Below are 57671 nucleotides of genomic sequence, written 5' to 3' on the forward strand. Positions count from 1 at the left end.
GCGTTGTGCTTTATTCGCTCCAGTCCCATGTTTGCGAACTGATTTGGCCTGAGAACAGTAACGGCAAGGGACTTCTATTGTCGCCATAAGATCACCCGATAACTCGACAAATAACTAAACTATAGTTCAAATCACCAAGTTGGCATCATGGCCGGATATTATGGCAAATCAATAAATCCCAAAGAAGCATCTAATAAAAATTAAAATGTTGTGAAACCTTAGTGAGTTAGCACATAATAAGCACTCCCTTTTCTATTGCCTTTTGAGCAATGTGAAAAAATACTAAGTGCGTTCATTTTATGCGTCACTTTTTCATCGCTAAAAAGGCACTATTAAATCATGACCTCATTTCGTCAACGACTATCAAAAACCAGCATATCGGTCAGTTCAGCTAAAAAAGTACTTGTATTAAACCGTAAAGGAGGTGCTGGAAAATCAACATTCGTTATGGGGTTAGCCAGTGCCGCCGCAGCATACGGCGCATCGGTTAATGTGATTGATTTTGACATTCAAGGTAGCAGTTCTTTTTGGGCAAAACGCTGTAAAGGTATCCATACTCAGCAATATAACCCAGCTCGTAGAACGTTTTCGGAAATTTCTCAGACATTGCAAATTGAGAAAAATACAGATTTAGTGATTTTTGATACACCTTCTAATTTCCAAGAACTCGATCTTGAACGTTATTTACGCTTTTCCGACGCGATAATTATACCCATGCAACCATCGCCAATCGATGTACATTCCATTTTAAATTTTCTCAAAGTATTGATAGCTTCCCCAACGTATAGACAAAAAAAACAGCCAATCAGTTTCGTCGCAACGCGGTGCCACCATAATGACAATCACTTTCCGTTATTTAATCGCGTGCTAGGTAAAATGAAATACCCAATTCTCGGTGTAATGAATGATGATAAACGTTACCAAACAGCATTTGAATTAGGTTTAAATATGCTGAAATCTTTTGACAACCTCGATAATGCTTTATGGGAAACCGTTCTTGCTGAAATTGAACTAAAGAAGCAATAGGCTGCCAGTTAGCAGCCTTTCCGAGATTCTTACTTCGGATGTTATGAAAGCGGTATCGAACAGGTATGATCGTGTGAAAACCACAAGAGAATCGATAAATGCCATTCCCGCCACCTACACAGGGCTATGAGGGTAAATACATTGGTGTTAGTACTGAGTACCTAAAGCCACTACCGACAGTTAAGGCCATATACGCGCCATGTAATCTAGATCTTGCAGGTATTAGCAAAGGGGATGTGATCATGGTTGAAGCGACTATACGCCCTTTTAATAAGAGTGTGTCACTGATAAAGAAGGACGGTGATTCAACGCTTGTTAGGCTACATTGGCAAAAGGGGAAGTGGTACGCGCAAAATGACACATCAAGCGGGAGGGTTACCGAGAATCTGCGCTATATCGCATTGGTGCGGCATGTGGTGAAAGATCAGTTAGTGTGAGGTCGTGTGCTTTGATAGGCAATGAAATGGCCGCCTGGGGCGACCTTTCGGTGATTCATTGTTGGGCTGTAATGTTGAATATATGCCAAACGACAGATATAAAAAAGCCGGCCATAGCCAGCATTTTCTGAAGTAAAGTCTTCGACTTATAAAGCAACTACGTTCGCTGCTTGAAGGCCTTTTTGGCCTTGCTCAGTTTCAAAAGAAACTTTTTGGCCTTCAGCTAGAGTTTTGAAACCCTCAGAAGCAATAGCGCGGAAATGAACGAATACGTCTGCACCGCCGTTATCCTGAGTGATAAAACCAAAACCTTTCTCTTCGTTGAACCATTTTACGATACCAGTACTTGAATTAGACATATGCTGCCCCTTATAAAAATTCATTAATAAATAAATCGCAAAAATGCGACGTGATAAGTGTCAGTGTTCGGTTTACGGAGGTTATGGTAAATATATTGCTTCCAATTCTATTTGGGCTTGATCTAGCAACACCATTAATATATCTACCTTATTGTATTTACTCGTAATTATAGCTTGTCGCAATTCAGCTTGAATAAGCTTTACTTTATATATTTGCCTCTTGATAACAAGATCCATAATTTTGCATCTCTGTATTTGAGTAAAGTCTGAGTGGTTTTTACAGAGAGGGAGTTCTTCTACATGGATAGACACAATCCTCTCCCATCATTTAATTTACAGTTTGTAGCTAGATTTGTTGAGTTGAGCTGGATTGAGCTGCAAACAGACTGTTCTTGATATTCCTTTAATACAATTCGAGGTTCGCGTTTAATCTTTTTTTGAATTAATTGTGAATCCTTGCTCATCAACAAGCTCTCCATTGTGACCAAAAGGCACTTTTCATTTAACTGCATAAAATCTGACCGACTCACTAAAAAAATGACCATACAAACCAAATATGAAATAACACTTATAGAAGCAAGGCTCATATTGTACATATTGATATTATTCTTTCTATGATCTTCCGCCCAAAAAAAGATGTTCATTCGCCTCCGTACTCACCCCCCTCTCACACTGAACAATAATGTGCGATTTATGGCGCAGAACGAGCGTGATCTTGTAACTGCCAGAGACAAAAAAGACTGCCAATGATGACTTTACTTCGAGTTTTATGTAAAAAATTAATTTATCACTACAGGTGTTTGTATATTTCTGGTATTTTACCTACCGTATGTTCGCATCATACTTTGCACACCTATATGGATATTAGTGTGCCCCCCTTTAAGTACGGATTCTTACTAGGGATACTACGTTCATAGATAAGTGCTAAAATTAATATTAGAAGACTAATTAATAGTATTAATAGTTGTTATTTTATGATTAATAATGCTGATAAAGTTAAGAATCAACATGGGGTTCATGGCGTTGTTATTAAAACAATTTGGAGCTTAAATGCACCTTACCAAGTTATAGATGAATTTGGTAACTATCATATGGATATTAAAAGTGATGGTCATTCAGATAACAACAATATTGTTTGGAAGCGCATTGAATCTAACTCCTTATCTATTGCTGTATAATCTATACCCTGAAATATAAAAAGGTCGCCACCAATGGCGACCTTACTTCGGTTCTTATGGTAACGGCAAGGAGGAAAGCTCTATCGTCACTTAAGGCAAGGTCATAAACGGTATCGAAGAGGTAAGCAGAACAAGGCTCCAGCGATAAACAATGCTGTTTCCATTGATGAGCGCCCACCTATTGTGGATAGAACTCTCGCTCGATGAATGTGCCGATGATCTTGTCATGCATTTCTGCAGATTTTGAAAAACCGATGATTCTGCGAACCAAACGCTTTAGTCTTGAACGCAATGTTAGATTGGTTCTCTCGATTCGTTAAGTAAAACGCTTACCTACAATGTACTTTTCTCTCGGTAAAGTACTGGCATAAACACTGAAATCATCGATGCAAAAAAAGCTAATATTAAAGGGCGATAGCAGGCCTAAGAGCGTAAGCAGAGCATCTGTGTTCCGTTTACCAAAAGCATGGGCAATGACTCGTTTATAACGAAGCTCCCAAGCATACCAAAGCCAACGGCGATGCTTCTTGTTGCCCACAATGACCACTGTTCATCGACTTCACATATCAACTCAATATTAGCTGTGTCGGATGGGACTGAAGTTACTTGCTTCGGTTGGCGTGTTTTAATGTTCTCGGCACGGTATTAAACCCAACTTTAAGCACTCTAGCAGTATCATGTAGCCCAGCGTTGTTCATGGCCATATTAACAATTTGTTCTTTCACACCAGGATGATAGGCATTGTAGGCGTAATCAAGTTGAAATGCCTTTCGGCAATCAAGACAGCGATAGCGTTGCGCTTTATTCGCTCCTTTCCCGTGTTTGCGAACTGATTTGGTTTGAGAACAGTAACTCGACAAATAATTAAATTATAGTTCAAATCACCAAGTTGGCATCACAACCAACTAGACACTAAAACACTCCACTCTTTCCTAACATCGACAACATGAATGGAGTGTTAATTTTTCGGCTTCAAAACTTCTGCAAAGCCAATGCTTTATTAAACATCAGATAAATACCATTCAACCGATGAATTGGCTGGCATAATTACTGGCCCATGAGTACCACCAAGACTAACCCCACCCTTCGCAGTGTTCATATCAACATGCCAATATTTGCCTTCTGGTGGAGCAATTACACTGGTTCCTCCTGGTATCTCAGTCTCAAACGAGTTTGCTCCCCCAAGCTTTAAGCTTACTTCTGGCCCGGTATTTTTTAGTTTAAGAACAAGCGCATCATTGCCTGAAGCATCAGTATTAAATTCATAAGTAATAGCCATGATTTCATCCTTTTTAAAATAGTTTGCAGTACGCAAAAACCAACTAGTTGCATATCAATTAAAGTTTACTTATGAGCTTTGTCAAAGCTAACACTCTTCATTCAATTCATTATGTGATCTACCAACATTGTGTTTTTAACCATAATCATACTCATCAACCACAGCCTGATTCTTATTCAAACACCCCATACTTCAGCAGCTGCTCTGTCCATATTGCTGTCTGACGTCAGTTCTTCTATTAATATCCATCATTCAATCAGGCAGGTGAGGTGAAGGTTGAAAGGGGTTAACGTAAAAGGGAGATTAACGTGAAAGGTTTCTGTTTTTTATGCAACTAACTTAAGTTTCTGTTTTTACTGTCGCTATTAAATTAGAGAATACACTGACGTGTTGAAGTGGAAGAAAAATAAAGCTGCATGGAAGCAGCAAAATCAAATATCGTCTCTTCATATATTCCTGTTGAATACTCCCCCGCTTATTTTCATTATCACCAATGTTCTCAAACCATATGGTTAGGCCGCATCAGTGAGAAACGAGTAATCCCATTTGCCGAGCTGACCTTCGGCATAAGCGCTTTCTTTACTGTCGTTCACCTGTGTTACCAAGGTACGGATATTGGACTTAACACTATATTTACAGCCGGCCACCAGGGCCGAAGCCATTGATGGCACACTAAATACAACCAAAGAAGCAACAACTAGTAGTGATTTAACTGATTTCATGGGGAGTTCCTCACATTGTCTCGGCTTTATGTGAGTAATATTACCCGGCAGAGCATGACTGAAACCGAACTCAAAAATGACATTTTTTTCATGTGGCTTTTTCTACTGACGTATTCGCAATCTACTGATTCCATTATGTGATTAGTATCGAAAATATTCATGAAAGCAATATACCGCCATTATAAAATTGTGAGCACGGATAACTTTCCGTTATTGATAAATATCTATCCTTAATTGATTTTTACGTCAATAAACAGAAGGTTATATGTTAAATCGAATAATGACCCTAAGTGCAGTGGCCCTGCTCACTTCAAATTGTGCCTTGGCACAAGTCAACAATGGTGACTTTGAAAGCTGGAATGGCAATACACCGGAAGGCTGGAGTGTAATAGACTCCGGCATCACTGTTTCCCCAACGTCTGCTCAGGTAAAAAGCGGTGGCGTTGCTGCCGAAGTGACAGTTAACACAGGCTCGCAAAGCAGTACTGACTTTTTACAGACAGTCAGTGTTGAGCAAGAAAAAACATATCATTTCAAAGTATCTCTCTACCATACCGAAGGCCATGTTAAAGCCCGTCTGTATGTCGATGGTTACCGGATTTATTCAGTCCCGTCTAAAACGAATCAGTGGCAGGAAATCAGCTACACTTACACGGCAACCTCTACCAAAGACATTCGTGTCGGGCTGCGTTTCTATGATGTATCAGGCTTTGATGGATCTGAAGTCGTCTACGTCGATAACTTCCGGCCAACAGAAAACGGCGGTACTACAACGCCACCTCCGGTCAGCTGCAAGAACACCACAGCAACCCTGACACTGGTAACCGATCAGTACGCTTCAGAAACCAGCTGGCTACTGACAAACAAAGCCGGAGCAACCTTATTTGAAGGCTCAAATCTTGCCAATTCCACCACCTACACCAAAAATATGTGTCTGGCCGATGGTAATTACAGTTTCAAAATCAATGACTCATATGGTGATGGCATCTGTTGTAACTCCGGCAACGGCTCATTCAAACTGGAAGCCAATGGAAAAACCTTAACCACTGGCGGTGAATTCCATGACAGCCAGTCATTTAATTTCACCATCGGTGATACCACGACAACAACGCCAACCGAACCACCTATTGTCAGCGACTATTATGAAGCAGCGGAAGGCAAAACAGGCTTAGCACTAAAAACTGCACTCTACAACATCATTAACAATCACAATAGCCGCGGGTATGGTGCAATCTGGGAGCTGGCAAAGACTGCCGATCTGGATCACTACTACGAGAAAGATGGTTCTATTCTGGATATGTACTCCGAGAAACCATCAGGCAATGATGTCGTAAATTTCGCCAAAGTAACCAATCAATGTGGCCAGTATAAGCGAGAAGGCGATTGCTATAACCGCGAGCACTCTTTCCCGAAAAGCTGGTTTGGCGGCAAAGTTGAACCTATGAACTCTGACGGCCACCATCTATTCGCCACCGACGGCTATGTAAACGCCAAACGCAGCAACTGGCCATTCGGCGAAGTAGGCTCAGCTTCATATACATCAAGCAACGGTTCTAAACTGGGTTCAGCCCGCGCTGGGCTGGGTTACTCTGGCACCGTTTTCGAGCCGGTCGATGAGTTTAAAGGTGACTTCGCACGCGCATATTTTTACATGGCGACACGTTATGAAAATGAAATTGCTTCCTGGGAGGGCAATAGCGTCAATTCAGATTCAGTGCTGGATGGAACTAATTCCACCGTATTCGAACCATGGATGCTCAACATGCTAAAACGCTGGCACCAGAACGATCCGGTCAGCCAGAAAGAGCTCGATCGTAACCAGGTCGTGTTTGAGTTCCAGGGCAACCGAAACCCATTCATTGATCATCCAGAATTTGTAAATGTAATTTGGGGAAACTAAAGACTCTCCCCATATGAGTGGTAATGAGTAAAAAGCCGCAGGATAAACACCTGCGGCTTTCTTATTTTCTTTACGACGAAGTAATTTAAGCCTGATTTGTAGCTATATATTCGTATGGACATACATACAACTAACGCCGCTGATTTGATATAAAACTGCTACAAGTACAACATTTTCAAATGAAAAATGTCGTTAGCTTTGGTAAGAATCAACATTCCTGTCTAGTCTAGTATTCATCAATTATATATAAAGGAGCCATACTGAACTCGGAAGTCCCCATTATTCAGTATGTGATCGATTGTTATGACTAAAGTTAATTTCACATTTAAGGCTGCACTTTTATCGGCTTTGTTTTGGATAATCGAATCTTTAATTCATCAGTTATTTTTTTCAGATGGCAGGTTTGAAATTATTCCTCCAGAAGCAAATGAGCTTTGGATGAGAGTAGTCATCGTCATATTGGTGATTTGCTTTGGTATATATGCTGACTTTCAAACGAAAATACTTTTGAAAAAAGAAGAAGAAAAGCGATTAATATTCAAGGCAACGGTTTGTTCTTCTCAGCACATTGTGAATAATCTATTAAATCAAATGCAATTTTTTAGGATGAAAGCAGATGAACATAATGTATTCAATAGTGAAGTAATTGAACTGTATGATCAATCTCTACTAGAAGGTCAAAGATTAATGGAATTATTAAGCAATGTAGATGATCTTACAGTACAAAATATTCGGATGTCGGTATCACCTAAAGAGTCAAACACATCACCAGATTTGTCGACTTAATCCGTAATAAGTTATGTTGCAATCAAGCCCTCACTCATAAACCTGACCACTGAAAAACCAATTTTTACGCTTGTGTTTCGGTCGGAATGGACTCTTTCTATCCACGGCATAACTACATTCAAACAATGCAACATGTTTAACATACAAACAGTGAACTTGTCCTTACAATAACAATGAGTAGAGTAGCACTGGGCGATACTGTTCAATGACGGCTGTTTTCAAAAGTTAGCTTCTCTATTACGTCATGACGATCCTGCCGTCAGTCTCTAGGATTCAAAAAGAAAATGGATTTCAATGCAAGCTAATCAGTATGTTCACACCCGCGCTATTAAACGTCTCATCACTTATGGCGCGGCTACGATCTTAATCTTCCTGACCACCTTCTTTTATACCAAGCATACGCTGGATGTCCAAAGAGCGAAGCTAGTATCATTACAAACAGAGATCCTCACGGCCTCCAATGAGATGCTGATGATGCGCCGCAATGAAAAAGACTTCATTGCCCGAATGGATTCTCAATACAAAGTAAAAATGGAAGCTGACTATGCACATATTATGGATAGCCTCAACGCAATAAATTCAGCGATACAAGCCCACAATATTGCTACTGACTACAAACCACAGGTAACCCTAGATTCCGTTGATGACTATTACCAGAGATTCATTGCCTTGAGCGACATTGTCTTACTCATTCATGGTGAAGGCGGGCATGACGGACTAGTTGACCAACTTAAAGATAAATCCCTCATATTGGAAGAAGCCGTTATACAGGCAAACAATCCGCGCCTTGATGATTTGACGCTGACAACCAAGGATTTGATGTACCATTTCTTCTCTGAATTCGACGAAAAAGTACTGCTAAACATTAACGAAAACCTCAATCAGGTAAGAACGGAGATCACCAATAATTCTGGTTCGCCTTCCCTGCAACGTGCCTTTAATGAATTTGAATCTGCTTTCTATAAGCTTCAGCGTGCCTGGAAAGAGTTTGGTTATAAGTACGATGAAGGAAAGCTAGGAGATTTAAGAGAAACCATCCATGTATTAGAGAATAAATTAAATACACTCTTCTCAGAAATTCCCGATATTATCGATGAAGAATTAACTGTATTCGAGTTTTACCGGATTTTCGCCGGAATACTACTCTGTTTAGCCGTATTTTCAGTGCTTCTCTATGTAGTACGCCGAACTGGAAAACTGGAACGCCAGCTGATCAAATCGCGAGAACAAGAAAAGCAAGCCAATAAAGCTAAAAGCGCCTTCCTTGCTAACATGTCACATGAAATTAGAACACCTCTGAACGGTATTTTAGGTATGACAGAAATCCTGTCCGACTCAAAACTAAGTGCGATTCAGAAAGACTATTTGTCGACCATCAATGCATCTTCACAAACGCTGTTAATGCTTATCAACGATATATTAGACTTATCTAAAATTGAATCAGGCCACTTAGATATTTGTCCTCATACCTGTGCATTAAAAGAAGTTTTATTTGATACCGCAGCGTTGATTGCCCCCAAAGCACAACAAAAAAATATCGACATTGTTGTTAAGCTGGACAAAGCACTACCAAACTACGTAAAAGCCGATGAACAAAAGGTTCGTCAAATCATGATGAACCTTGCCTCTAACGCGATAAAGTTTACAGAGCGAGGCTCAATCACGTTTATAGCCAAGCGGATTGCACAAACAGATTCGTCCTCAACTATCTATTTTTCAGTCACTGATACTGGCATAGGCATTGACGAAGATAAGCAAGAACATATTTTTGATGAATTTAAACAAGAGAACTCAGATACCTCAGCCCATTATGGCGGAACCGGACTTGGCTTAGCCATCTCATCAAAAATGCTAGATTTAATGGGCAGCAATATTCAGTTAATCTCTCACAAAGGCCAAGGCAGCCAGTTCTTCTTTGAAATTGAATTGGAAAATGATGAACAACAATTAACAAAAGAAAATCAGCATGCTTTAGTGTACTGCTCCGAACAGCCAAATGATTTGTTGGTCGCTGAAATTCGAAGGTTTGGTTATCAAATGACTATCGTTAAAAAGCCTGTGCAAATTGACCACGCTCTCAGTAGAACAAGTTTGATTCTCGTCGATAGTCAGGCTGCGCTCAATGACATTGAAAGACGTTATCCAGAGCATCGTGTTGTTTACATTCGACATAACAATGAAAAACTCAGCGATCACTCAGACAAAATCGTCGCATTTGTAACTGCGCCTTTATTTGGCATGCGCCTGAACAACACCCTCAAAACGGCATACAGTCACGACATAAAAGAAAACACTAAAGAGCCATCAGCCAATCAAGGACATGGAAAACAAATTCTGGTTGTTGAAGACAATAAGATTAACCAACAGGTTGTTTGCATCAACTTAAAGAAAATGGGACTTGATTATCTTGTTGCAAAGAATGGGCAGGAAGCGGTTGAACTGTATAAAAAAAACCATACCTCAATTGGACTCATTCTGATGGACTGTATGATGCCGATACTCGATGGCTTCGGAGCGACAAAAGCGATAAGGAGCTATGAGAGCAACACTCAGGTGCCTCACAAACACATTATTGCTCTGACGGCTTCCATTTTGGATGATGATATTCAAAAGTGCTTTGATAGCGGTATGGATGATTATTTGCCTAAACCCTTTAAACGTGACGTTCTATTAGAAAAGCTGGATAAGCAAGTAAGTTTGTTGAGTGAAGCTTAAAAATACGGACGGAAAACGATAAACCGCTCGCGTTAAGCAAGCGGTTTATAATATGAACCAAGAGGGAAATCGATTAGTTCAGCTTAAACTTACTGACCACTTCCACGAGCTGACTATTTGAGTCAGTCAGATGATGGGCGCTATTTAACGTAGCCTGGCTGTTTGACTGCAACTCAAGCACCATATCGCGGATGGCTGTCATGTTACGGTTAATTTCCTCGGAAACGGAGCTTTGCTCCTCTGCCGCCGTGGCAATTTGAGTATTGATGTCATTAATCTCAAGCACATTGTTACTCATACCTTCTAGAGCGGTATACACCTTCGAAGTATTCTCCAACGTTAAGTCACTGCTTTCTTTTGTTTTTTCGATGACTGACACAGCAGTGGAAGCGTCTTGCTGTAAACTTCCCAACATTGCATTGATTTCTGCCGTACTTGCCTTCGTTCTGGCAGCAAGAGCCCTAACCTCATCGGCAACAACAGCAAAACCACGGCCTTGTTCACCTGCCCGTGCAGCTTCAATGGCCGCATTCAATGCCAACAAATTAGTTTGCTCAGCAATAGCACCGATTACACCTAAAACAGTGTCAATCTGCTGGGTATTCTGACTCATTGTCGTAATACTATCAGCCGCCTCAACGACTTCAGAAGCCAACGCGTTCACACAATTTGTTGCCTCATTCACAACTCCACGAGCTTGCTCGGCATTGTTACTCGCTTTTCTTGTACTCGATGCGGCATCGGCAGCATTTTGCGCTACAGCATCAGAAGTGGAGCTCATTTCAGTAATAGCCGCAACAACCTGCTCAGTCTCAGTGCTATGATTCACCAAAGCTTGATTAATATTTTCAGATTGCGCCTGAATATCATTGATGCCTTGAGTTATCGAACCCGATGAATGATTAATTTGAGTGATCACCTTATGGAATTGGGCAATCATGTTGTTAATGCCGACTGATAATTCTGTTAGCTCATCATTACCCTTGGTCTTTATTCGCAATGAAAGATCATAATTATTGCTGATATCACTCATCGTATTGCGCATGCCATTAAGCGATGATGAAATGGCTTTGATGATTAAAAAAGAAAGTAATAGTTGAATCACTGAACAAATAATAGTGATTGTAATGTTTATTGCATTACTTTGTTCACTAAGCGCTGTTGATTCATCATAAATATCTTCAGTGATATCTAACTGAATATTGACTAACTTACCGATATCTTCAGTTACCGGTTCTACGGCTTGGTATGCCTCCACAATAACCTGATCAATATTAAGATTTTTATCATTTTCCAGCTTAGAGACAATTTGATTCAACGTATGGTTCGTTGCACCCATTCGTTGCCTGACCGTAAAAGCCAACCTTTCTTCTTCAGGAGTTAGCTCTGTTACCAGATACTGGTTGTAAGTATCGGTTGAAATTTTAATCGCCTTTTTAATCTCAACAATGACTTCATTACGATTTTTCAAGCCAACATTGTACTTATTTAATGCATCAATCACCTCAACGGCATACTCATCCGAAATCAATTTCAAATCTTTTAATGGTACAACACGATCGAGATAAATCGATTGAATTGAGCGATTAAGTTGACTTAAGCTGTTGAAAGATAAATAACTCAGTAAAATAAGGATAATTAAAGCAATAACAGGAATGATTGTCAGTTTCTTTGATATATTCATTTCTACCCTAACGCCATTTTATTAGGCTGCACAATGAGATGTCTTAATTTGAGGTTAAAACGGAGAGAGCGGCCATCACTTGTGCCACCAGCATAAAATTCAATCACAAATTCAATTACTGTCGATATTAGCAACAATGCTTATTGATGATTACAGCGTTTTTGTAATAACACTATTCTCAAACCAATATGCTTTACAATTCACTGAGTTTTAATGTTCATCATCTCTTCTTCCGCTGACTCCCCCCTCTGTCTTCGTTCTCACCAGCCCAGCGCTGAGGCACCAAACTTTTTTCTTCGCTACCTTATCCGGCAACAAGTGCGATCGCTTGCCACAGGCATATTTTGACGGCTTAAATTGGCGATTTGGGCAAATTGTAAAACATTGATTTTTAGGGCTTTTATTTTCTTGTTTTTCCTTTGCGCCCAGTGTTAATTTAAGCGCCAACAGCAAGGAGCCTTATATGACAAAAGAGAACCAAATTTTTGATAATCACGACTTTTCAGGCCAAAACCTGGAAGCAGCACAATTTCACCAATGCTCTTTCTACAATTGTAATTTTAGCCGGGCGAACTTAAGAGATGCCGAGTTCATCGATTGCCGCTTCATCGAGAGAGGTGCCGTCGAAGGCTGTAACTTTGAATATACCGACTTAAGTAATGCCAGCTTCAAACAATGCCTGCTCTCCATGTGCCATTTTCTGGGGGCTAACTGCTTCGGTATCGAAATAAGGGATTCTGATCTGAAAGGGGCCAATTTCGCCAAAGCCAACTTTGTAAACCGTATCAGCCATCAAGCCTTTTTTTGCTCGGCATACATTACAGGCTGTAACCTGTCTTACGTTAACTTCGAGCAGCAATGTATAGAAAAGTGCGACTTATTCGAAAACCGTTGGATAGGCGCAAATCTGCAGGGAGCCTCGTTCCGTGGTTCCGACTTAAGCCGCAGCCAGTTTTCTGAAGAGGCATGGGGACAATTTAATATTGAGGAATGTGACCTTACCCATACTGAGTTGAACGGGCTGGATATTCGCCGCATCCGCATGACAGGCGTGAAAATCTGCGACTGGCAACAGGAACAGCTACTCGAGTCGCTGGGAATTATTGTGTTGCCAGGCTGACCACTTTTAACAATTTATTGACCTAACCACTAAATCCCCGGCTTGGCTGCCATGCTAATTTATCCCAACAATGTAAACACATCTTGTTGAGCAAATAGCCGGGATTCACAAACGTTGTTTATTTCAATAGACAGTATTTTTGCAGAATCCGTTTCCTCTTTCGATGAAGCCGTTAACATTCACGAGGGTGTGGCATAATCAAAATCCAATCCAGGTAGCATTCTTTAATATCAGATAGCGCTAGAATGGTGGATTACTCAAATAAGCGTTATGTTTCCTATGCAGTCCCGTTCTCCCTTAAACAAAGAAATTTGGCAGAACTTTGTTTCCCAACCCTCAGTGGAGGCTGAGGCTCCTAATATTGACCCGCATTTACAACAGGTCTGGCAGCGTTGCCGCCGCCAGCAACGACATGATCACTGGCCCATTCCACATCGAGCAAAGGGAGTGACTTTTACCTCTATCAAAAAATCCAAGGCAACGTTTTTGAACCTAGCCATACCGGCTATTGAAGATGTCTATGAATATCTTGAAAACAGCAGCTGTGCATTTTTGGTCTGCGATGAAACCGGCTGTACCTTGTCGTTATGCGCAGATCTCGATATGCAATCAAAGCTAGAAGCACTTGATATCCGGGAAGGGGTCTACTGGCGGGAAGGCATCATTGGCAATAACGCTATCTCCAGCGCCATGCATTTAGCAAAACCAACCAGAACAGCAGGGTTCGAACACTTTAAACAAGCTCTGCACCCATTTGCTATTTATGCCGCACCGGTTTTTGACGGTAACGGCTCAGCACAAGGCTGTATCGCACTGGTTATCCCGGCTGAAAAAGCCTGTGCTTCAGCCCTGGCTCTGATCCATGCGGCCGCGCGAGATATTGCCAGTCAGATGCAGGCAGAAAATATGCTGACCGAATCCAACCAGCACTTATCGGAAGTGCATGTTTTGCTGGAAGGAGTCAATGAAGGGGTATTAGCATGGTATCCCTGTGGCAAAATCCATTACCTGAATCAGAAGGGCGGTGATCTTCTAGGCCTGAGTCGTAGCGAACTAGGTCGGAATATCAACACCGTTCTAACCCTGCCACAACTTGTCAACCAGGCTATCAAGCAAGGCACTGGGCTGGATATGGTCGAAACGACCATCGAAAGTAAAAGCCAGGACAACAGAAGCAAACTGATTTCACTGGTAATGTCATTAAAGATTGTAAAAAATGCCCAAAACGATACGCATTGCTACATTGCCCTGCTCTACCCGCTCAAACAGATCCGCGATTTGGTCCACCAACACGCCGGAAATAAGGCTCTCCTGACCTTTGATGATATTGTCGGTACATCAGACACCATGCAGCGAGTGATCCGACAGGCCCGTCATGCAGCCAAAGGGCGCGGCCCGGTACTGCTTCACGGCGAAGACGGTCTAGGCAAAAGCCACTTAGCACAGGCTATCCATAACGCCAGTGAACGGCGTGGGCAGCCTTTTATTGCTATTAACTGCCAGGCAATTCCTAAAGAGTTAATGGCGACAGAATTTTTAGGCTCAGTTTTGGATGGTGACAAAACAGCGGCGTCAAAATTCGAGCTTGCCCATGGCGGAACCCTGTTTCTTGATCAGGTGGAATGCCTCTCATCCGAAGTACAGGCTGCATTGCTTCACCTACTTAAAACCGGGCTACTCAACCGGATGAACGGTAATATTGTGTCGGTCGATATACGGATCATCGCAACCTCCAATGTCAATTTGGCCCAGTTTGTCGAGGAGAAACACTTCCGCGGGCAATTACTATTAGAGCTACAAACCTTTGATATTCAAGTCCCTCCATTGCGGGAACGGCTTGAGGATGTTGAGCCTCTGGTCAAACGAAAACTAAATCACCTGGAAGCGGAAAAGAAAATGCCGATCTCTATCAATAAGGAAGCCTTGTCGCACCTAATGCGCTATCACTGGCCAGGCAATCACCGAGAGCTACGCAATGTTATCGAGCGCGCAGCCAATTTTGCTCATGGCAGCATCATTCAGATCAAAGATTTGCCCGACAATATACTCACCTCAGCAGATCTGATATCAGTGGGCGAACAATCTCATTTTTCCAACCGCTTAGCCGATGCCGAAAAGAGCACGATTATTCGATCTGCCAAATATTGCCGCGGTACCATTAGTAAGATGTGTGAAGATATGCAAGTTAGCCGTACCACCTTGTGGCGTAAGCTAAAAAGCTACCGCATCAATATCAGCGATTATAAATAATACGGTTCAATTTAAGCCTGGTGCTCTGATAAAAAGAAGCCGCCTCGAAGGCGGCTTTGTTTAGATCATCGGACAAAAAAGCTTAGCTTATAGCAATGCCATCACCTGCTTCAGGGTCGCGGCATTGAGCACTGCATCCGCGGTTTGCACAGCCTGCTTGCTCTCCGTAGCTCGTACGGCCTGTTTAACAGCAGCAATCCGGATCGGGCTCATGCTGAGTTCATCGATCCCCAAACCGATCAACGTCGATGTCAACTTAGGATCACCTGCTATCTCACCGCAGATCCCAATCGTAATCCCGGCCTCATGGGCAGCCTTCGCAGCGGTTTCGATCATGCGTAATACTGCCGGCTGAGCGGCTGATACCAGGTACGACACCATGTCATTACCCCTGTCTGCGGCCATCACATATTGGGTAAGATCGTTGGTTCCGACGCTAAAGAAACTCACTTCTTTTGCCAGCAACTTAGCATTGGCAACAGCAGCCGGAACCTCAACCATAATGCCGATCTCTGGCATCACAGCCGTGGTACCGTTATGTTGCAATGTTTCGTAGCAACTATTGAGCAGGTACTTTGCCTGATTCAGCTCCTCCAACGTTGCGACCATCGGAAACATTACTTTCAGGTTTGGATATTCAGCCCGAGCCCGCAACAGTGCATTGAGCTGCAACTTAAACACATCAACATGCTGCAGGCACAAACGCAGGCCACGGCAACCGAGGAACGGATTATCTTCCTGACCTTGCGGCATGTAAGCCAACGGCTTATCTCCACCGATATCAAGGGTACGAATGATCACCGGCTTATCACCGAATGCGGCAGCAATCTGGCTATAGAACTCATATTGGCTCTGCTCTGATGGCACATGCTCACTATCAGTAAACAAGAACTCACTTCTGACCAGGCCTACACCTTCCGCACCGCAGCTTATCGCTTTTTCAGCATCTTCCAGGTTCGCCAGGTTGGCAAACACATCTACGTGCAAGCCGTCTTGAGTTTGGGCTTTTTCCATTGCTTGAGCCTGAGCCTGTTCACGCTGGCAATTTAGCTGTTCCACATCGTGAAGGGCTTTCTCTAATTGCTCAGCCTTCGGTGCTAGCCAAACATCACCGCGACAACCATCAATAATGGCCAGTTCCCCTTCCTGACTTTGCGTCATGATCCCGCTCAGGCCAACAACAGCCGGAATACCGAGTGAACGAGCAAGAATCGCAGAGTGAGACGTCGTCCCACCTTGTTCCAGAATGATCCCCCGGACCATCTCAGGATCCAACAGCGCTGTATCTGACGGCGTCAGATCAGTCGCCACAAGAATAACCGGCTCATCCAGCATTATCTGCGACTCATTTTCCCCCGTCAGCAAAGCCATTACCCTACGACCGACATCATATACATCATTGGCACGGGCCTGCATGTAGTCACTGGACGCAGCTTCATACGCTTTCGCCGTCTGTTCGATAATCTGTTCCCAAGCCAGCTCTACCGTAATGCTATCATGCAGGCGTTGTTTAATTTGTTCACCCAGCTCAGGATCAGCCAGCATCTGGCTATGGGCGGTAAAAATTTCACTTTCTGATTTGGAACCGGCTTTGACAGTTTTGATAACTAATTCTGACAAATCGCGCTGTGCTATATCACAGGCCCGGGCAAATAGCGTCCACTCCTGTTCATAACCCAGAAAGTCACGTTCCTGCACCTTAGGCATAGAAGAACGGTAATGCCAGATAGGCGCAATGGCAATCCCCTCGGATGCTCCAACAGCACTCAGTCGACCATCTTGGTGGGTCTTTGGCCGGCACGTTGGCCGAGGGGGTTCAGCCGTTCCCTCTTCTACTGATTCGTTGAAATGATTTTCAGCCAGCGTCACAAATGCCTGCAATGCCTGCAACGCCTCGTCGCCACTGGCGATAAAACTTAAGCTATCGCCCTTCTTCACGCCCAGCAGCGCAATACTATTAATACTTCTGGCACTCACCCTTTTGCCATTACAGCCCAGCCAGACCTGGGCATCAAATGGACTAACTGAGCCAACAATCGCTGAAGCAGGACGAGCATGGATACCATGGGGGTTTTTCACCAACCACTCAAATTCGATTTCATCATCGCTATCGTCATGCTCCAGACTAACACCCGCGGTATTCGTCCCCGGTAACATGGAACCTTGCTCAAGCAACTGGTATTTCGCACACAAGGCACTGTGGGCCTCATCGATGACTTCTTCCAATGGCATACCTGCCGCAGCCGCAACACAGGCAGACATGGTGCCTTCAATCAGCGGTGCCGCACAGACATGAACATTGGCAGCCAGCTCGCTATCAAGCAGTTCTAGTGCCGTGTCGGTACTCAAAATCGCACTGCCCATATCCACCAACACCAGAACGCCGTCAGGTGAATAAACGTCTTCGATAGCCATCATTACAGCAACAGCATCAGTACCAATCGGGTTCTCCGGATCATCCACACCGGCAGCGACAGCAATCTGGACTTTTCCTTGGCTCATCTGGCTTGCCAGCTCATGAACCCCTTTGGCGAGATCCAGGCTGTGGGAAACAATTACAATACTGACCATAAATAAACCTTAACCAAGGTGGCACAGGGCCACCTCAAACAGCAGACAAATGCGCTTATTGCGCCGAAGCGTTACGTAGTGCAGAGAACAACAGGTAGGTAGAAGTGGCTCCCGGATCCTGGTGGCCGATGGAGCGCTCGCCCAAGTAGCTAGCCCGACCTTTCTTCGCCTGCATAGGGATAGTACCTTTCATCGCCTTTTCGGCATCGGAAACCGCACTCTCCAGTGCATCATGGAAGCCGGTTTCCTGATTTTCCTTCAAGCTGGTTAGAATACCGATCCAGGTATCAACCATGGTCTTATCACCAACTTCGGCTTTGCCTCGCTGAACAATACCATCAACACCGTCTTGCAACATTTTGGTCAACTCAGCCAAACTCAGCTCTTCCTTGGCCATTGCGCTCGATGCAGAACGGATGAAGAAAGTGCCATACAGTGGACCGCTGGCACCACCGATACTGGAAAGCAGTGTCATGCCGGTGGTTTTCAAAATAGTACCAATGTCTTTGTCGGCAACACTTGGCAATTTCTCTTTTACCTTCTGGAAACCGCGGTTCATGTTGAGGCCATGGTCCGCATCACCAATTTCCCGGTCCAGATCTGTCAGGAAGTCTTGTTCAGCTTGAAATACTTCGGCTGAAAGCTCAAGCCATTGGACGATCTGCTGTTTCGTAATTGTCATCTTGTTCTCCTTAACGCTTAACAGCCCCAGCGCAGTGCCGGTGTGTTAACTGGCATGTCGTACAGAGACAACATCTCATCATCGACTTTCAGCAGTGTGATAGAAATACCCTGCATATCAAGCGAGGTGCAGTAGCTGCCAATCAGGCTACGTTCAATCTTAATGTCCAGCGGCTCAAGGATTTCTGCAACCTTACGATAAACCATGTAAAGTTCAGACTGCGGCGTTGCGCCAAGGTTGTTCACCAGTACGATAACCTTGTCACCGGACTGAAGAGATTCAGTGGTCCAGGTTTCGTCCTGCCATTCCCCAGCACCGTTGTTCCAGCGGCGGACAACACGCTCATATGGTTGGTTTTCCAGAATTTCATTCATCATATCGGTAGTGATAGTGTCACCACCAGTAAAAGCACGGCGCTCAATACCCGGCTCGCCATGGATACCGATACCAAATTCAATTTCATTGTCGCCCAGCTCAAAGCTCGGCTTTCCTGCAGCCGGAACTGTACAGGCTGAAAGTGCGACACCAATAGAGCGGCCGCGGTTAGCAATGCGTTTTGCCAGATCGCTAAGCTTGTCCAGGTCATAACCTTCTTCGGCTGCGGCTCCGAGGATTTTCTCAGCCAGAACAGTCGTTGCCACACCGCGACGTCCAGCGGTATAAAGGCTGTCTTTTACGGCAACGTCATCATCAATCAGTGTCGCCTGCACCTTGGTGCCCTCAGCGTGAAGCAGCTCAACCGCAGTCTCGAAGTTCAATACATCACCGGTATAATTTTTCACCAGGAACAATACGCCTTCACCGGCATCAAGCTTCTGACCACATTCATACATTTGATCCGGTGTTGGCGATGTAAACATCTCTCCCGGACAGGCACCATCAAGCATCCCCATACCAACATAGCCACCGTGCATCGGCTCATGACCGCTACCACCGCCAGAAACCAGTGCGACCTTACCGGCCTTACGATCACGCCGCACGATATACATAGGGTCCAGACTCACTTCGAGCTCCGGATGAGCTATGGCTATACCTTGAAGTTGTTCCCTAACCACATTGTCGACTTGGTTAATCATCTTTTTCATCGTTCTATCCTTATTATTCTGCGCAAGGTAAAGTATTTGGGCTTGTTACTAATCGCTAGCTTCTATTTGGAGTGCGATAAACCTGTCCGTTCACCAGCCCCAGATCTTATGCCATCAAGTGAGCATATCGCTAATTATCGCCACTTGTTTCAAAATGAAACTCTTCAAAGAACAAAAATGTTCCAGTTTGAAACACTAGCCGTAACCTCGGTGTCGATTTTTGAAGCATGTCGAAATTTGGCGTCAGTGAATAAGAAGAAAATAGCGGAAAATCAACACAAAATGAGATACATGCCCCAAAACTAATCAACAAAAATGCCAATTAGCTCACAAAGAATTTCAAGGAAGTTATCGGTATTTGGTAAGCATTGACCCAAGGTATTTACAGGAAGGCTCTGTTGCTTGATGTTGAGTAATGGAAAAATGAGGTATCTAATCGACTATTAAATACCTCATAATAACTAGGTAAAAGCTCAGAAAGACACGAGATGCCTGGTATACAATTTTGCTTTAACTTCCTGAAGGATATAATTGTGTCTTTGAAAGAGTATTGTAAAATTGAAAATATGGTTGTTAGTCGAACAATGCAGAATCAACTAGATCAAATTAAATCGAAGCAAGATTTAGGCAATATTCTTGGAGGCTTTGTCTCTGCGTTACCTCTTGTTGAATTGTTTTCTGGGCCTGCAAGTGCTGGTAAAAGGCTAAAAGAAATATCTACGTATGACTGGGAAGAGTTTGGTGATGCTATGATGGCAACGCACGTAGTGACTAGGCGTGAAATAAACAAAATAGCAGATGAGGCAAGATTAATGGCAAGAGGGCAAGAGTTGAAGTTTTGGGGATGTGTGTATGAAGCTACTCGTTAAATTCCTTGTTATTTCGCTGTTACTACCAGCTTATAGTTATGCTTCTGAAAATAGCAACAAGCAGACAGTTATGGATAAGTTTGACCAGCTTAATGTGCAAACAGACCGATGTATGAATGTTGGTAGACGCACTGTTGAGCAGGTGAATGATAACTGGTTTCAATCTCTGGAAATACAGCAGAAAAGACTAGTTTTAGTTGAACTTAGAAAAAAAGCCCTTGAACGCTGTGTTAAAGATATAGAAGCAGAATATACCTATGCTGTATTTAAATATACAGCAGATACAAAGGATAAAACCTATCTTGATGCATGGCTAGCGCTTAATGAAGACAAAACTTCAAATGCTTATCGAGAAGCTTTGAATAAGCTGCCATCGACTGAAATGAAAAGATTATCGGAAAGCGTTACGTTTTATTATCCGTTTGATAGTTTTAGAACATCTAAACATTTGGGACTTGAAGAGTAGCTAATCGTCAGGTGTTAATGTTTTATTAAGTACCGGGTTCTCCCGGTATTTTTATAAATACCGTTTCATTCCTCCAATACGAACCTTATCCCGCAGGGGAGTTGCCTGAAAGCTATACCTTAAATAAAGCGCTGAAAATGAAAACACACTTACAGAAGTGGTTTGTGTGTGGTCACCGGATTTGTGACAGTGAAGGAGTGATCCGTTCGCGTTGTGTGAAGGTAGTGGAAGGGGGTGCGCTTTGCCGCTGTAAGCGGTGGCTGGAAGTGCCGGTGGGGCGATGTTTTTCACGGATTTAGTGGAATATGTTGAGTGCTGTAAGTAATTAAAGTAAGTTACACAGCACACTAACTTATAGTGTAATTTGTTAATATTCAAAGGGTGTAAATTGATAAATAAGAAAGAAATAAAACAGTTTTTCATTGCACTTGGAAAGAAATACTTTTTTCCGGATTTTACCAATACTTTAACACGGTACGTGGTGGGTATTGGTGGGGCTGTAATTCTGACGCCAACGGCATTGGAATTGGTTGTTTATAATTGGCTAGTTGCGACGATTAATTTAAATTCAGGAGTGCCATTTACTTTCGCTGAGTTAGAGTCGACTACTGCAGATTATACATTAGGCTTTGCTTTAATCGCTCTTTCTTTGCTTCATAATATTGTAAATAAATACTTTATCTATAAAACAGGAGATTTAGCAGCCGTAGAAACCAAAGAGCTACAAGATGCAGATAAAGTTCAGTTTGAGAAGTTTCTAACTGAAATTCCATCTGATGGGCTATCTATTGAGTTGCTTAAAGAACATGACTTTGGTGGCTCATATCATAGTCAATCGATTGAACAACTTAAGTCTTTCGTGGAGTACGGGGCTAATCCTGAAAAGGAATTTCTTGATCCTGAGCTAGAAAAGAAACGAAAGTTCCTATGGAAAAAGTGTCATGCTTTTTTCTATAAGTTAGCTCAAAACTCTTATAGTCTTGGCGCTGGTCCCGTTTATTCGTGTATTCCTGACCCTTACCGAGAGGCTGGGAATAGGCCTAAACATGTTGAAAAACAAATTAATGAGTTGAACGATATGGCAACAGAATGTTTTCAACTACACAAAGAATTTGTTTTGTTAGTACGAAGAAAATTAAAGTGCTAACAAGTTACTGCGTCAGAAAGCAAAAAGCTTTATTTCGCCCCCAATTGTTGTTATCTGCTATTTGAGCGAGGAACACCCCCTCCTTCTGCTTTCCTAGTTTTGACACTCTGCCCATATTGATGGCGACCGAGCCCCTGAGTTTTCACTCCGGGGCTTTTTTCGTTTAAGGACAGAGACTAATGCACCGAAGAACCTTTCTTAAAGCCAGTGTTGTGCTGGCACTCAGCGCAGTACAACACGACGGAGCAATTCATCTCTTGTCTGATGCTGTCAAGGTGGATACCAATAGCAGTAACAAACGAACAACTGTCACGATTACCCGAACCGGCAAATTTTACGACCCACGATATGGCGAATTTGAACTGACCCAATCGATGTTCGATTCCCTGATCAAGAACTTCAATGAGAATGTTTTTGGTCAGGAGATCAACATCGACATCGCGCACCAACCAGAAAATGGTGCCGGGGCGGTGGTACGTCGCCTGTTTACCGACCGTGGCCGTTTACGTGCTGAGGTGGAGTGGTATGAGCTTGGTGTGAACAAGGTAACGAAAGAAGGTTTTAAGTACCTGTCCGCCGAAATCCATCCCAATTTTGTCAGCAACGAAGTGGGCGATGATGGTGAACGCCACGCTTTTGGACCGACTTTGCTGGGGGCAGGCCTGGTAACTCGCCCTTGTATCAAGAACCTCGACAAAATCGAACTGAACGAGTCGAGCCTACACGATTGCCCCACTTATCTTTCCGAGTCGCTGGCTCATAAATTTTCAGAGGAACGAGAAACCATGTGGAAACAACTAATTGCGTTGTTTGAAAAGAACGTCAAAGGGTTGAAGCTCTCCGCACAGCAGCATGATGCCATGGTTCAGCTGTTTAAAGATTCACTCAACGGCATCAGTGATGAAGCGGCAGCTACAAAGCTGCGCGAACAGATTGAAGGGGTAGCGAAACAGCTCTCGGAATCCGGCCAGTCAGAAGCGCCGGAGATCAACCTGAGCGGTGGCGGCCTGAGTCAGGAAGATGTAGTTCGCATTCTCGCCGAGCAAAACACTGCAGCTGAGAAAGCAAAGCAGGATCAAGCCACCAAATTGGCTGCAAAAGTCAAAATCTTCACCGATACAATTGATGGCGCCGAAGGCCTGAGTGACGAAGTAAAAGTCGAGCTGAAAGAAGCTAAAGATTTGATCACCGTTGAAATGACGGATGAGCAAGTCACCAAGTTGGCCGAAAATCAGATCTCTCACGGCAACAACAAAATGGTCAGCATTCAGTTGTCGGGAATGGGCTTTGGTGGCCCTGCGGGTTCAATGGTTCAAACACCCGACCAGCAGCGTGAAAAAACGGTTCCAAAATCCCTCTGCAACCTATTGATTTATAAAGAACGAAAATGCACTAAAATGGCGTTAATATTGACACCAAAACCAGCAAAACCCTTAAAATTCAGCACTTTAAACAAGAAAAAAGCCGCACCATTGCAGTGCGGCTTGGTATTATTGATCTTACACCTTATAGTCTACCTACTCAGTACACATAAGATGCTTCTTACTTGAGGCTTCGCCACTCATTACGTTGAGTATGCCGAGCCCGATGCAGTCACTTCTTTAAATCGGACATCACTATAGTTTGGCGAAGAAGTATAAATTTCGTTTTGTCACTTTTCCAAATTGTAAATAACTCAGCCATCAAGCATGACACTCTAGACTGCGTTACTGTTGACTCACGTCAACATGAAACCTGCACCCTTGAGACATATGAATACAGCTTAATCCTCCAGAAGCTAAGCAAAACACACTCACCACAGGTTTCCTTTTAAATATGGTATCTAATTCTGCTTTTGGCAAACCCGATTTAGATAAAAGACTTTTAAAACGTGATGTGCTGCACTTTTCCTCTTGAACATAGCTAACATTTTTAAAGAATGTTCTACTGTAATATCCATCTTTAAAAGAAAAATCAATTAGTTAAAGAAGGAAACGTACTGTCATGGTGGCAACAGGGAATAAACTGCTACATGTACCGACCGCCCAAGCTGCGCTAGCACTGGCAACAACTGGACTTGGACTGGCCTGGTCACTGTTTTTACCCGGCAACGGAGAAGTTATTCGCAGCGTCTGTGCGCTATTGGGAGCCTGCCTGCTTACTCCCGTTATTCTCAAGTTTGTCCTGCACCCAAAATATTTTCTCCGAGATCTTCGTCATCCGCTCTATGGCAGCCTGATGGCACCAATGACCATGACAATGCTGGTGCTGGCCGACTACCTCTCTTCAATACACATCGAAAGTGCCCGGCTTCTGTGGTATCCAGCCCTATTGCTTCACTTTGTGATGATGTTCTACTTCTTTGCCGCCCAACTAAAAAAATTCCGCCTGGCTCACCTTTATCCCAGCTGGTTCCTTTATCCCGTAGGAGCTATCAGCGGAACCCTTGCCGGGCCGCAGCTTGGACATACCGAGTTTGCTATCTCAATGACTAACATTTGTGTCGCCATTTACTTCCTGATGCTACCTGTCGTCCTCTATCGACTGTGCTTTTCCGGCCGCCTTCCCCGCTCGGCACGTCCGACACTGACCATCATGGCCGCGCCGGTGAATCTGTCACTCACCGCTTACCTGCTCAATGTCCAACAGCCAGATCCGGTACTCACCGGAGCACTGGCCGGGGTCGGTATAACCATGGCTATTCTTGTAAACTTGATTTACCTGAATCTGCTCCAGCAACCATTCCAACCCTCACTGGCAGCAGTTACCTTTCCGTCAGTAATCAGCGCCGTTGCCATTGAGCGACTTACCCGATGGGTAGTAACAGACCACCCGCACTGGGCATGGCTGGAATCTCTCGGCATGTTTGAATTAATAGTCGCCACCGGATTGGTCATCTGGGTCAGTTGGAATTATCTCGGCTTGTATTGGCACAAAGATACATCTTCCACAATTAACAGCCATTAATAACCAAATGAATGAGTTTGTTGCGTGGCTGCATCCAAAATCAGCTAGCCTTTAGGTAATAGCCAGACAATCAGTAATGAAATGAACATATCAACGAGGAGTCCCCCGAAAAAGCTCCCGGTTTAACATCAGGCCGCTACATGAATCCGTTGTTAATGTGACGCTCTACTTACAACTAAATGTATGTAGAGCTGTATGTTCAAATGGAGATGGCAGAAAATGGCATTCGATAACAGCCCGCAGCTAATAGATCTTTACCAGCTTACGATGCTGCAAAGTTACCTTGACCATGGAATGGAAAACAAAGCCGTCTTCGAGTTTTTTGTCCGTAAATTGCCACCAAAACGCAATTTTTTACTTGCTGCCGGGCTGGAACAATTACTGGAATATCTCACCCAGGCACAATTTGACGACAATGAAATCAGGTATCTGGCTAACAGTGGTTTTTTCCGTAACAACCTGATTGATTACCTCAAACATTTTCGATTTACCGGACAAGTAGATGCGATGCCTGAAGGTACTATCTTTTTTGCCAATGAGCCTATTGTTCGCGTAACAGCCCCGCTGCCTCAAGCGCAATTGATAGAAACTCGCCTGATTAATCTACTGCAATTACCGACTCTGGTTGCGACTAAAGCCGCACGATGCCGCCTTGTTGCTACTGACAAGCTGCTGATTGATTTTGGCCTGCGTCGTGCCCATGGCTCAGAAGCCGGGATAATGGCCGCCCGTGCCAGCTATCTGGCCGGGTTTAATGGTAGCTCCAATGTACTTGCCGGCCAGCGTTATGGCATCCCAATCTATGGCACAATGGCCCACGCCTATATTCAGGCCCACGCTTCAGAAGCAGAAGCCTTTGAACACTTTGCGTACAGCCAGCCTGACAACCAAGTACTACTGATAGATACCTACGATACCCTCCGAGGGGCAAAACACGTTATAGAACTGGCGAATAAACTCAAAAAAGAAGGAAAACGAATTAAAGCCGTGCGAATCGATAGTGGCGATCTAAATGAAGAAGCGATCAAAGTCAGGGAAATTCTCGATAGCGCAGGTTATTCCGACATAGACATTTTTGCCAGCAGTAGTGTCGATGAATATTTACTGGAGCAATTACAGCAACAACAAACCCCAATTAATGGCTTTGGTATCGGTACCAACCTAACAACATCAGAGGACGCCCCTTACCTCAACTGTGCCTACAAGCTACAGGAATATGCTGGCATTGCACGGCGTAAACGCTCCCACGGTAAAGCAACCTGGCCCGGCAGCAAACAAGTGATCCGCCATATAAATGATAATGGGGTACTAGCTTATGATGAGCTGTGCCTGGATACTGAAATGCATAAGAATGGACAACCATTATTACAGACAGTCATGCGCAATGGTAAACGACTATCTTCCCCTGAACCACTCGATATCATTCGTAATCGTGTAACAGAACAATTATCGATGCTTCCTTCTTCACTGGCAGCGTTATCACCGTCGGCCCACTTTGATTTGAAAATTTCGCCAACTTTGCAGCAACTTACTCGCCAGACAGACGAATATTTTAACGACTGACGATTAAGAGTTGGGGATAAGTTCGCTCTAACCAATGCACAAAGCCGCTTTCTGTTTACCACTCTCTAAATCTTATGCAAAAGGCACACTTGATTTCATAATGAGGCATATCCTTGTCTCTTATTTATCCCAAACCCATATGAGATATTATGCATTCACCTGCATTGTGACTATAGTTCCATGTGGCTAATGACTCATCAGCTGATCTCCAGTAATCCTGAAAATGTAGTAATCCGGATTATTGCCTTAACGCCATGTCATAGACGTAGTTGGTCAATAACTAATTGTTAATATTACTAATTGCCAGGAGGCAACCATGTTGAGTAAACTACGACCCATTGTCTTACTGTTTATTATCTCGCTCAGTAACCCAGCACTAGCCGCACGAACAAAACTGCCAGCTTTAAATGCGCTTCCCGACCAAAGCTCAATATCGGGGTTATCATCGGGTGCATTTATGGCTTCTCAATTTCATGTCGCTTACTCAAAAGATCTTATCGGAGCAGGAATAGTCGCTGGAGGTCCATGGAACTGTGCAGGTAACAATCCATATATAACCCCAATACTCAGTGCAACCACTACCTGCATGAACCCTTGTAAAAATAGTTTCTTCGGCTGTCCGACCACTATGTATCCTAACAGTGGCTATTTAGTTGAACTTGCAAAGCAAACAGCCGATTCTGGCCAGGTTGATGAAGTCGACAACCTAAAAGACGACCAAGTCTATATCTTCTCAGGTACAAGCGATGAAACGGTCGTAACGGGCGTTGTTGATACCACCGTTGAGTTTTACCAGAAACTCGGCTTAAGCAAAGATCAAATTCTATACCTCAACCAAGTTGACGCGGGGCATGCCTTCATCACCACAGATCCCCACGACACTCAATGCAGCATAACCAAAGCACCGTATATCAATGACTGTGACATTCCACAAGCTCAGCAGATCCTTAAACACATATACGGAAACCAAAAACCCGCAGCCAAAAGATTAAGTGGAGAGTTAATTGAATTCGATCAAAGTGCTTTCTTTGACACTCCACTAACAAGCATGAACGACACAGCCTATGTTTATGTCCCCAAAAACTGCCGGACGGAACAATGCAGAGTCCATATCGCGATGCATGGCTGTGAACAGGGCGTCTCCGTAATCGGTACAACTTACGTAAAAGAAACCGGATATTTAGAATCTGCAGATACCAACAGCACAATTGTGTTGTTCCCTCAGGTTAAAAAATCCATGATGAATCCGATGAACCCTAAAGGCTGCTGGGATTTCTGGGGCTACAGCACTAACAACCTTCCTCCGTACAACTACTACAGTAAGGAAGCGCCGCAAATGGTTGCCATCAAGAAAATGCTCGATCGCCTGATTAGCAAGCCCCTGCACCTAACCCAAAAATAATCCAATCATAGCGCTGAAAACATCTTAGAAGTTTCTGCGACCAGAGAAATTTCCACAAAAAAAACGGCCCTGAGCTAATGCCCGGGGCCGTTTATACCGTTCCGTAATTACCCTGTGTTCCAAGCAGGGTAAGCTGGATATTCCCAGCAAGATCTATCAAGCATATTTTCGCTTTCAGATCTTTTTGCCAGCTCACCTCCGTAACAAGGGAACCAGCCAATTTGATTAGAATTTGATTCGCTCAAATCTGGTGACAATTTATCACATATTTTTAGTAATGCAAAAATTATTTGAAGCATTACTGTTATATTTGATTTCACTCATACTGGTTGCACATAGCAGTATAAACACTTTACAAGACTGATTTTAACCGATTGATAAAGTAAATATTTTAAGAACGGCAAGTAAAGAAACACCAACAAACATCACCAAAACCCATAAATTAATAACACTAAGATACTGATATTAATGCTTTTATTCTTATCAGTCAGGGGGGGCATATTAAAACTTGATTCTGCCTGGCTCACCGCAAATCTGGTGAACAGCAATCGCCAGTCACCACACAGCAACCTAAATATAAAACAGCAAAGAAGCCCAACTCCGGAAAGTAAAGCTTTCAAATATTGTTGAAGGTTTCACGGTTCAGAACTCAACGCTGATGTCGCAGCACATGAGGGGAAGATGCATGGCAAAATCCTTGAGACCCCTTTCTACGCTCAGGAGTGAAAGCGAATAACTTAAACTTACATATAAAAAACGGCCCAGAGCTAATGCCCTGGGCCGTTTCCAATTCTTTGCTAACCCGAAGGGTTACAATCTATTAAGCGTGTAGCAACGCCATAGATTCTTTAGCGATTACCCACTCTTCATTAGTTGGGATAACCATTGCTAGCGGAGTATTTGGCTGTGTGATAACACCTTGGTTACCAAAGCGAGCGTCAGCGTTTCCAGCTTCATCTTCACGGTAGCCGAAGATCTTCAGAGACTTCAGAACTTCACTACGCACCTGCATAGAGTTTTCACCGATACCACCAGTAAACACAATTCCGTCCAGCTCATCCAGTGAAACCATGTAAGATGCAATGTATTTAGCGACACGGTAGTTGAATAGGTCGAATGCCAGTTTCGCAGCTTCATTGCCGTTTTCCATCGCTTCGATAATACCGCGGCAATCGCTAGTAAGGCCAGATACACCCTGGAAGCCAGAGTTACCATTCAGCTCTTTGTGTAGACGCTCTGTAGTCCAGCCTTTCTTCAGCAGGAATTCAATGATGCTTGGGTCTAAATCACCACAGCGTGTGCCCATCATCAGGCCAGCTAGTGGAGTGAAGCCCATACTGGTATCTACACTTTCACCGTTCTTAACTGCACATACTGATGCGCCGTTGCCTAGGTGAACAGTGATGAAGCTGCTTTCTTCAGCGGGCTTGTTAACCATCTTCGCTGCTTCGCGGCTTACGTAGTAGTGACTAGTACCGTGGAAACCGTAACGGCGGATACCGTATTCTTTGTACAGTTCCTGAGAGATAGCGTAAGTGTACGCTTTAGCCGGCATTGTCTGGTGGAAAGCCGTGTCGAATACCGCGTATTGCGCTAGTGTCGGGAATGCCGCCACTGCTGCACGCATACCGATAACGTGTGCTGGGTTATGAAGAGGAGCCAGATCTTTCAGGTCTTCGATTTCCTGCATGATCTGCTCATCAATTTTCACGGTCTTAGTGAATTTCTCACCGCCGTGTACAACACGATGACCTACAGCCACGATATCTTGTTTGATACCAAGCTCTTCAAGCAGTGCAACGATACGGTCAACTGCTTGCTGATGGTGGTTACCAGAATCATCCAGTTTGTACTCATGTTTCTCGCCATTGATCTTCCAGCTAACATTAGCTTCAGGAAGGCCGAAACACTCACCTAGACCACTCAGAGTTGCTTCACCGCTAACTGTGTCGATCAATGCGAACTTAAGTGAAGAACTACCGGAGTTGATTACAAGAACTAGAGAATTGCTCATGGTTATCTCTCAGATTATTTAGGGCTTAAGGACAACATGTTGTCCCGTTACACGTCTTTATCTAGACTGCCGATAAAAATGTGTGGAGCATCATTTCTTCAGCATTGTATGTTTTGATTACATTATTCAATTTTTTTTGAATAACTCAACTTTTGTTTTTAGAAAAATCAAAAAAATTGGAGATTCGCTGGTTCAGATCAAGTTTACTGCAACGAAAACGTTTTCCATAGTGCGAAAAATGTTCGCTTTTTTAAATTTTTTTTGATGCGAGAAATTTTATTCACTTTTTATGAGTGCCAATCTGAATGAAAAAGCCTTACGCATTCAAATTGATATTCAACATCTAGGATATAGCGAATTATGGTCATCAAACCCATCATAAAAGGTGTCGTTGCACGCTCAGCCCATCCATTAGGTTGCCAGGAAGCAATCAGACGTCAAATCGCCTATTGCCAGTCAGCCCCACAAATACAAAACGGACCGAAAACAGCCCTGATCCTCGGTGCATCATCCGGTTTCGGCCTCGCCTCCCGAATAAGTCTAGCCTTTGGTGGCAGTGAAGCAGACACCCTTGGCGTCTCTTTTGAGCGGGGACCGTCAGAAAAAGGCGTAGGTACAGCAGGCTGGTACAACAACATCTATTTTAAGCAAGCGGCAGAACAATGCGGCATCAAAGCAATCAACCTAATTGGTGATGCTTTTTCCCAAAAACTACGTCAACAGGTGATAGAAACGATAAAGACCGAACTTGGGGGCAAAGTAGATCTTGTCGTCTATAGTCTCGCCTCTGGTATTCGTCCGAAGCCAAATACCAATCAATTCTGGCACTCGGCTATCAAACCAATCAGCAGCCCAGTTCATGGTACTAGTATCAATATCGAACAAGGTGAATTGATTGAAACCACATTGCCTCCGGCTTCAGAGCAAGAGATTCACGACACAATTAAAGTCATGGGCGGAGAAGACTGGTCTGAATGGATAGCCCTGCTCAACGAAGCTGGCGTACTTGCCGAGGGCAGCAAAACCGTGGCGTATTCTTACATCGGCCCGAAAGCAACCTACCCAATTTACCATCACGGTACACTCGGACAAGCCAAAGTCGATCTTCACAACAAAGCAGATGCGATCTACCTGCAACTGCAAAAACTCGGCGGTGAAGCCCATGTTGCCGTCTGCAAAGCCTTAGTTACCAAAGCCAGTGTTTTTATACCGGGCTTCTCCCCTTACATCCTGGCGTTATTTAAAGTCATGAAAGAGATGGGATTACACGAAGGGTGTATTGAGCAAACTCAACGCTTATTCAACAGTAAATTCTATACAGCCACCCGCGAGGCTATTACTGATGACAACCGTCTGATCAGGCTCGATGACTGGGAACTTCGCGATGATGTCCAGCAAGCCGTCATGACTCTGCTGTCACAAATTACCCCAGATAACTTCAAGCAAATCGGAGATTACGATGGTTACCTTTCTGATTTCTTGCAACTTAACGGGTTTGGCTTTGACAATATCGACTATCAACAAGATATCAGTATGGATTTTCTCAAGAACTTAACGCCCTGAAAGCGTCTTTAGAATACGGAAAATCAGGCCCTTTGCTTAGGGCCTCTCTCAATTCTGCGCTTCCAGCCACTTCTTCTGCTGAAACCACTGGCACAAAAATGTCATCAGGCTTCGTATACGCGGATTAACATGAACATCCCGATGACATACCAACCACCAATTCGTAGTAGATAAGGCCGCTTGGGGCAGTAAGTTAACCAGCTCAGGGTATTTAGCCGCTATCGGCTGAAACGTTACCCCAACTCCGGCTTTAGCGAGGATCAAATCCAACTGCATTTTTTGACTATCCGTTCGGAAGTCAAAATTCGACTTTTCCAGAGTACCGCCTCTCCGTTCAGCCTCGTCGATATACTTACTATTACAATCGTAACCAACATTCTGGTATGTGCCGGAATGCAACTCCTGCAATGTTTTTGGCTCACCTTTTTCACAAAGATAGTCTTGATGGGCGTAAAATCCCATCGCCCCTTCAAAAAGGTGACTGACAACAAAGTCCGGCTGATGGGGCTTTTCCAGTGTCACCAATAGATCTGCATCACGCTTATTCAAATTCACCTTTTGGTTCGACACCAATATTTCAACGGCTATAAGGGGATATTCACGCTTAAATGCTGTCATAGCTTCGGGCAAATAGTAATAAGCAGCTAACTCGCAGACCGCTAACCGGACATGCCCTTCAACCTGTTCAGAACTGGCATTGATCCGCCGGGCAAAACTCTCGGCACCATGTGCCGTCTCCTTGGCCGATGCAAGCAAACCAGCACCGACCGTCGTTACCTTCAGACCATTATAAGAGCGATCAAACAGATTCTGGCCAATCTTTTCTTCCAGAGCAAAAATATGGCGGCTGACCGTTGGCTGTGACACCCCCAACATTTGCGCTGCCGCAGACATACTTCCCTCTTCAACAACAGCTAAAAATACGCGAATACTGTCCCATTCCATTTTATTCATATTCGTATACCTGCTATGTTTTTTTGTCTGTTTACTATAGCGACAATAACCCACAAACTGCATATTCAAGATAATGATATGAATCGCAGGATTGAGGTTAATAATGAGAAAAGCCTTAGTATTCGGAATCAGTCAAGAAATGGGCAGTAACTTGTGCCGAACACTGATCCAGCACAATTGGGAAGTGATCGGTATCGTCCAGGACTGTTATACCGAGGCTCCGGTGCTCAGCAACCTGACGTTAGTGGAAATGGAAAATGAAGATCTGGACTTTCTGCACGAAATCGCTGCCGAGGTTGATACCCTGTTCGTTCATCTGCCAGAAGCCGCCAATCGCGATTTTATTTTCTCGATAAGCCAAATCATTACCCTGGCTGAAACCCTCAAGCTCCAACTGGTACTCACCACCAATAAATACGAAATTAAGCAGAACCTGCTGCCTTCTCTGGGCTTCTGGAACAAAAAGCACCCCATCACAATCTTATTGCCGCAAAAGCTCAGGAGCCAGTTACAGAGAGCCAGTCAACGTGGTGCCAACATACAAGTAGTATGTTGCGGACATAGTCTCAGCTGTGTGCTGGATAACGGATACCTCGGAATGTTGATCAAGGAAACCAGAAACAAAGTTATCATCCAGTCACCGGGCCCGGACAGCCTTCCACATTACTGGACATTCTTACCCGATCTTGCAGACAACCTCGTCCGCCATTTAAATACTCATAACAGCGGCGGACAACCGGGGCTGAAAATTGCCTACTACCCCGGTCACCGTGCCAGCATAAAAGAGATCGCCCGCTGTCTTGAACTCAGTAGTGGAAAACCCGTCTCGGTAATGCCGCTTCACTGGACAATATTAGAAATGATTGCCCTATTTTCACCTCTTTTCCGCCGCTTTCTGAGAATGCGAACATTATGGCAACAGGGCAGCAAACCTCCGGCTAGTATCTACAGGCTACAAACCAATACCCGGCTAGTTCACACACCATTAGAACTGGCACTGCAACATAGCTGGCGCAGCCAGTACAGCCAGTCATAAGACTGACGTTCAGAAACTAACGATCACTTTTCAAAGTGCCGGTATCGCTCGAACAAAGTGGCAATATCGGCACTGCACATCAGATCCATATTTTCCTGCAGCATATCGACTGGCCAGTCCCACCACTTTATTTCAAGCAGCATATCAATCTGCTCATCGCTAAAACGTTTTTTGACCACTTTCCCCGGATTACCCACAACAACGGAATATGGCTCGACATCCTTGGTTACCACCGCACGGGCACCAATTACCGCCCCATCGCCAATCCTGACGCCCGGCATAATGACGCACTCAGAACCAATCCAGACATCATTACCGATCACAGTATCACCAGCCCGCTCAAATCCCGACGTCACCTTGTCACCAAAACGGCTGACATCAAACGGGAACGAAGAAACCCAATCATGTCGATGTCCCTGATTACCAGCCAGCATGAACGTAGCACCTGAGGCAATAGAGCAAAATTTACCGATGATCAACTGATCGACTTCACCAAAAATTCCCGATTCCCATACTGCGCGGGTGGAGTGATCTCCCAGCAGGTAACGCACGCACTGATCTTCAAAATGCTTATCATGGTAATACCCCGAGTAATAGGTATGTTCCCCAACAGAAATATTCGGGTTCTTAACATTATCTTTCACCTCGTAACCACCTAGCCACGAAGGAAATATGGATGATGACATAGCCACCCCTTTTAATTATTCGTTACTGCCTACCCACAACAAAAAATCAGAGTAGAATATCTCATCCAACATTTTCACTATATCGAGTGATATAAATGCAAATAGAACAACTTTACTCTGCATACCTTGGCGAGCTATACGGCATTGCCTTTTTTACTGCTTTCGCCGAAAAGTATAGTGATAACAGCCATATCAATAAATGGCAAAAACTAATCCAGATTGAACAAATTACCGCCCAGCGTCTAAAAGCGGGCCTAGCTCCCTTCGGAAAGGACTGTCCCGACATCCACCCGGAAATGGAAGAAAAAGGCCTTCAAGATGCTAACAAGTGGCTTCATCTGGAATGGACAGAACTCGTCAATACGATGACACCTTGGGTAGAACCCTATGCCCTCAAATACCGAGAACAAGCCCAGCAAGCTCAGGCTCATCACGGTTTGTTCACACTTGTCCAGGAACATGAAGATGCCATTTGGGCATTTCTTAAAGCCGAGCAACAGCAAGATACTGACAGCTTAGCCCCTCTGGAGCAGTTCCTTAGCCGTTACAGCGATACGACCAGCACATCCCCTTAACACCCTACCCCCTCATTTTAGCATATAGTCTTATTGCGCGTCTCAAGTCTCAGAATTCAATGAAATCAACGAGACAAGCGCGATAAGACTAGCAAAAAACCAAGATGTAAATTGTCGATATCAAAAGGGTGTATTAACAATGGACTTGGAGATCAAGCTGCCGACGAGGGTCATGTATGAATAAAATCAAAACCAACAACAAAGAAAATACCGCCGATATACGCTGTATTATCTTCGATTGTGACGGCACGCTAGTTGATAACGAAACTGTTTGTAATCAAGCGCTTGTTAATGTATTCAATCGCTTCGGTGCATCTTTGAAACTTGAAGAGTGTCTGAAGTATTTTCAGGGCGGAAAGTTGGCCGATATTCTGGTACAAACTAGAGAGCGTACCGGCATCAAAGTCCCTATCGATGTCCTTGAACCACAATACAGGGAAGAATGCCGAAAACTGTTTGAACAAGGGCTATACCCTATCCCAGGCGTACCTGAACTGCTTAAGAGTTTATCTGACAAGGGTTGTGAAATGTGTATCGCCTCCAATGCCCCCATCAACAAAATTGAGCAAACACTAAGCCTTACCGGCCTACTGCCTTATTTTGAAGGAAAGCTTTTTAGCGGTTTCGAAGCCAACAGCTGGAAACCAGAGCCGGACATTCTTCATTTTGCAGCGATGAATATGGGAGTTAAATTGCAGGAATGCGTGTTTGTCGATGATACCGTCAAAGGCGTCGAAGCCGGTATCAATGCCGAGATGCGAACTTTCCACTTTGCAGCCAGGCCATCATCAACAACGATAAACCACCCTTGCGTAACGACGATCACCGCGATGCCGGAACTGCTCGATTACCTGTAAAGCCACATTACTCGTAATACTAAACGAAAACAGGCCCGGAAACCCGAGCCTGTTCAATACCAAATAAAATATTATGACTTATCCATTTCGACAGAAAAGCTATCCCAAGATGCCGCCCAGTTTTGCTGTTGGTATTCCTTGGCTGCCGTTTCGTTGTTAGCTACCGCGTCTTCAGGCTGATTGATATCGTCAACAGCCATCTCCTGCAATGCCTTAGCTTCCGCCACTTGCATCTCATCGTCTCCCTTAGGCGATGATACAGGCACACAAGTATCGGTCTCATCTCCATCCAGCACCTCAAGGGCTACGGAACCAAGCATATCCTCAGTTAATTCACCCGCTGCAGCCGCCGCTAGAAATGCCTCTGAAGGCCGATAGCCCTCTCGGCCATAGACCTTATCAAACAACTCAATAACCTTGTGAGGGGGAACCGGCTGCTTCTTGAGAAGCTTGAAAATTGAGTTAGCCACATTTTGAACATTAAGAATAGATTCAATCCCGATATACTCGACCACCTCATCGCGCTCGGCTTTAGCCTGCTTGTGCCCAGAAGCATGGGCTATTGAAAACCAAGTATAAGCAATCGCTGAATCCGTCGCACCAGAGCCCAAATGTATTTTCGCCGCCAAAAACTGGGCTTCACAACTTCCCAGCTCGGCCGCCCTTTCCAACCAGTAAATCGCGCGTGTCCTGTCTTTGGTAACCCCAAGCCCGGTCTGATAACAAAAAGCGGTTTTGATGCATCCCTTAGCATCATGATTAATAGCCGACCGTAGGCGCCAACCAAAAGACATAGGAGGAGATTTGTCCCGGTTAACTTCCGCGACATACCAATCACCTAAAAACAGCTGCGCCGCAACGTATTCTTTTTCAGCCGAAGCAGTAATATTATCAATACCGGCCTCAATATCAACTCCACAGCCAAAACCACGTACCTGATAACGCCCTAATTCAAATAACGCTTCAGGCTCTTTGTGCTTGGCTTTCACTATTTGTTCCCAATACCTTGATTTAGCCTCACCATCCGGATCTTCCGAATTCTGGCGACACAGCCTGGCCAATGCATTCTGGGCTATATCGCTATCCAAATCCGCAGCTTTGGAATACCAGTTAATTGCTTCTCGAATATTGGTCAATTCATATTCTTTGGCCAATGAAAGCTGGCTACTGACATGACCGGTCTGCGCCTTGAAAATTTTCTCTTCGCGCTCGACAACTCTGGCCGCTTCCAACACCCGCCTATAATTTTCATTTTTCAGGCGTAATTCTATCGCCTTTTGATGCTGTTTCTTAGATGCCGATGCATATCGGGTTAGCACCCAGCCCAGCAAGATTCCAGTCAGGCTTAAGCCTATTACCAGGTTTGACATAATCCCTCATGAAACAATCATCAACACTTTATATAGCGGCAGCCCTGCGCATTTCTGTAGCTTTCAGCCAAAGAAAACCAAGCCTTTATTAACATAACTCGAAATAAAATGGGATAAACAAACATAAACACTTCTCGCCATGTCGCTCAGGGAAAACATTATGACGAAAGAATCAAGACTAAGGGCCGAAGAACAAAAAGAGGATAACTGATAGACTGATTGCTTGTATTGTCCTGCTCGCACTTTGTATTGCTGTATTAAAAACCTTTAGGTTCCTTGATCATTTATCCTAACCTTTCCTCTGACCATAGAAAAAGCCAGCCACAAATACTTACGACTGGCTTTATTATTTCGCAAAAAAATTCAGAGTTAGTCGAACTCAACCAGATTCTTCTTGTATGAATCAAACTGTGCTTCAACTTCTTTTGACGCGCCACCAGTCATAATACTTGCCACAATAATAGCAACAGTTGCGAATACAACACCTGGTACAATTTCGTAAAGGTCGAAGATGCCACCGGTCAATTGCTTCCAGATAACAACAGTCAAAGCACCAACAACAATACCCGCCAGCGCACCATTACGGTTCATTCCTTTCCAGAACAGACTCAACAACAGAGCCGGACCGAATGCCGCACCAAAGCCGGCCCAAGCATAAGAAACCAGTCCTAGAACCGTACTGTCCGGGTTCATCGCAAGAATCAGAGCGATGATAGAAAGAACAATCACCGCCACACGACCAACCATTACGATCTCTTCGGTTGATGCTTGCGGACGAAATACCTGCTTGTAGAAATCTTCAGCCAGTGCGGATGATGAAACCAACAGCTGCGAATCCGCCGTACTCATAATCGCCGCCAAAATTGCAGCAAGCAAGATACCGGCAACAACTGGATGGAAAATTGAGTTAACCAGCAACATGAAAATCTTCTCACCATCGGCCAGCTCACCCGCCAGCTGGTTATCGACAAACAAAATGCCAACCAAACCAACCAGAATCGCACCCACCATTGATAGCGCAGTCCAACCAACTGCAATTCGACGTGCTGTAGTAATATCCGCGTTAGAACGCGTCGCCTTGAAACGAGCCAGGATATGCGGCTGACCAAAATAGCCGAGCCCCCAAGCCGCCAGTGAGATAATTGCAATCGCAGACAGAGGCTCGCCCTTCACATCATTAAACAGCGTCATCAATTCTGGGTTTTTCGCTTCCAGTGCGACAGTCAAATCCCCCACACCGCCGCTCATCGCAGCAATAGGTACAATCATCAATGCTGCGGCCATCAACAGCCCCTGTACAAGGTCAGTCCACGACACCGCAAGGAAACCTCCAAACAGCGTGTAGGAAACCACACAGACCGTACCGACAATAACCGCTACGACGTAATCAAGACCAAATACGGTTTCAAACAGCTTACCGCCGGCAACCAAACCAGAACTGGTATAGAAAAGGAAGAACAGCAAAATAAAAAATGCTGAAATGGTTTGGATCAGTTTCGACTTGTCGTCAAAACGGCGAGCCAGAAACTCAGGCAATGTCAGGGCATTATCAGTCGTAATACTATAGGTACGCAGACGCTTTGCGCAGAGCAGCCAGTTCAGCCATGTACCCAGCAGAAGACCGCCAGCCAGCCAGAATGACTCAATACCCGCCGCATAGGCATACCCCGGCAGACCGAGTAACAGCCAGCCACTCATATCCGAAGCCCCCGCCGATAACGCAGCAGGCCAAGGCCCAAGAGAACGTCCGCCCAGGAAATAGTCGGATGAATTTGACGTTCGCTTGTAGGCGATATAACCAATCGCCATCATGCCAATCAGGTAGGCGATGAACGTAGCCGTAATAGCAAAGCTATTTTCTATCATTGTTGAGTTCCCTCACTTAGAACCCCTGTCCGTAGCAGGGGCTTTGTGTTTATGATGCTGAAAATTTAAGCTAAGTTGTTTGAGTACTTCCATCGTGTGTTGAATCATTCAAAACAGCGATGTAAAAAACTCAATATAACAACCTGTCGTTAATGTGCTTCACCGCTCCCCAATTCCAGCAGCGTTGCGTTCCCGCCTACCGCCGTGATATTGATTGTCCGTGTCCTTTCAGTCACGAAACGCAGTGAGTAAGTCGGGCTCCCGATCACAGGCAGCGACTCGCAGTCAGTTTCACTAATCAGCTGAGCCAGCATGCCGTCTCGGGCAGCCAATTGGCGCCCCAGCGCCTGTGATGTCGATTGCTTACCGGCATATACCACACCGGCTACAGCCGGGTGACTCACCAGATCAGCAAGCTGATCACAATCAATTGCGGTGATGACACCGCGTGCACAACCGCTTTTCTCCAGCTGTGCAACCAGTTCTGCCGCCGACAGGGCAAAACCTGAAGGCAGAGAAACAAAAAGTGTGTTACCGGTAACCAGGGCGGCAGCCACCTGTCCGATAACGGCGACCAGTGACGCTTCAGTATCGGCAGTGACAATGAAACTTCCACGCCCGGTACAATAAAGTTCATTGGTTTCCCCGGTCGGGCCGGGCATCAATAGCGTCTCCGCGACATGTTCAGCCGCATTACGGCACTGGAATACCACCATTGCCCGCAGCTCCGGAGCCAACTCTTCGCTCCAGCGCTCCAATATCTGGCTACGTGTCTCATACCCCAGGCCATTCCAGCCTTCCCAAGCTGCTGCACTGTTATCAACCATTGCCTGAATATTTGTCATCATCACTCTTTCCTTATCAACTCAGCAGCCATTAGGCGTTAAACACGTCTTTGGTGAAACGGTACAGGTAATGCGGCCCTCCGGCCTTCGGACCGGTTCCTGACAGTCCCTGCCCCCCGAAAGGCTGCACCCCGACAACCGCTCCAACCTGATCACGGTTGATATAACAGTTTCCGACACGTGCCCGGCGCTCGATATGGCAATAAGTCCGCTCATTACGGCTATGTACCCCCATCGTCAAACCGAACCCGGTATGGTTGATCTGGTCAATCACCTGTTCCAACTCACTGGCCTTAAAGCGAACAATGTGAAGGATCGGACCGAAATTTTCATTTTTCAACATATCGATGCCAGCGATTTCAAAAGCCGTCGGAGCTACAAAGTCCCCATGCTTGCAATCATCACCCAGTGTTGCCTGTGCGATGAGTTTGCCCTGGTTCTTCAGCGACTGAATGTGAGTCAGCAGCTTCTCCCGCGCCTTAGCATCAATGACCGGACCGACATCAGTACGATGTAACTCAGGTCGGCCGACTGACAGCTCCGCCATGGCTCCCTTGATAAGGCCGATAACTCGCCCAGCGATATCTTCCTGAATGAACAGAACCCGAAGTGCTGAGCAACGCTGACCAGCCGAGGCAAAAGCCGAACGAACAACATCACGAACAACCTGCTCCGGCAGTGCTGTACTGTCGACAATCATGGCATTCTGCCCCCCAGTTTCGGCGATAAACGGCACTGCTTCACAATCTCTAGCGGCTAAAGAGCAGTTGATCTGCTGGGCCGTTTCAGTCGAGCCGGTAAACGCTACTCCCGAAATACGAGGATCAGACGTCAGCGGCGTGCCGACTTCAGCACCGGTTCCCGGTACAAACTGAATCGCCCCGCCAGGCACTCCCGCTTCCAGCAGCAGTTCAATGGCGCGGAACGCAATCAATGAAGTCTGCTCTGCCGGTTTAGCCACGACGGTATTTCCCGCCGCCAATGCTGCACTCACCTGACCGAGGAAAATCGCCAACGGGAAATTCCATGGACTGATACAGGCAAAAACACCCCGTCCCTGATAGCTCAATATTCGAGTCGTACCATCGAATGCCATTACCTGCTTAGGTTCAGCCAATTCGGTAGCGGCCTGACTGGCATACAAACGGCAAAAATCCACCGCCTCGCGAATTTCATCTATGCTGTCCTGAATCGTCTTACCCGCTTCGCGGTGGCACAGAGCAACCAGCTCACCAGTATGCACCTCCAACAACTCCGACAAACGGAATAAACAGTTAGCCCGCTCGCTCGCCGGCCGCAGTGACCAGTCAGGAAAAGCCTCTGCCGCAACAGTAATTGCTTCATCAACCAGCTCTGCGTTGGCAAATACCACGCTCCCGACCGATTCTCGACGATCATACGGCGCAGTAATGGCCTCAGCCTTACCATCCTCGGTCTTCCCGTTGATGATCGGGCCAGCCTGCCACTGATGCTGGCTAAACGCCTTAACAGCACTTTCAAATGGCCGCCATTGAGCGTCAATTTCAATATTTACCCCAGCAGAGTTCTGACGCTGTTCGCCGAAAATCTGCGACGGCAATGGGATCAAGCTATTGTGCAATGTCGGACGAGAGCGAAGCTCATCAACCGGGTGCCGGATCAGCGTTTCAACCGGGCAGTTAGCATCAACCAAACGATGGACAAACGAGCTATTGGCCCCATTTTCCAGCAATCGTCGAACCAAGTATGGCAGCAAGTCTTTATGGCTACCGACTGGCGCATATATACGAACATTCGTCCGGTGCATTTCCATCACATGGTTATACAGCGCATCGCCCATCCCATGCAGACGCTGGAACTCAAAATCCCGTGTCGAACTGGCCATCGCCACAATCGCCGATACCGTATGGGCGTTATGGCTGGCAAACTGCGGGTAAATCAAACCATGCAGATGGTCAGACAACAGGAAGCGGGCACATGCCAGGTAAGAACAGTCCGTCGCCTCTTTTCGGGTAAATACCGGATAGCCCGAATACCCCCCTTGCTGAGCCAATTTAAGCTCGCTGTCCCAGTACGCCCCCTTCACCAAACGCAGCGGGATCACATCACCTTGCTCTTTACTCAAAGCCGCCAACCATGCCAATACAGGCAAAGCACGCTTTGAGTAAGCTTGAACAACCAAGCCGAAGCGGCCCCAGCCCCGCACCTCTTCAGAGCGATAGAGCTTTTCGAACAGTTTCAGTGACAGTTCAAGGCGGTCGGCCTCCTCTGCATCAATCGTGATGCCGACGTTCAGTTCCCTTGCACGCTTAAGCAACGACAGCACCGACCGATACATCTCATCCAGTACTCGCGACTCATTGGCAACGTCATAACGCGGATGCAAAGCCGACAACTTGATAGACACTGTCGGGTCCGGCGACTTGGCATTACTGCCCTGTTGGCTCGAGTAGCTATCACGGCCAACAGCCTCAACCGCCATGATGTAATCTTTAAAGTACTTCTGGGCATCCTTAGCCGTCAGTGCCGCCTCACCAAGCATGTCAAACGAATAGGTAAAACCTTCATCTCGTTTTTCCTTGCCGTTTTTCATCGCTTCACCGATGCTCCGGCCCAGGACAAATTGATGTCCCATGATCTTCATCGCCTGGTTCATCGCCTGACGGATCACCGGCTCGGACATTTTGTTTACCAGACGATTAATCACATGGCTTGGTGTGCCGTCTTCCTTGGCATCCATAGTGACAACCTTGCCGGTCAGCATCAGTCCCCAGGTCGATGCATTCACAAACAGCGAATCGGAACTTTTCAGGTGCGATTTCCAGTCCGCAACACTCAGTTTGTCACGGATCAATGCATCAGCCGTGGCCGCATCAGGAATTCGCATCAACGCCTCGGCCAGGCACATCAGCAAAATCCCTTCTTTGGTATCGAGGCTGTATTCCAGCAACAGCGCATCAATCATCTGTATTGCGTTCTGATCCGCCCTTACACGTTCGATCAGCATCGCAGCTTGTTCCGTGGTATGTTTTAGCTCTTGCTCTGAAGGCTCAGCCAAAGGCAGCAACTGCGTAAGCAACTGCGATTCATCAATCGCATAGAGCGGAGAAATCAATTTCCAGATTTCATCCAGCGATTGCTCAATAAAAGATGGCTGAAGAACATCTGCCGCATTGAACATCATCATTCCCTCAATAGTGAATCCGAATGAATACCAACATCACTAAAAGATGGTTTATTCGCCCAGATTAAATGTTACACCAGTGTTACCACTGAGGGGATTCTATTGTCTGCCACACCATGAGTCTTGTCCTATTCTCCGATATTTTTTAGAAAAAATCCGGTTTTTAACAAAACTCGACACAAGAACACAGCAAAAAAGAAAGTTTCATATAGCGAAGTGCTAATTTGTTTTAGCGTAAAAAGCGGAATGTCAATGCGATATAACAGAATAAAAGACGGAACGATGATCACGGTGATTAGGATGATGAGCAACGTGAAAACTAAGCGAAAAAAAGAGAAAAACAGAAGGGAAAGCAGTTCAGGAAATGGCCAAGTTTATATTTAACGAACCAAGCCATTGATTTTAAACAGATTAAAACTAAGCGAATTTTTTCCGATACTGGGCTGGCGGCATACCATAGAAACGGGAAAAGGCCTGAGTAAAACTACTCTGGCTGGCAAACCCAGCACTTTGCGCCACTTGAGCAAGACTAAGCTGACTATTGCCAATTAATTGTTTGGCCATCTCTAAACGCTTTTTTAAAACATATTGATGTGGCGTGACACCTGTCTGTTCTTTGAACAGATAATGGAACTGACTTTCGCCTAAAAATACCAGTCCAGCCAACTGTGTTACGGAAATTTTGCGAGTAAGATGCTGAATTATGTACTGATCGATAATATCCATATTCAAACGAAGGGCCTGACGCTCACCATTTAATGGCTTGAAATGACGCTGAAGAACACACATCAAAGTATCAGTACAAGCCTTACTTAGCAGCAAATCATCCGGGTGAGCTGCCATCTCAGCCGTCAGAGCCTGGATCAGGTTCTGCGCCTGATTATCCAAATGAAAATAACTCGACTGATCAAATAGCTGTTCCTTTCTCTCCAGTGAATACGAAGGCTGAACCTGATCAACCGGCACGTTCAATACCAGGATTTCGTTTTTACCGATCCCGGAAAATGCATGCTCTGAATCTGCAGTAACCAAACATCCCTGACCAGGGCCAACCAGATTACCGCAACCTTCAATATCAAACTCTGTTTGCCCAGACAGCCCTATCACCACTTGGTTATAACCATGGTTATGGTGATCCATCAGCTCTGGTAACTTAACGATTTCTGAAGGCTTAAATTTGGATAGATTTAGCTTTTCATTCATGCCGCATCTAGGGAGTATAAATAGTTCTCAATCATATATGGAGGATACCACATCTGTTGGTATAGGGGGGATCGGTTCTCTCTTGATTATAGCAATAAATTATCAATGACTTGCCCTATTCGTCCAGTCACCTGGATAATGCAATTAAAGCTCTTCGAACAATGCTGTCACAGCTTGGTGCACAATGGAAAGATGATCAAGAACTCCATTTTTACGGCGAATGTCATTTCAATTTTCAAATGGCATATAAATACCCTGAAAGATGAAACATTTATCCGATATTGAAAGCAAGAACACATTAATGTGCTCACACGGTATTAAAATTGATAAATAAATTAAAATGATTATATTCAGTTAGATAGAACGAAATCACACTTGATCATGCCTGCAGAAAATCACGCCTTTACTCATAAGCAATCCGCAGAAGCATGATCATGGCGCCTCTTAGCCTTGATCATCTTTCCTTAAACGGAAAGATCAATAACAGGATCATGCTTGATCATCGTTCCAATTGAAATGACACTCCCCGTTAATTCGTCTTACTTGATCATCGTTCCGATTAGATCCAATAGTCAAAAACTGACCATAACGTCAAGACATATGGTTAATTTTCAATTAATTACTTAAATAAACACCATTCTGTCAGGCGCCACCTCCAATCCTTCGTCTTTTGTGTTACAAATAAAACGCACAATTAGGATAGGGATCATGCACGAATTTTTTACTCAGCTTCATTACTCATTCTCAATTACCGGCCCGATTTTTATCATGTTGGGTCTTGGCATAGCCCTAAGGCGCAACGGAATAATCGAGGACAAGTTCATCGAGACCGGCTCAAAACTGGTATTTACCGTTACGCTGCCTGCTTTGCTCTTCCTCAGCATCGTAAAAGCCGATCTCCAGCAAGTCGCTAACCTCAACCTATTGATATTCGCAGTCATTGCCAATTTCACGGTTTATCTTATCTTTGAAGGACTAGCCCAATGGCTAGTTAAAGATAAAAGCGAAACTGGTGTTATTGTCCAAGGGGCTTTTCGCGCCAATACCGGGATCATTGGACTAGCCTATGTTTCAAACGCTTTTGGTAATAATGGTCTCGCTGCTGGATCCATTTATGTAGCAATACTGACTATTCTCTACAATATTCTTGCTGTGATCACCCTTACCCGCTCCTCATCGGGCAGGAAGGCAATCGGCGCTGGCTATTTGCTACGCTCAATCGCCAAAAACCCACTGATCATAAGTACCTGCACCGCCATTCCATTCTCACTGTTACAAATTGAAATCCCTGAAGTACTGCTGCAATCCGGCAGCTATTTTGCTGACATGACACTACCGCTAGCCCTGCTATGTACCGGTGCAAGCCTGGATCTGAAGCAACTACAGCAGGACTCCTCCGGCGCCAACTACTCAACATGCGGTCGCTTGATCATCGCTCCGGTATTGATCACGGTTGCGGGCTATTGGTTAGGGTTTCGGGATCTGGAACTCGGGATCATTTTTCTGATGAGCGCCGCACCAACAGCCGCAGCAAGCTATGTAATGGCACGTTCCATGGGTGGCAACGCCAAACTTGCAGCTAACGTGATCGCAATGACAACGTTGGGGTCTTTGTTTACTTGCAGCTTTGGCCTCACAATTTTGACAACCAGCGGCTTGATCCACTAAGCGGTCAAAAAATAATCGTCGACAAATTATTTGAGAATCATTATCATTGCCATTAACTGATAATGATTCTCACTTGTATTAAATGTTTTGTCGGAGTCCATTATGGCATCACTGCAAAAAGCCGTTAACCAGCAACTGCAAGGTCAGCAATGGCGCCTTGCAAATAAACGTTTGATTTTACCTATTGCTCTTCTTGCTCTCTTGGTGACACCGAGTACCATGGAGCTGACTGTTTCCGTCTTATCTGATGCATTCTGGCAAGTTGCCAGCTATGTCGCCGCAACCCTTGCGCTATACCACCTAATTGCCTCTAAGCTCAACCAGAACAGTAACCTCAGCAATGTGCTGGCAAACAGCTCACGCTACCAGGTGATATTTGCATCTTTTATGGGGGCACTACCTGGCTGTGGAGGCGCTATTGTCGTCATCACTCAGTATGTCAGCGGTAAACTGAGCTTCGGTGCTGTTGTAGCGGTACTAACTGCAACCATGGGCGATGCTGCCTTTCTGCTGCTTGCTGCCAAGCCCGAAATTGGGTTAGCGATGATCGCCATCGGGTTTGTTGTCGGTTTAGTCTCAGGTTGGATCGTTGATGCATTCCATGGCCAAGACTTCATGCGTCCAGTTCAACCACAAGAAACCCAATCAAAACCTGTAGAGGATCACGGCAAACAGCCTGCTCTCAGAATGCAGGGAGTATTCTGGAAATGGGCGCTAATACCAGCCAGCATCATCGCCATCATGGGATCTCTGCAAATCGATATTGACCACATATTCCACCTCAATGCCGGTACAATCAGCTATATCGGAGCGGGGGCAGCCATGCTGGCAATGCTGCTTTGGGCAACAAGCCGCGACGTAACGGATTACCAATCGGCCGTAGCGGAAGATCCTAAAAGTACAACCAGCAACCTGTTCCAGCGTGTAGCACAAGATACCAATTTTGTTACCAGCTGGGTAATCGGTGCTTTCCTGATTTTTGAGCTAACCATTTTCTGGACAGGCCTTGATCCCAAAGCAGTTTTCTCTAACTGGGCAATAATGCTTCCTTTAATGGGGGTTCTCATTGGACTATTACCCGGATGCGGTCCACAAATTCTGGTAACCAGTTTATATATCAGCGGAGCAGTACCACTGTCTGCACAGTTAGGTAATGCGATCAGCAACGACGGAGATGCACTGTTTCCGGCTATTGCCCTGGCGCCTAAAGCAGCGTTGATGGCAACGATCTACTCCACCTTACCTGCACTCATTGCCGCCTATAGCTACTACTGGATGTTTGAATAATCAAGCATCATTCAAGCATAGATAAAAAGGAGCGTGACGCTCCTTTTCTGTTTTATATCAATAACATGCATACAGTTGACTTGCATATACCACACCCGAACACAAAAACCCGAACACAAGACACCCCCATTTGTCAATAGGTGATTTCCCCCCTTATTTATCATCCCCCAGTCGGTTATAGTTTCTCTCGTAGACAGGGAACGCACTACACTGTTTTCTGTCTACAGTATCCAGCATTGGATACATGCCAATGAAGTTTTCTTTGATATACACCCTCATATTAAAGAGATGAACTTAATTGGATACCTCTTCTACACGTCGTACAGGATTGTGCTCTTCGGAGTCAAACTCTTGTCTTTGCCGGTCTCTTTAGACCGGCTTTTTTTTATTTCAACGCAAATATGTCCAATAAACCGTCACCCAACGGTTGTAACATTTCCTCTTTCAATTACACTTTGTACAGTTAACTGAACCCAGCCCATTTCATCAGGCACACAGAGTGAAATATAAAGTCGATCCATCGTTACTCCATATTTTTAATCAACTTCCAGGTTGTTGGGGGTGCAAAGACAAGGATTCCGTTTTTGTTTACGCTAACGCCGAATATGGAAATATTATTGGCGTTAATCACCATCTTGATTGTATTGGCCGTACTGATTTTGATATGCCAAGTCCAACGGTAGAGTGTGCCAATTCTTTCCGCGAACAGGATAATCTTGTAATTAACTCCGGACATAGGATGCGAATTCTTGATATTCACCCCTATTCCGATGGCAGCTGGCGTGCACATTTATTCACTAAGACACCATGGAAAAATGAGCAGGATGATATCGTGGGTACGATATTTTCTGGCGTAGAATTAAAAGATACCGCTATTCTGGAGGTGGGGCATTGGATATGCCGTGCGGCAGGGTTAGACCGAAAAGAACAAGCCTCCTTTAACCTGGATTTACATAACCAACCAGTTAAATTGAACACACGAGAATCAGAAGTACTCTTCTTGCTTCTCTATGGTAAAAAACCACAATATATTGCCAAAGTACTTAAGGTCTCAGTCAAAACTGTCGAAAACTACGTCTTGCGCCTACGTGAAAAGTTTAACGCCAACTCAAAAAGTGAGCTATTGGACCTAGCGCTAGACCTCGGCTTTGGCTCGCATATTCCAGAGAGTATGCTCAAACGCCAACTATCGGTAATTCTTAAAGAATAGTGAATTCACAACTAAACTCAGGTGTTTTGTGAAGTCTTAGTTTGAACTTTTGCAAAATAAAGTCTGTTTCCAGATCAAAAATTCAGCACACACTGGCGACTACAATATCGCCAGTTTTTATTTACCTACATTATTATTTTTATATTTATTTAACTGGAAACAGGTATGAAACAATTCACTATCACTTACGTTGTACATCCGCATTTTAATATTCCGTTCAAATATGAAATAGCGGCTGAAAATGAAATCGAATCAATTCAATCAGCAGAAAAAGCACTTAACGTTCGCCATCCAGAAGGGGTGAGCATAGTAACAAGTAACCAGCATTAATAACCGCCAAAATTATTCCCTCATTAACGAGGTTGATTGCTATCACTCTTATCAATATCTCGTTGAAATAAAAAGTGTAGCCCGTAAGCTACACTTTTTATTAATAAGTTACTGACAGCTATACGCTGCCAATTTTTTAAGGGGCAAGACGCTCTACATCCCAGCTTTCACCATCTTGGCTATACAGGAATCGATCATGCAGGCGATTGGCTCCCCCCTGCCAAAACTCAATAGAGTTCACCTTCACCCGGTAGCCCCCCCAAAAGGTCGGAACCGGCACTTCACCGTTAGCGAATTTTTGTTTCAATTCCATAAATTTACCTTCCAATACCTGGCGGGCAGACAATCGGCTACTCTGCTTACTGGCCCAGGCCGCAATCTGACTCTCTTTTGGACGAGAAGTAAAATACTTCATCACTTCCAGGTTAGAGAGCTTTTCAGCCTGGCCGGTAATATGTACCTGACGCTCAATACCATGCCAAGGGAAGTGCAGACTGATTTTGGCGTTATTACTTAAGTGCAACGCCTTTCTGCTTCCCAGATTGGTATAAAAGACAAAACCTTCTTTATCGAAATGCTTCAGCAGGACGATTCGCTGATATGGCTGACCATTTTCATCAACCGTCGCGACAGTCATCGCAGTCGGGTCAGTAAGCTTAGCCTCAACCGCTTGCTTTAACCATTTGTCGAATAAGCTAAGCGGCTCATCTGGCAAATCATTACGTCGTAAACCACCTCGCGTATACTCGCGACGAATATCAGACAATTCCATGTTAACTCCGCTTATTTGTCATTCTGAGGAAATTGTGCGCCTAGCTTACATGAAAAACAAGTTTACCCTCACGTTATAGGCTCATTTCGTACCACTTATTCCTTAAAAATTAAAGACATTTCATCTGTGCTACCCAGTTCGTATTTTCCTAAGCTGAAGTCTGCTATACAAGCTAATAAAATTTAGCCATTCAAAGCCGCTATGCCATAGAAACAAACTGGAGAAATACACTCGCGTGAATTCAACAAATAAAAACATTACAGCGTAACGTTTCACCCAAATATTCATCCGTCAGTCAAAATTCCGACTGATAAGATTCTGATGGTTTGGGTAATACTTCATACAAGACCTGTTTCGGAACCAGCACGTGCGAAAAAATAAATGCCTCGGCATCATCGTTGTTATCGGCCTCATTCTCAATATCCTGATCGCACGCTTAACCTACCAACAGGTAAAACATCACCTGACGGAAAAACTAACCTTCGATGTCGGCCAGGTCGGACAAAAGCTTGATGCCCAATTAAGCCGGTACAGCAAATTACCAGAAGTACTCGCCAACGATCCCCGCTTACTGCGCCCCCTCATTTATGCCAGCGAAAACTCAGAAGACACCAGTCGACTACTTCAACAATGGGCGCAGACGCTCGGAGCCGATAGCATCTACTTGATCGACAACCAAGGCACGACATTGGCCGCCAGTAACTGGCAACAACCTAACAGTTTCGTCGGGCAGAACTATGCCTACCGACCTTATTTTCAGGAAGCCATCGCTGGGCGGCCAGGCCAATACTTTGCTCTGGGGGCAAGTTCCGACAAACGTGGCTATTACTTCTCGGCACCTATCTACACACAACAGCAAAGCGCTGGGGTTATTACTATCAAGGTTGATTTATCCCTGATTGAAGATATTTGGCAATATGAGGAAATCGAATATGCCATTGCTGACCGCGTTGGTGTCGTTATCTACAGTTCCGAAAACAGCTGGCTATACCGCTCGCTGATCCCACTTGATAATGAACTGAAGCAGCAGATCCGTACTTCTCGCCAATACGGTCAGGCTCCACTTGAACCACTGACCCAATACAGCCAGCTCGAAAATTTCAACCGGCAGGAAATCAGTGACATCAAACGCCCAGGACAAGGGCAAACAGAATCCTTTGTGGTTGCCGGACATGATATGGCTCAGGCAGGCTGGTCGATATACGGCTTCAGCCCAATTAAATCCGCCTATCAATATGTCGGTCAAGTCGTACTCATGTTCTCAGTCTTTTATGCATTACTGTGCCTTGCCACCACATCTTGGTGGCAAACGCTTCGCGCTCAGCAAGCACTGGCTCAGCTCAATAACAAACTTGAACAACTGGTTGTCAAACGAACTAACAACCTGCTGGAAACCAACCAACGCCTACGCAAGACCATTGAGCAATACGAACGCAGCCAGGCCGAGCTTAAACAAACCCAAAGTGAGCTGGTACAGGCTGCAAAACTGGCGATGCTGGGCGAACTATCGGCCAGTATCAACCACGAAATAAACCAACCATTGGCTGCAATGCGCACCTATGCCGAGAACTCGCGCAAGCTATTACTGAAAGAACGCTATAACTCAGTGGCTGATAACATCGAAGAGATCATTAAGCTTAACCAGATGGTGGCAGACATTATTGCCCGATTTAAGGTTTTTGCCCGTAAAACTAACGACAATCATAAGCGAACAGTTGCTGCCGATTCTATCCGCGCTGCAATCGGGCTGCTTAAAAACCGCCTGATCAAACAAGGTGTTATCCTAAGAATGGACGAGTTACCTGCTGATATCGTGATCAATGCCGATGCAGTGCAACTTGAGCAAGTCATTATCAATCTGCTCCACAATGCCATTCAGGCGTTAGCAACAGCCCATCAGCCACAAATCGGTATTCATCTTGAAGCAAGGGAATACCGGGTCGAAATCCGGATCTGGGATAACGGCCCTGGCCTCGATGATGATCAGAAAAAACGCATCTTCACCCCGTTTTTTACGACCAAAAGTGATGGCCTGGGATTAGGGCTGACTATTTCTCGCCGGATCATTGACTCCTTCTCCGGTACCCTGACCGTTACCGATCATTCTGGTGGCGGCGCTGAGTTTATCATTACGCTTCCCCGCGGCACTAAGGACACTGAATGAACAAGCATGTTATTTTTATAGACGATGAAAAACCTATCCGTGACGCACTGGGACAATCCCTTGAACTCGAGGATTATAATGTCACGCTATATGCGTCCGCCAGGCCTGCTCTGGAAAAGCTCGACAGCCATTTCCCTGGCGTCATTATTACAGATATCAACATGCCGGGTATCGACGGAATAGCCTTTCTGAAGCAGGCTCTGGCGATAGATCCCGAATTATCAATAATAATGCTAACCGGCCACGGTGATATATCTACTGCAGTCGATGCGATGCGCCTTGGAGCCTATGACTTTTTAGAAAAGCCCTTTTCAACCGACAACCTGCTTGATGTGGTAAAACGGGCAGCCGACAAACGAGAACTGGTACTTGAAAACCGTAATCTGCGCCGTGAACTTGAAGCCCAAAGTGGCCCTGGCCCCCGCATTCTCGGTAACACGGCGCAAATAAAGCAGCTACGACGAATCCTGTCACATATCAAAGACACTCCGGCTGATGTCATGATCCACGGTGAAACAGGTACAGGCAAAGAGCTGGTCGCCCGCTTTCTTCATGATCACAGCATCCGTCAGGACCACCCTTTTGTCGCAATCAACTGCGGGGCCATTCCTGAAACCATGATTGAGAGCGAACTATTTGGCTACGAACCCGGTGCGTTTACTGGGGCGCAAAAAAAACGCATAGGTAAAATTGTCCATGCTAACGGCGGTACCCTGTTCCTTGATGAAATAGAGTCCATGCCGATGACTCTGCAAATTAAATTGCTACGGGTTCTTGAAGAACGCACCGTCGAGCCCCTAGGTACAAATAAAGCTGTCCCGCTTGATATACGCATTATTGCGGCAACCAAATCTGATTTAAAACAAATGAGCGACAAAGGTATATTCCGCCAAGACCTTTACTACCGACTCAATGTTGTTAGTGTCGATATCCCGCCACTGCGTGATCGCAGAGACGATATTCCGATGCTGTTTCAAAATTTCACCCGCTCAGCTTCTACTCGTTATGGTATCGAGCCACCAACCATCAGCCGCGAACAGCAACAGAGATTACTTGAACATGACTGGCCGGGGAATGTCCGGGAGCTGCGTAATCTCGCCGAGCGACTGGTCCTAATGGGGGATTCCTCCACACTAGAAACCACCAACCAGTTTAGTGAAGAGCCACTGACTCATACCCTGTCCGAGCGAATAAACCAATTTGAGTTTACTCTGCTCAGCGACGCACTAAAACGCCATAATGGTCGGCTCAAAGAAGTCCAGCTCGAACTAGGGCTCGCTCGTAAAACGCTCTATGACAAAATGAAAAAGCACAATATCGACAAGGACGACTTTAAAATTTCAAACTAGTTCTATTGCCATCAAACGATGAACAGGGTCAGCATTACGCTAGCAACTGTTCATCGTTTCCACTTGCCATCCCTTCGTCGCCACCATCATTCGAACTCCAGCAGCCTATTGATTGAAAGCTCTCGACAAGAAAATGTAACGGCTCATTAATTTTCAACCGATATTCGAACCATCTTCCGGAAGCATTATTCCAATCAAATTCAAAACCAGTGATTGGGATAACTTTTGCTAAATTAATTCAGTTAATTAAACACTTTATTATTGTTTTACATAACAGTAATTAGTGACACAGCTATCACTGACTTGCAAAGCACTGGTAGCTGTTTTTAATCCTATCAGCAACAGAACATAACCAAACAATAGAACAGTAAAAACTAGCTGTGCTAACTCTTCACAATTTTAAATGACTATAGCTAGAGTAACGTCTATGACCCTATATCGACAGTTAACCACATGGCTCCTGGCACTATTCACGCTGCTAGTGTTGGCAGTAAGCGTAATTCACTTCATGTCACGACAGTCACAATTACAGCAGCATTATCGACACCAGTCTAACAGCAACCTCCTGATCGCTGAGGTTGCCATTCGCCCTCACCTGACCACATTCAATCAACAAAACATAACACCACTGCTTGAAGAACTGATGGCTAGGCAAAACTGGAAAGCCATTAAGCTAACTAAGCTGACATCCGGCCAAACATTCAAAAAACAGAACCAGACTCAAATTGAAGGAGTCCCGATGTGGTTTACTAAACTAGGTCTGTTTGAGCAACGAACCATCACATGTCGACTCGATGTGCAGCACAGCTCTGTAGCCGAACTGTCTATTACTACTCGTCCAGTTGAAGCTTACCAACAGCTCTGGCAATCAACGCTCAGTTTCCTAAGCTTGGCTTTTATAACTCTATTGATTGGCTGTATTGGCAGCCTTTACCTGCTCAAACACTCGCTAAAACCACTTACATATATTGTCAGGCGAGCAAAAGAAATCAGCAACAATCAATTCGGTCACCCAATCCCCTTACCTGTAGCAAAAGATCTCAAAGCCATCGTTAAGCTCATTAACCACTTAACAAGCCAGCTCGACATTAACTTTAAAGCGCAGGCAAAAGAGGCGGTCAAATTAAGAGAGCAGGCTTACCGTGATCCGGTCTCAAAGTTGGGCAACCGAAATTTCTTTATCAACCAGCTCAATTCCTGGCTAACAAATTCTTGTGCTGGCGGGATGGCATTGTTAAAGGCTTCCTTAATCGATGACTGCTACCGCCATCTCGGATTCCAGGAAGGCGATAAGCTGGTAAAAGAACTAGCGGAACAATTAAATGAAGTGATTATCCATAGTGATGTCAGCCTGGCTCGCCTCTCCTTTGACGAGTTTGCCCTCCTAGTTCCTAATATCAGCGAGGAAAAATTGAAGTTAGTTGGTGAAAGCATGCTTTCGGTTATAGATCATACTCATAAAACCTACCTACCCAAACAACATCTTAACTATCAAGTCGGCTTAGTCATGAACAGCCAGCCGTCCAGTTCAAGTACATTATTGACTCAGCTCGACAACGCGCTTTCCCAAGCAGCACTCACACCACAGAGCCCAATCGCGCTTATCGATGATAAGGCGCCTCATACCACCTTAGGTAAGCAACAATGGAAGACACTATTGCAAGATGCAATCGACAATGATTACTTTATTTATCAATACCAGCCAGTTTCGCTTAAAACCAATAGCATTTATCAATATGAAGTATTCACTTCAATCAAAAAGAATAATGACCTCTACACTGCCAGTCAGTTTCTGGGCGCAATTGAAGATCTAGAGGTAGGTAGTTTATTCGACCGCCATGTGATCGCTCAGCTGGTAAACCGTTTAAATGCCAATCCGCAACTCGGCCCATTGGCCATCAACATTACCAACAGTAGCATTTACGATCCGGCTTTCATCCGTTGGCTCAGTCAAATTATGGAGAAAAATCAACCTCTCTCATCGCGGCTCTTCTTTGAGTTACCTGAAGCAAGCTTTATCCGTCACCCAGATTCAACCGGGCTGCTCTGTTCCGCCATCCGTTTTTATAAATTTAAATTTGGTGTTGACCACTATGGCAGACACTTCAAGTCACTCGATTATTTAAAAGAATTCCGTCCCGATTATGTCAAAATTGATTTCGTCTATACCCACCAACTTAATGACCAAACTAAATCCAGTGTCCTCTCCTCTATTTCACGTACAGCACACAGTCTCAATATCTTAACCATAGCCACCAGAGTCGAAACCGAAACTCAACTAGAGCGTCTCTCAGAGCTGTTTGTCAGTGGCTTTCAAGGCTTTATCATTGAGTCTCAATACAAACGTCAACAGCAGAACTATCAACCATCAGCCATAGCAGAGCATTAACATCAAAAAAATAGGTTATTTACAGTGTAAATCTGGTTTTAACACCAAATATGGAAAAGGGGAATGATAGACGAGTGAGAGAATAGAACTGAACTTATTCTCTAAGTTCTAAAATTTACAGTGTAAATAGAGCACAATTACAATGAGAACCGTTGTATGGCTCTATCCCTACATAACAAAGTCGATGGGCCATGCTCTTGTTGGATATGTAACCGCTCTCTTTCAATCTGGCAGCTAACACCACTATAAAGGCGATTCACGGCTCTAATCGAAACTTTATCAAGCATCGCCTGATACTCTTGCTTAAGCTTTAAATAAGCAGCCTTCACTTCAGACATCCTTCGCTTATGGACAACTGCCGTCGTCTTAATTTTCCCAATCAATTCTGGAGGCCGTTTTGTTGTGGGGATTTTTAGCAACTTTAACTGCGCCTCTTTGATTTTCTGTAATTGGGCATGTTCAAGTTCCACGTTATGATAAGCGGCATTTAGCTCTTCACGCCAGCTAGTGTAATGAGTAAATGCGACAATCTGTGTCTGAACCCCAGCCAATGCTCCGATGTTCAAAGCTGTGACGCCATATCCAGCTTCGATATGACCACCACTCAGGGTTCCGTGCCGCTGGAACTGATCAATAACACTGACTTGCCCTTGAGTGCGAATGACACAATGCAATGCATGAAGAGAAAAACAGACATCCCCGCCCGCCTCAATTTTGACAAACTGGGCAAATTTACTGGTAATATTTCCGCCAGCTTGGATATAACAGGCTAACTGTTTCCCTTCCTGCTGTCGGCCAATTAAGCCCTTAACAACGGAAATATCCCCCCCGGCACGTAGTTCCGCCAATTCCACAAAACCAGTGACCGTAATATTACCGGTAGCACACACTTTCATTCCAGGAGTAACATCACCGGTAATTAAAATACTGCCATCGAAATTAATATGGCCAGTTGTAACATTGACCCCTTTTAAAGTCAGGGCATCATCCACACTCATTCCATATTGCTGCGCGACAGGCATCCCAGCTTTCGTTGCGATTAATAACTGATTATCTCGCTCACTTACAGCGGTACCATCACCAACGGTAAACTCATAATTGTTACCAGCAATTGCGGCAATTTCCTTACCCAACACATTAAAACCAGGTGTTCCGGGAGTTGCAGGTATCCGGCGCATAATCCCCTGCCCCTCTTTTACTGTGGCCAAATCCCCAAGATCAAGCATATCTACCTTGCCATCATCCGCTTCCTGTGGGCACAAAATTCGATGGCTGGCATCCTCAACTAAAGGCTTAAAGATTGTATCCTTACCGTGCTCAGGCTGACGACCAAATGCAACTGGTATTGTTATTTTTTGTCCTGGGGCAAGCTGACTGGCTCGATGCAATAACTCTTGTAACTGACTTTTTCGGATGCCTTTAACGATTCCGTTTTCTTTAAGGGCATTAATCAGTAAATTTCCGTTCAATAACTCCCCACCATAAGCCCCAATCGCGGTGATTGATGCACACATTAAATCAGGCTCGGTTTTAACCACTAAACTTGCATCGCGCTTTTCGGCAATAACAATATCTTTAGAACTGCTGTCTGAACTACCATCCGCCACTGGCGCATTTGCCAACGCCAATGCAGAATCGATGGCGTTTTCATATAAGAAGAAATCAAGTGCATCCAGCTCAGCAAGCTGAGCGACGATATCATCTCGTGAAAAAAGAACATCAGGATTATCCTGCTTGCACCTCACATCTAACAACACCGCTAGGCCGTCCTGAGCGAGCCTGAGAAGCTTAACCTGTGGCACCATTAATAATCCCTATCCCAAATGCGATACCTTGCAACTTTCAAGGCAAATACGATCCTTTTATGCATCATACCCCAACCTTTAGTCTGGGATGTATTTGCTAAGTCACAGATCCATCAGCAACTCAGTCAAGAAATTTGCAATCTGCAACGATAACGTTATACCGAACAGATTCTCAACATATCAACGAAAGAAGATCAGCCGAAGCCGCATCGTTGAAAAGAGTGCGCAAGAGCGTGTTGTTGCTCGAAGAATTCAACAACCGCAATGAACGAAAGGGTGGTAATTGACACTTGCTTAGTCTCGAATGGGGGCAAACCTACCCATTTGAAGATTTAGCAGTTTATTGAACCGACTTTAAGTCATATATTTCAATGACTT

The 57671-nt window shown here is 44.8% G+C and carries 45 protein-coding genes and 2 pseudogenes; 27 read left to right on the forward strand and 20 right to left on the reverse strand.

All coding sequences use genetic code 11. The annotated features are described in order from the left end of the window. The first annotated feature begins 339 nt into the window (after window positions 1–339). On the forward strand, window positions 340–1026 hold the full coding sequence (locus Q0852_RS09175; protein ID WP_299017412.1) for a ParA family protein: 687 nt from the start codon (window positions 340–342) through the stop codon (window positions 1024–1026). A 98-nt stretch (window positions 1027–1124) separates the two neighbouring features. Beyond that, window positions 1125–1463, forward strand: coding sequence for a hypothetical protein (locus tag Q0852_RS09180; protein ID WP_299017415.1), 339 nt, complete (start codon window positions 1125–1127; stop codon window positions 1461–1463). A 146-nt stretch (window positions 1464–1609) separates the two neighbouring features. Here Q0852_RS09180 and Q0852_RS09185 read toward each other — a convergent pair whose 3' ends face one another. Further along, window positions 1610–1822, reverse strand: coding sequence for a cold-shock protein (locus tag Q0852_RS09185; protein WP_299017417.1), 213 nt, complete (start codon window positions 1820–1822; stop codon window positions 1610–1612). Window positions 1823–1903: 81 nt separating this feature from the next. Next, window positions 1904–2134 (reverse strand): hypothetical protein, encoded by a 231-nt coding sequence (locus Q0852_RS09190; protein ID WP_299017420.1) that lies wholly within the window; start codon window positions 2132–2134, stop codon window positions 1904–1906. 662 nt (window positions 2135–2796) lie between these two features. On the opposite strand from Q0852_RS09190, the gene Q0852_RS09195 reads away from it, so the two are divergent. Continuing rightward, window positions 2797–3000 (forward strand): hypothetical protein, encoded by a 204-nt coding sequence (locus tag Q0852_RS09195; RefSeq protein WP_299017423.1) that lies wholly within the window; start codon window positions 2797–2799, stop codon window positions 2998–3000. Window positions 3001–3063: 63 nt separating this feature from the next. Beyond that, window positions 3064–3189 (forward strand): annotated as a pseudogene (locus tag Q0852_RS09200) (IS30 family transposase); the annotation flags it as partial. Here the strand turns inward: Q0852_RS09200 and Q0852_RS09205 are convergent. From Q0852_RS09205 to Q0852_RS09215, 3 genes and pseudogenes are all read right to left on the reverse strand, one after another. Beyond that, window positions 3179–3860, reverse strand: a pseudogene (locus Q0852_RS09205) (IS1 family transposase). The pseudogenes Q0852_RS09200 and Q0852_RS09205 overlap by 11 nt on opposite strands. 140 nt (window positions 3861–4000) lie before the next feature. Then, on the reverse strand, window positions 4001–4279 hold the full coding sequence (locus Q0852_RS09210) for a hypothetical protein (RefSeq protein ID WP_299017425.1): 279 nt from the start codon (window positions 4277–4279) through the stop codon (window positions 4001–4003). 512 nt (window positions 4280–4791) lie between these two features. After that, window positions 4792–5001, reverse strand: a complete 210-nt coding sequence (locus Q0852_RS09215; RefSeq protein ID WP_299017427.1) for a hypothetical protein — start codon at window positions 4999–5001, stop codon at window positions 4792–4794. 265 nt (window positions 5002–5266) lie between these two features. Between Q0852_RS09215 and Q0852_RS09220 the strand changes: the two genes are divergently transcribed. The 3 genes from Q0852_RS09220 (at window position 5267) to Q0852_RS09230 (ending at window position 10402) form a co-directional block, all read left to right on the forward strand. Then, the gene (locus Q0852_RS09220; RefSeq protein ID WP_299017430.1) at window positions 5267–6901 is read left to right on the forward strand and encodes an endonuclease; all 1635 of its coding nucleotides are present in this window, start codon (window positions 5267–5269) and stop codon (window positions 6899–6901) included. A gap of 303 nt (window positions 6902–7204) precedes the next feature. Beyond that, complete coding sequence (locus Q0852_RS09225) at window positions 7205–7687, forward strand: hypothetical protein (RefSeq protein ID WP_299017433.1); 483 nt, start codon at window positions 7205–7207, stop codon at window positions 7685–7687. Between the two features lie 294 nt (window positions 7688–7981). Next, the gene (locus tag Q0852_RS09230) at window positions 7982–10402 is read left to right on the forward strand and encodes an ATP-binding protein (RefSeq protein WP_299017436.1); all 2421 of its coding nucleotides are present in this window, start codon (window positions 7982–7984) and stop codon (window positions 10400–10402) included. A 73-nt stretch (window positions 10403–10475) separates the two neighbouring features. Here Q0852_RS09230 and Q0852_RS09235 read toward each other — a convergent pair whose 3' ends face one another. After that, window positions 10476–12086 carry a methyl-accepting chemotaxis protein gene (locus Q0852_RS09235; protein ID WP_299017439.1) on the reverse strand — a complete coding sequence of 537 codons (1611 nt, stop codon included), beginning with the start codon at window positions 12084–12086 and terminating at the stop codon, window positions 10476–10478. Between the two features lie 210 nt (window positions 12087–12296). Then, entirely contained in the window at window positions 12297–12533 is a 237-nt protein-coding gene (locus tag Q0852_RS09240) for a hypothetical protein (RefSeq protein WP_299017442.1), read from the reverse strand. 16 nt (window positions 12534–12549) lie between these two features. Here Q0852_RS09240 and Q0852_RS09245 point away from each other — a divergent pair, with 16 nt between their 5' ends. Continuing rightward, window positions 12550–13206 carry a Qnr family pentapeptide repeat protein gene (locus Q0852_RS09245; protein WP_299017445.1) on the forward strand — a complete coding sequence of 219 codons (657 nt, stop codon included), beginning with the start codon at window positions 12550–12552 and terminating at the stop codon, window positions 13204–13206. A 279-nt stretch (window positions 13207–13485) separates the two neighbouring features. Further along, a complete protein-coding gene (gene dhaR, locus Q0852_RS09250; protein WP_299017448.1) occupies window positions 13486–15456 on the forward strand; it encodes a dihydroxyacetone kinase operon transcriptional regulator DhaR in 1971 nt (656 codons plus the stop codon). Between the two features lie 87 nt (window positions 15457–15543). On the opposite strand, the gene ptsP is transcribed toward dhaR, so the two are convergent. Genes ptsP through dhaK form a run of 3 tightly spaced genes read right to left on the reverse strand, consistent with a single transcriptional unit; the run spans window position 15544 to window position 19794 of the window. Further along, window positions 15544–18027: a phosphoenolpyruvate--protein phosphotransferase gene (gene ptsP, locus Q0852_RS09255; protein ID WP_299017450.1), complete on the reverse strand. Its 2484-nt coding sequence runs from the start codon at window positions 18025–18027 to the stop codon at window positions 15544–15546. 55 nt (window positions 18028–18082) lie between these two features. Further along, entirely contained in the window at window positions 18083–18709 is a 627-nt protein-coding gene (gene dhaL, locus Q0852_RS09260; protein ID WP_299017453.1) for a dihydroxyacetone kinase subunit DhaL, read from the reverse strand. Between the two features lie 17 nt (window positions 18710–18726). Beyond that, window positions 18727–19794 carry a dihydroxyacetone kinase subunit DhaK gene (dhaK, locus tag Q0852_RS09265; protein WP_299017456.1) on the reverse strand — a complete coding sequence of 356 codons (1068 nt, stop codon included), beginning with the start codon at window positions 19792–19794 and terminating at the stop codon, window positions 18727–18729. A 533-nt stretch (window positions 19795–20327) separates the two neighbouring features. On the opposite strand from dhaK, the gene Q0852_RS09270 reads away from it, so the two are divergent. The 7 genes from Q0852_RS09270 (at window position 20328) to Q0852_RS09300 (ending at window position 28187) form a co-directional block, all read left to right on the forward strand. Then, window positions 20328–20663, forward strand: a complete 336-nt coding sequence (locus tag Q0852_RS09270) for a hypothetical protein (RefSeq protein ID WP_299017461.1) — start codon at window positions 20328–20330, stop codon at window positions 20661–20663. Further along, window positions 20647–21129 (forward strand): hypothetical protein, encoded by a 483-nt coding sequence (locus Q0852_RS09275; RefSeq protein WP_299017464.1) that lies wholly within the window; start codon window positions 20647–20649, stop codon window positions 21127–21129. The genes Q0852_RS09270 and Q0852_RS09275 overlap by 17 nt, the downstream gene beginning before the upstream one ends. Before the next feature lie 388 nt (window positions 21130–21517). Beyond that, complete coding sequence (locus Q0852_RS09280) at window positions 21518–22276, forward strand: hypothetical protein (RefSeq protein WP_299017467.1); 759 nt, start codon at window positions 21518–21520, stop codon at window positions 22274–22276. Between the two features lie 179 nt (window positions 22277–22455). Further along, window positions 22456–23826, forward strand: coding sequence for a hypothetical protein (locus Q0852_RS09285; protein ID WP_299017470.1), 1371 nt, complete (start codon window positions 22456–22458; stop codon window positions 23824–23826). Between the two features lie 433 nt (window positions 23827–24259). Then, window positions 24260–25222 (forward strand): TDT family transporter, encoded by a 963-nt coding sequence (locus Q0852_RS09290; RefSeq protein ID WP_299017473.1) that lies wholly within the window; start codon window positions 24260–24262, stop codon window positions 25220–25222. Between the two features lie 219 nt (window positions 25223–25441). Next, the gene (locus Q0852_RS09295) at window positions 25442–26785 is read left to right on the forward strand and encodes a nicotinate phosphoribosyltransferase (protein WP_299017475.1); all 1344 of its coding nucleotides are present in this window, start codon (window positions 25442–25444) and stop codon (window positions 26783–26785) included. Window positions 26786–27101: 316 nt separating this feature from the next. Then, window positions 27102–28187 carry a poly(3-hydroxybutyrate) depolymerase gene (locus Q0852_RS09300; RefSeq protein ID WP_299017478.1) on the forward strand — a complete coding sequence of 362 codons (1086 nt, stop codon included), beginning with the start codon at window positions 27102–27104 and terminating at the stop codon, window positions 28185–28187. An 820-nt stretch (window positions 28188–29007) separates the two neighbouring features. Here the strand turns inward: Q0852_RS09300 and Q0852_RS09305 are convergent. Beyond that, window positions 29008–30201 (reverse strand): acetate/propionate family kinase, encoded by a 1194-nt coding sequence (locus Q0852_RS09305; RefSeq protein ID WP_299017481.1) that lies wholly within the window; start codon window positions 30199–30201, stop codon window positions 29008–29010. Window positions 30202–30561: 360 nt separating this feature from the next. On the opposite strand from Q0852_RS09305, the gene fabV reads away from it, so the two are divergent. Next, window positions 30562–31764, forward strand: coding sequence for an enoyl-ACP reductase FabV (gene fabV / locus Q0852_RS09310; RefSeq protein ID WP_299017484.1), 1203 nt, complete (start codon window positions 30562–30564; stop codon window positions 31762–31764). Between the two features lie 48 nt (window positions 31765–31812). Here fabV and Q0852_RS09315 read toward each other — a convergent pair whose 3' ends face one another. After that, window positions 31813–32718: a LysR family transcriptional regulator gene (locus tag Q0852_RS09315; protein ID WP_299017486.1), complete on the reverse strand. Its 906-nt coding sequence runs from the start codon at window positions 32716–32718 to the stop codon at window positions 31813–31815. Between the two features lie 103 nt (window positions 32719–32821). Here Q0852_RS09315 and Q0852_RS09320 point away from each other — a divergent pair, with 103 nt between their 5' ends. Then, the gene (locus tag Q0852_RS09320) at window positions 32822–33754 is read left to right on the forward strand and encodes a hypothetical protein (RefSeq protein WP_299017489.1); all 933 of its coding nucleotides are present in this window, start codon (window positions 32822–32824) and stop codon (window positions 33752–33754) included. Between the two features lie 23 nt (window positions 33755–33777). Here Q0852_RS09320 and Q0852_RS09325 read toward each other — a convergent pair whose 3' ends face one another. Continuing rightward, the gene (locus Q0852_RS09325; RefSeq protein WP_299017491.1) at window positions 33778–34440 is read right to left on the reverse strand and encodes a CatB-related O-acetyltransferase; all 663 of its coding nucleotides are present in this window, start codon (window positions 34438–34440) and stop codon (window positions 33778–33780) included. Window positions 34441–34535: 95 nt separating this feature from the next. Between Q0852_RS09325 and Q0852_RS09330 the strand changes: the two genes are divergently transcribed. Both Q0852_RS09330 and yieH read left to right on the forward strand, forming a co-directional pair. Beyond that, the gene (locus Q0852_RS09330; RefSeq protein ID WP_299017493.1) at window positions 34536–35015 is read left to right on the forward strand and encodes a hypothetical protein; all 480 of its coding nucleotides are present in this window, start codon (window positions 34536–34538) and stop codon (window positions 35013–35015) included. Between the two features lie 176 nt (window positions 35016–35191). Then, window positions 35192–35872 (forward strand): 6-phosphogluconate phosphatase, encoded by a 681-nt coding sequence (gene yieH, locus Q0852_RS09335; protein ID WP_299017496.1) that lies wholly within the window; start codon window positions 35192–35194, stop codon window positions 35870–35872. Window positions 35873–35943: 71 nt separating this feature from the next. Here yieH and Q0852_RS09340 read toward each other — a convergent pair whose 3' ends face one another. The 5 genes from Q0852_RS09340 to Q0852_RS09360 form a co-directional block, all read right to left on the reverse strand. Continuing rightward, window positions 35944–37242 carry a tetratricopeptide repeat protein gene (locus tag Q0852_RS09340; RefSeq protein ID WP_299017498.1) on the reverse strand — a complete coding sequence of 433 codons (1299 nt, stop codon included), beginning with the start codon at window positions 37240–37242 and terminating at the stop codon, window positions 35944–35946. Window positions 37243–37611: 369 nt separating this feature from the next. Then, the gene (putP, locus tag Q0852_RS09345; RefSeq protein ID WP_299017501.1) at window positions 37612–39108 is read right to left on the reverse strand and encodes a sodium/proline symporter PutP; all 1497 of its coding nucleotides are present in this window, start codon (window positions 39106–39108) and stop codon (window positions 37612–37614) included. A gap of 149 nt (window positions 39109–39257) precedes the next feature. Beyond that, window positions 39258–39956 (reverse strand): aldehyde dehydrogenase family protein, encoded by a 699-nt coding sequence (locus Q0852_RS09350; protein ID WP_299017504.1) that lies wholly within the window; start codon window positions 39954–39956, stop codon window positions 39258–39260. Window positions 39957–39984: 28 nt separating this feature from the next. Further along, window positions 39985–43113 (reverse strand): bifunctional proline dehydrogenase/L-glutamate gamma-semialdehyde dehydrogenase PutA, encoded by a 3129-nt coding sequence (gene putA / locus Q0852_RS09355; RefSeq protein WP_299017901.1) that lies wholly within the window; start codon window positions 43111–43113, stop codon window positions 39985–39987. Window positions 43114–43533: 420 nt separating this feature from the next. Further along, window positions 43534–44319: an AraC family transcriptional regulator gene (locus tag Q0852_RS09360; protein ID WP_299017506.1), complete on the reverse strand. Its 786-nt coding sequence runs from the start codon at window positions 44317–44319 to the stop codon at window positions 43534–43536. Between the two features lie 708 nt (window positions 44320–45027). Here Q0852_RS09360 and Q0852_RS09365 point away from each other — a divergent pair. The 4 genes from Q0852_RS09365 to Q0852_RS09380 all read left to right on the forward strand — a co-directional run bounded on the left by Q0852_RS09365 (window position 45028) and on the right by Q0852_RS09380 (window position 48814). Then, complete coding sequence (locus tag Q0852_RS09365) at window positions 45028–45987, forward strand: AEC family transporter (RefSeq protein WP_299017509.1); 960 nt, start codon at window positions 45028–45030, stop codon at window positions 45985–45987. 102 nt (window positions 45988–46089) lie between these two features. Next, the gene (locus tag Q0852_RS09370; RefSeq protein ID WP_299017511.1) at window positions 46090–47274 is read left to right on the forward strand and encodes a putative manganese transporter; all 1185 of its coding nucleotides are present in this window, start codon (window positions 46090–46092) and stop codon (window positions 47272–47274) included. Window positions 47275–47773: 499 nt separating this feature from the next. Beyond that, window positions 47774–48484, forward strand: a complete 711-nt coding sequence (locus Q0852_RS09375) for a helix-turn-helix transcriptional regulator (RefSeq protein ID WP_299017514.1) — start codon at window positions 47774–47776, stop codon at window positions 48482–48484. A gap of 165 nt (window positions 48485–48649) precedes the next feature. Continuing rightward, window positions 48650–48814, forward strand: coding sequence for an addiction module component (locus Q0852_RS09380; protein WP_299017516.1), 165 nt, complete (start codon window positions 48650–48652; stop codon window positions 48812–48814). 136 nt (window positions 48815–48950) lie between these two features. Here the strand turns inward: Q0852_RS09380 and pdxH are convergent, their stop codons facing one another. Continuing rightward, window positions 48951–49586, reverse strand: coding sequence for a pyridoxamine 5'-phosphate oxidase (gene pdxH / locus Q0852_RS09385; protein ID WP_299017519.1), 636 nt, complete (start codon window positions 49584–49586; stop codon window positions 48951–48953). Between the two features lie 367 nt (window positions 49587–49953). Between pdxH and Q0852_RS09390 the strand changes: the two genes are divergently transcribed. The 3 genes from Q0852_RS09390 to Q0852_RS09400 all read left to right on the forward strand — a co-directional run bounded on the left by Q0852_RS09390 (window position 49954) and on the right by Q0852_RS09400 (window position 55488). Continuing rightward, window positions 49954–51750, forward strand: a complete 1797-nt coding sequence (locus Q0852_RS09390) for an ATP-binding protein (RefSeq protein ID WP_299017522.1) — start codon at window positions 49954–49956, stop codon at window positions 51748–51750. After that, the gene (locus Q0852_RS09395; protein ID WP_299017525.1) at window positions 51747–53099 is read left to right on the forward strand and encodes a sigma-54 dependent transcriptional regulator; all 1353 of its coding nucleotides are present in this window, start codon (window positions 51747–51749) and stop codon (window positions 53097–53099) included. Before Q0852_RS09390 ends, Q0852_RS09395 begins: the two co-directional genes overlap by 4 nt. A 427-nt stretch (window positions 53100–53526) precedes the next feature. Then, window positions 53527–55488 (forward strand): EAL domain-containing protein, encoded by a 1962-nt coding sequence (locus tag Q0852_RS09400; RefSeq protein WP_299017527.1) that lies wholly within the window; start codon window positions 53527–53529, stop codon window positions 55486–55488. Window positions 55489–55625: 137 nt separating this feature from the next. Here Q0852_RS09400 and Q0852_RS09405 read toward each other — a convergent pair whose 3' ends face one another. Further along, window positions 55626–57293 (reverse strand): DUF342 domain-containing protein, encoded by a 1668-nt coding sequence (locus Q0852_RS09405; protein ID WP_299017530.1) that lies wholly within the window; start codon window positions 57291–57293, stop codon window positions 55626–55628. Window positions 57294–57671 lie beyond the last annotated feature (378 nt).

Origin of the sequence: uncultured Photobacterium sp., assembly GCF_947502415.1 — a bacterium.
Classification (GTDB): domain Bacteria; phylum Pseudomonadota; class Gammaproteobacteria; order Enterobacterales; family Vibrionaceae; genus Photobacterium.

Excerpts from the sequence above, each read along its gene's own strand:
- Q0852_RS09340 (WP_299017498.1), bottom strand. The coding sequence starts at position 37,242 with ATGTCAAACCTGGTAATAGGCTTAAGCCTGACTGGAATCTTGCTGGGC.
- Q0852_RS09290 (WP_299017473.1), top strand. The coding sequence starts at position 24,260 with ATGGTGGCAACAGGGAATAAACTGCTACATGTACCGACCGCCCAAGCT.
- Q0852_RS09300 (WP_299017478.1), top strand. The coding sequence starts at position 27,102 with ATGTTGAGTAAACTACGACCCATTGTCTTACTGTTTATTATCTCGCTC.
- Q0852_RS09295 (WP_299017475.1), top strand. The coding sequence starts at position 25,442 with ATGGCATTCGATAACAGCCCGCAGCTAATAGATCTTTACCAGCTTACG.
- ptsP (WP_299017450.1), bottom strand. The coding sequence starts at position 18,027 with ATGGTCAGTATTGTAATTGTTTCCCACAGCCTGGATCTCGCCAAAGGG.
- Q0852_RS09225 (WP_299017433.1), top strand. The coding sequence starts at position 7,205 with ATGACTAAAGTTAATTTCACATTTAAGGCTGCACTTTTATCGGCTTTG.
- Q0852_RS09305 (WP_299017481.1), bottom strand. The coding sequence starts at position 30,201 with ATGAGCAATTCTCTAGTTCTTGTAATCAACTCCGGTAGTTCTTCACTT.
- Q0852_RS09180 (WP_299017415.1), top strand. The coding sequence starts at position 1,125 with ATGCCATTCCCGCCACCTACACAGGGCTATGAGGGTAAATACATTGGT.
- Q0852_RS09330 (WP_299017493.1), top strand. The coding sequence starts at position 34,536 with ATGCAAATAGAACAACTTTACTCTGCATACCTTGGCGAGCTATACGGC.
- Q0852_RS09350 (WP_299017504.1), bottom strand. The coding sequence starts at position 39,956 with ATGATGACAAATATTCAGGCAATGGTTGATAACAGTGCAGCAGCTTGG.
- Q0852_RS09360 (WP_299017506.1), bottom strand. The coding sequence starts at position 44,319 with ATGAATGAAAAGCTAAATCTATCCAAATTTAAGCCTTCAGAAATCGTT.
- Q0852_RS09285 (WP_299017470.1), top strand. The coding sequence starts at position 22,456 with ATGCACCGAAGAACCTTTCTTAAAGCCAGTGTTGTGCTGGCACTCAGC.
- Q0852_RS09230 (WP_299017436.1), top strand. The coding sequence starts at position 7,982 with ATGCAAGCTAATCAGTATGTTCACACCCGCGCTATTAAACGTCTCATC.
- putP (WP_299017501.1), bottom strand. The coding sequence starts at position 39,108 with ATGATAGAAAATAGCTTTGCTATTACGGCTACGTTCATCGCCTACCTG.
- Q0852_RS09365 (WP_299017509.1), top strand. The coding sequence starts at position 45,028 with ATGCACGAATTTTTTACTCAGCTTCATTACTCATTCTCAATTACCGGC.
- dhaL (WP_299017453.1), bottom strand. The coding sequence starts at position 18,709 with ATGACAATTACGAAACAGCAGATCGTCCAATGGCTTGAGCTTTCAGCC.
- Q0852_RS09275 (WP_299017464.1), top strand. The coding sequence starts at position 20,647 with ATGAAGCTACTCGTTAAATTCCTTGTTATTTCGCTGTTACTACCAGCT.
- pdxH (WP_299017519.1), bottom strand. The coding sequence starts at position 49,586 with ATGGAATTGTCTGATATTCGTCGCGAGTATACGCGAGGTGGTTTACGA.
- Q0852_RS09405 (WP_299017530.1), bottom strand. The coding sequence starts at position 57,293 with ATGGTGCCACAGGTTAAGCTTCTCAGGCTCGCTCAGGACGGCCTAGCG.
- putA (WP_299017901.1), bottom strand. The coding sequence starts at position 43,113 with ATGTTCAATGCGGCAGATGTTCTTCAGCCATCTTTTATTGAGCAATCG.
- Q0852_RS09315 (WP_299017486.1), bottom strand. The coding sequence starts at position 32,718 with ATGAATAAAATGGAATGGGACAGTATTCGCGTATTTTTAGCTGTTGTT.
- Q0852_RS09215 (WP_299017427.1), bottom strand. The coding sequence starts at position 5,001 with ATGAAATCAGTTAAATCACTACTAGTTGTTGCTTCTTTGGTTGTATTT.
- Q0852_RS09320 (WP_299017489.1), top strand. The coding sequence starts at position 32,822 with ATGAGAAAAGCCTTAGTATTCGGAATCAGTCAAGAAATGGGCAGTAAC.
- Q0852_RS09325 (WP_299017491.1), bottom strand. The coding sequence starts at position 34,440 with ATGTCATCATCCATATTTCCTTCGTGGCTAGGTGGTTACGAGGTGAAA.
- Q0852_RS09195 (WP_299017423.1), top strand. The coding sequence starts at position 2,797 with ATGATTAATAATGCTGATAAAGTTAAGAATCAACATGGGGTTCATGGC.
- dhaR (WP_299017448.1), top strand. The coding sequence starts at position 13,486 with ATGCAGTCCCGTTCTCCCTTAAACAAAGAAATTTGGCAGAACTTTGTT.
- Q0852_RS09175 (WP_299017412.1), top strand. The coding sequence starts at position 340 with ATGACCTCATTTCGTCAACGACTATCAAAAACCAGCATATCGGTCAGT.
- fabV (WP_299017484.1), top strand. The coding sequence starts at position 30,562 with ATGGTCATCAAACCCATCATAAAAGGTGTCGTTGCACGCTCAGCCCAT.
- Q0852_RS09220 (WP_299017430.1), top strand. The coding sequence starts at position 5,267 with ATGTTAAATCGAATAATGACCCTAAGTGCAGTGGCCCTGCTCACTTCA.
- Q0852_RS09235 (WP_299017439.1), bottom strand. The coding sequence starts at position 12,086 with ATGAATATATCAAAGAAACTGACAATCATTCCTGTTATTGCTTTAATT.
- dhaK (WP_299017456.1), bottom strand. The coding sequence starts at position 19,794 with ATGAAAAAGATGATTAACCAAGTCGACAATGTGGTTAGGGAACAACTT.
- Q0852_RS09370 (WP_299017511.1), top strand. The coding sequence starts at position 46,090 with ATGGCATCACTGCAAAAAGCCGTTAACCAGCAACTGCAAGGTCAGCAA.
- Q0852_RS09380 (WP_299017516.1), top strand. The coding sequence starts at position 48,650 with ATGAAACAATTCACTATCACTTACGTTGTACATCCGCATTTTAATATT.
- Q0852_RS09185 (WP_299017417.1), bottom strand. The coding sequence starts at position 1,822 with ATGTCTAATTCAAGTACTGGTATCGTAAAATGGTTCAACGAAGAGAAA.
- Q0852_RS09395 (WP_299017525.1), top strand. The coding sequence starts at position 51,747 with ATGAACAAGCATGTTATTTTTATAGACGATGAAAAACCTATCCGTGAC.
- Q0852_RS09245 (WP_299017445.1), top strand. The coding sequence starts at position 12,550 with ATGACAAAAGAGAACCAAATTTTTGATAATCACGACTTTTCAGGCCAA.
- Q0852_RS09400 (WP_299017527.1), top strand. The coding sequence starts at position 53,527 with ATGACCCTATATCGACAGTTAACCACATGGCTCCTGGCACTATTCACG.
- yieH (WP_299017496.1), top strand. The coding sequence starts at position 35,192 with ATGAATAAAATCAAAACCAACAACAAAGAAAATACCGCCGATATACGC.
- Q0852_RS09210 (WP_299017425.1), bottom strand. The coding sequence starts at position 4,279 with ATGGCTATTACTTATGAATTTAATACTGATGCTTCAGGCAATGATGCG.